At 62.4% G+C, this 57,671-nt stretch carries 46 protein-coding genes and 2 pseudogenes (1 of these 48 cut by a window edge); 4 read left to right on the forward strand and 44 right to left on the reverse strand.

Translation table 11 applies throughout. The annotated features are described in order from the left end of the window. Window positions 1–105: 105 nt before the first annotated feature. The 9 genes and pseudogenes from K5H97_RS20325 to K5H97_RS20365 form a co-directional block, all read right to left on the reverse strand. On the reverse strand, window positions 106–738 hold the full coding sequence (locus K5H97_RS20325) for a hypothetical protein (RefSeq protein ID WP_028692815.1): 633 nt from the start codon (window positions 736–738) through the stop codon (window positions 106–108). Between the two features lie 187 nt (window positions 739–925). Further along, window positions 926–1,522 (reverse strand): annotated as a pseudogene (locus tag K5H97_RS20330) (transposase); the annotation flags it as partial. A gap of 188 nt (window positions 1,523–1,710) precedes the next feature. Continuing rightward, complete coding sequence (locus K5H97_RS20335; RefSeq protein WP_143496155.1) at window positions 1,711–2,145, reverse strand: hypothetical protein; 435 nt, start codon at window positions 2,143–2,145, stop codon at window positions 1,711–1,713. A gap of 374 nt (window positions 2,146–2,519) precedes the next feature. Next, window positions 2,520–2,678: a MafI family immunity protein gene (locus K5H97_RS20340; RefSeq protein WP_155952731.1), complete on the reverse strand. Its 159-nt coding sequence runs from the start codon at window positions 2,676–2,678 to the stop codon at window positions 2,520–2,522. Between the two features lie 6 nt (window positions 2,679–2,684). After that, window positions 2,685–2,972: pseudogene (locus tag K5H97_RS20345) on the reverse strand (EndoU domain-containing protein); the annotation flags it as partial. 229 nt (window positions 2,973–3,201) lie between these two features. Beyond that, window positions 3,202–3,741, reverse strand: a complete 540-nt coding sequence (locus K5H97_RS20350) for a hypothetical protein (protein WP_186597753.1) — start codon at window positions 3,739–3,741, stop codon at window positions 3,202–3,204. Beyond that, window positions 3,738–14,384, reverse strand: a complete 10,647-nt coding sequence (locus K5H97_RS20355) for a two-partner secretion domain-containing protein (protein WP_051555767.1) — start codon at window positions 14,382–14,384, stop codon at window positions 3,738–3,740. Before K5H97_RS20355 ends, K5H97_RS20350 begins: the two co-directional genes overlap by 4 nt. 56 nt (window positions 14,385–14,440) lie before the next feature. Then, complete coding sequence (locus K5H97_RS20360) at window positions 14,441–16,135, reverse strand: ShlB/FhaC/HecB family hemolysin secretion/activation protein (RefSeq protein ID WP_028692814.1); 1,695 nt, start codon at window positions 16,133–16,135, stop codon at window positions 14,441–14,443. A 144-nt stretch (window positions 16,136–16,279) separates the two neighbouring features. Beyond that, window positions 16,280–17,179: a DMT family transporter gene (locus tag K5H97_RS20365; RefSeq protein WP_028692813.1), complete on the reverse strand. Its 900-nt coding sequence runs from the start codon at window positions 17,177–17,179 to the stop codon at window positions 16,280–16,282. Window positions 17,180–17,312: 133 nt separating this feature from the next. On the opposite strand from K5H97_RS20365, the gene K5H97_RS20370 reads away from it, so the two are divergent. The 3 genes from K5H97_RS20370 (at window position 17,313) to K5H97_RS20380 (ending at window position 20,482) form a co-directional block, all read left to right on the forward strand. Then, window positions 17,313–17,750 (forward strand): Lrp/AsnC family transcriptional regulator, encoded by a 438-nt coding sequence (locus K5H97_RS20370; RefSeq protein ID WP_028692812.1) that lies wholly within the window; start codon window positions 17,313–17,315, stop codon window positions 17,748–17,750. Between the two features lie 449 nt (window positions 17,751–18,199). Beyond that, a complete protein-coding gene (locus tag K5H97_RS20375; protein WP_028692811.1) occupies window positions 18,200–19,735 on the forward strand; it encodes an NCS1 family nucleobase:cation symporter-1 in 1,536 nt (511 codons plus the stop codon). 18 nt (window positions 19,736–19,753) lie between these two features. After that, complete coding sequence (locus tag K5H97_RS20380; RefSeq protein WP_028692810.1) at window positions 19,754–20,482, forward strand: aspartate/glutamate racemase family protein; 729 nt, start codon at window positions 19,754–19,756, stop codon at window positions 20,480–20,482. 109 nt (window positions 20,483–20,591) lie between these two features. Here K5H97_RS20380 and K5H97_RS20385 read toward each other — a convergent pair whose 3' ends face one another. The 31 genes from K5H97_RS20385 to K5H97_RS20535 all read right to left on the reverse strand — a co-directional run bounded on the left by K5H97_RS20385 (window position 20,592) and on the right by K5H97_RS20535 (window position 49,802). Continuing rightward, the gene (locus K5H97_RS20385) at window positions 20,592–21,785 is read right to left on the reverse strand and encodes a D-amino acid dehydrogenase (protein ID WP_028692809.1); all 1,194 of its coding nucleotides are present in this window, start codon (window positions 21,783–21,785) and stop codon (window positions 20,592–20,594) included. Window positions 21,786–21,830: 45 nt separating this feature from the next. Further along, window positions 21,831–22,493: a hypothetical protein gene (locus K5H97_RS20390; RefSeq protein WP_028692808.1), complete on the reverse strand. Its 663-nt coding sequence runs from the start codon at window positions 22,491–22,493 to the stop codon at window positions 21,831–21,833. Window positions 22,494–23,318: 825 nt separating this feature from the next. Continuing rightward, complete coding sequence (locus K5H97_RS20395; RefSeq protein ID WP_028692807.1) at window positions 23,319–23,657, reverse strand: FKBP-type peptidyl-prolyl cis-trans isomerase; 339 nt, start codon at window positions 23,655–23,657, stop codon at window positions 23,319–23,321. Between the two features lie 73 nt (window positions 23,658–23,730). Continuing rightward, the gene (locus K5H97_RS20400) at window positions 23,731–24,144 is read right to left on the reverse strand and encodes a GFA family protein (RefSeq protein WP_028692806.1); all 414 of its coding nucleotides are present in this window, start codon (window positions 24,142–24,144) and stop codon (window positions 23,731–23,733) included. Window positions 24,145–24,551: 407 nt separating this feature from the next. Next, window positions 24,552–25,694: a flagellar biosynthesis protein FlhB gene (gene flhB, locus K5H97_RS20405; protein WP_028692805.1), complete on the reverse strand. Its 1,143-nt coding sequence runs from the start codon at window positions 25,692–25,694 to the stop codon at window positions 24,552–24,554. Between the two features lie 2 nt (window positions 25,695–25,696). Then, complete coding sequence (gene fliR / locus K5H97_RS20410) at window positions 25,697–26,473, reverse strand: flagellar biosynthetic protein FliR (protein ID WP_028692804.1); 777 nt, start codon at window positions 26,471–26,473, stop codon at window positions 25,697–25,699. A 7-nt stretch (window positions 26,474–26,480) separates the two neighbouring features. After that, the gene (gene fliQ, locus K5H97_RS20415) at window positions 26,481–26,750 is read right to left on the reverse strand and encodes a flagellar biosynthesis protein FliQ (protein WP_023630488.1); all 270 of its coding nucleotides are present in this window, start codon (window positions 26,748–26,750) and stop codon (window positions 26,481–26,483) included. Between the two features lie 21 nt (window positions 26,751–26,771). Next, window positions 26,772–27,527 carry a flagellar type III secretion system pore protein FliP gene (gene fliP / locus K5H97_RS20420; RefSeq protein WP_028692803.1) on the reverse strand — a complete coding sequence of 252 codons (756 nt, stop codon included), beginning with the start codon at window positions 27,525–27,527 and terminating at the stop codon, window positions 26,772–26,774. Next, window positions 27,527–27,967, reverse strand: a complete 441-nt coding sequence (fliO, locus tag K5H97_RS20425; protein ID WP_088852884.1) for a flagellar biosynthetic protein FliO — start codon at window positions 27,965–27,967, stop codon at window positions 27,527–27,529. The genes fliP and fliO overlap by 1 nt, the downstream gene beginning before the upstream one ends. 9 nt (window positions 27,968–27,976) lie before the next feature. Next, window positions 27,977–28,441 carry a flagellar motor switch protein FliN gene (gene fliN / locus K5H97_RS20430; protein WP_028692801.1) on the reverse strand — a complete coding sequence of 155 codons (465 nt, stop codon included), beginning with the start codon at window positions 28,439–28,441 and terminating at the stop codon, window positions 27,977–27,979. A gap of 46 nt (window positions 28,442–28,487) precedes the next feature. Further along, on the reverse strand, window positions 28,488–29,456 hold the full coding sequence (gene fliM / locus K5H97_RS20435) for a flagellar motor switch protein FliM (RefSeq protein ID WP_028692800.1): 969 nt from the start codon (window positions 29,454–29,456) through the stop codon (window positions 28,488–28,490). Between the two features lie 10 nt (window positions 29,457–29,466). Continuing rightward, complete coding sequence (fliL, locus tag K5H97_RS20440; protein WP_028692799.1) at window positions 29,467–29,964, reverse strand: flagellar basal body-associated protein FliL; 498 nt, start codon at window positions 29,962–29,964, stop codon at window positions 29,467–29,469. 145 nt (window positions 29,965–30,109) lie between these two features. Continuing rightward, the gene (locus K5H97_RS20445) at window positions 30,110–31,450 is read right to left on the reverse strand and encodes a flagellar hook-length control protein FliK (RefSeq protein ID WP_028692798.1); all 1,341 of its coding nucleotides are present in this window, start codon (window positions 31,448–31,450) and stop codon (window positions 30,110–30,112) included. A gap of 68 nt (window positions 31,451–31,518) precedes the next feature. After that, on the reverse strand, window positions 31,519–31,857 hold the full coding sequence (locus tag K5H97_RS20450) for an Hpt domain-containing protein (RefSeq protein WP_189662233.1): 339 nt from the start codon (window positions 31,855–31,857) through the stop codon (window positions 31,519–31,521). 43 nt (window positions 31,858–31,900) lie between these two features. Beyond that, complete coding sequence (locus K5H97_RS20455) at window positions 31,901–33,592, reverse strand: ATP-binding SpoIIE family protein phosphatase (RefSeq protein ID WP_028692796.1); 1,692 nt, start codon at window positions 33,590–33,592, stop codon at window positions 31,901–31,903. A gap of 8 nt (window positions 33,593–33,600) precedes the next feature. Then, entirely contained in the window at window positions 33,601–33,906 is a 306-nt protein-coding gene (locus tag K5H97_RS20460) for an STAS domain-containing protein (protein WP_028692795.1), read from the reverse strand. Window positions 33,907–33,985: 79 nt separating this feature from the next. After that, a complete protein-coding gene (gene fliJ / locus K5H97_RS20465; RefSeq protein ID WP_028692794.1) occupies window positions 33,986–34,438 on the reverse strand; it encodes a flagellar export protein FliJ in 453 nt (150 codons plus the stop codon). Window positions 34,439–34,444: 6 nt separating this feature from the next. Continuing rightward, on the reverse strand, window positions 34,445–35,800 hold the full coding sequence (gene fliI, locus K5H97_RS20470) for a flagellar protein export ATPase FliI (protein WP_028692793.1): 1,356 nt from the start codon (window positions 35,798–35,800) through the stop codon (window positions 34,445–34,447). Further along, on the reverse strand, window positions 35,790–36,563 hold the full coding sequence (fliH, locus tag K5H97_RS20475; protein WP_028692792.1) for a flagellar assembly protein FliH: 774 nt from the start codon (window positions 36,561–36,563) through the stop codon (window positions 35,790–35,792). Before fliH ends, fliI begins: the two co-directional genes overlap by 11 nt. A 179-nt stretch (window positions 36,564–36,742) precedes the next feature. Beyond that, window positions 36,743–37,762 carry a flagellar motor switch protein FliG gene (gene fliG / locus K5H97_RS20480; protein ID WP_028692791.1) on the reverse strand — a complete coding sequence of 340 codons (1,020 nt, stop codon included), beginning with the start codon at window positions 37,760–37,762 and terminating at the stop codon, window positions 36,743–36,745. Next, on the reverse strand, window positions 37,755–39,533 hold the full coding sequence (gene fliF, locus K5H97_RS20485; RefSeq protein ID WP_028692790.1) for a flagellar basal-body MS-ring/collar protein FliF: 1,779 nt from the start codon (window positions 39,531–39,533) through the stop codon (window positions 37,755–37,757). Before fliF ends, fliG begins: the two co-directional genes overlap by 8 nt. A gap of 15 nt (window positions 39,534–39,548) precedes the next feature. Then, window positions 39,549–39,881, reverse strand: coding sequence for a flagellar hook-basal body complex protein FliE (gene fliE, locus K5H97_RS20490; protein WP_028692789.1), 333 nt, complete (start codon window positions 39,879–39,881; stop codon window positions 39,549–39,551). A 107-nt stretch (window positions 39,882–39,988) separates the two neighbouring features. Beyond that, window positions 39,989–41,365: a sigma-54-dependent transcriptional regulator gene (locus tag K5H97_RS20495; protein ID WP_028692788.1), complete on the reverse strand. Its 1,377-nt coding sequence runs from the start codon at window positions 41,363–41,365 to the stop codon at window positions 39,989–39,991. Beyond that, window positions 41,362–42,579, reverse strand: coding sequence for a sensor histidine kinase (locus K5H97_RS20500; RefSeq protein WP_028692787.1), 1,218 nt, complete (start codon window positions 42,577–42,579; stop codon window positions 41,362–41,364). The genes K5H97_RS20495 and K5H97_RS20500 overlap by 4 nt, the downstream gene beginning before the upstream one ends. Window positions 42,580–42,738: 159 nt before the next feature. Continuing rightward, a complete protein-coding gene (gene fleQ, locus K5H97_RS20505; RefSeq protein WP_028692786.1) occupies window positions 42,739–44,214 on the reverse strand; it encodes a transcriptional regulator FleQ in 1,476 nt (491 codons plus the stop codon). Between the two features lie 166 nt (window positions 44,215–44,380). Beyond that, a complete protein-coding gene (locus K5H97_RS20510) occupies window positions 44,381–44,677 on the reverse strand; it encodes a flagellar protein FliT (protein WP_028692785.1) in 297 nt (98 codons plus the stop codon). A gap of 19 nt (window positions 44,678–44,696) precedes the next feature. Further along, window positions 44,697–45,098: a flagellar export chaperone FliS gene (fliS, locus tag K5H97_RS20515; protein WP_028692784.1), complete on the reverse strand. Its 402-nt coding sequence runs from the start codon at window positions 45,096–45,098 to the stop codon at window positions 44,697–44,699. Window positions 45,099–45,226: 128 nt separating this feature from the next. Next, on the reverse strand, window positions 45,227–46,615 hold the full coding sequence (gene fliD, locus K5H97_RS20520) for a flagellar filament capping protein FliD (protein ID WP_028692783.1): 1,389 nt from the start codon (window positions 46,613–46,615) through the stop codon (window positions 45,227–45,229). 83 nt (window positions 46,616–46,698) lie between these two features. Then, entirely contained in the window at window positions 46,699–47,049 is a 351-nt protein-coding gene (locus K5H97_RS20525) for a flagellar protein FlaG (protein ID WP_028692782.1), read from the reverse strand. 75 nt (window positions 47,050–47,124) lie between these two features. Further along, window positions 47,125–48,573: a flagellin N-terminal helical domain-containing protein gene (locus K5H97_RS20530; protein WP_028692781.1), complete on the reverse strand. Its 1,449-nt coding sequence runs from the start codon at window positions 48,571–48,573 to the stop codon at window positions 47,125–47,127. 299 nt (window positions 48,574–48,872) lie between these two features. Next, window positions 48,873–49,802 (reverse strand): ketoacyl-ACP synthase III, encoded by a 930-nt coding sequence (locus tag K5H97_RS20535; protein WP_028692780.1) that lies wholly within the window; start codon window positions 49,800–49,802, stop codon window positions 48,873–48,875. Window positions 49,803–49,910: 108 nt separating this feature from the next. Between K5H97_RS20535 and K5H97_RS20540 the strand changes: the two genes are divergently transcribed. Further along, window positions 49,911–51,466 (forward strand): IS3 family transposase gene (locus K5H97_RS20540; protein WP_087149576.1). Its coding sequence is split into 2 segments (ribosomal slippage): window positions 49,911–50,373 and window positions 50,373–51,466, totalling 1,557 coding nucleotides; the frame shifts between segments, so codons are not numbered across the junction. Between the two features lie 294 nt (window positions 51,467–51,760). Here the strand turns inward: K5H97_RS20540 and K5H97_RS20545 are convergent. The 4 genes in view from K5H97_RS20545 to K5H97_RS20560 are tightly spaced (at most 12 nt apart) and all read right to left on the reverse strand, a layout consistent with a single transcriptional unit that may run on beyond the window. Beyond that, complete coding sequence (locus K5H97_RS20545; RefSeq protein WP_028691030.1) at window positions 51,761–53,323, reverse strand: flagellar hook-associated protein 3; 1,563 nt, start codon at window positions 53,321–53,323, stop codon at window positions 51,761–51,763. 12 nt (window positions 53,324–53,335) lie between these two features. Beyond that, window positions 53,336–55,375 (reverse strand): flagellar hook-associated protein FlgK, encoded by a 2,040-nt coding sequence (gene flgK, locus K5H97_RS20550; RefSeq protein ID WP_028691031.1) that lies wholly within the window; start codon window positions 55,373–55,375, stop codon window positions 53,336–53,338. 10 nt (window positions 55,376–55,385) lie between these two features. Continuing rightward, entirely contained in the window at window positions 55,386–56,582 is a 1,197-nt protein-coding gene (flgJ, locus tag K5H97_RS20555) for a flagellar assembly peptidoglycan hydrolase FlgJ (protein WP_028691032.1), read from the reverse strand. 11 nt (window positions 56,583–56,593) lie between these two features. Continuing rightward, window positions 56,594–57,671, reverse strand: the 3' portion of a protein-coding gene (locus K5H97_RS20560) for a flagellar basal body P-ring protein FlgI (RefSeq protein WP_028691033.1). The gene runs 32 nt beyond the window's last position; only the last 1,078 of its 1,110 coding nucleotides appear in the window; its start codon lies off the right edge, out of view; the stop codon is at window positions 56,594–56,596.

Here is a 57,671-nt window from a genome sequence, read left to right on the forward strand (position 1 = left end):
ATTCGACCCCACAAGGGCCGATATTAGAGTAGGAAAAATAGATCTATTGCAGACGTAGCCGGTACTTCAGCTGCACCAGTTGCTTTTGCACCGAGGCTATCGCCCTTATGTCACCGGCCTAAAATCATCAATCGTCTTATTTTTCTCTTTCAATAGAAACGCAACGAAACCGGGATTGAAAACCATCAAAAACTCAATAGCATTATAAATTTTCCAGCGATGTATTTCGGGATGATCAATTATGGCGACAAGGTGCTTTTCAACAAGAGGCACATACTCTGAGTAGTTTTCACTACTCGCGAAATCAAAAATTTTGGCTATTTCAAACGGTTCACTATTCGCCAAAGCAATGATTTTCGATAGGGGGAAATAGATCTGGACTCTCGCAGCCTCGATATCTCCACGATCAGCCACGTTGACAAAATACCGAGTCACAGCCAAGAGTATTTGGTGATAAGTGTCGTCGTATCCGTGCAGTCGATGAAAATAGACTCCTTCAATGCCTCCAGGTTTGTCCATTCTCCCCTCCAAGGCAATCAACCCTTCATGGATGCCCCAACTGGTCAGTAACTTCGCAGCCAAGAAGTGCTCCTCATCGTTATTCGCATGACGAAGCAAATCCAGCACGGCGTCAATTCTATCCTGTGGAATATCCTCTGGATCCAAATCTCCTGCACTCACGGCATAATCCGCATGTTTTGGAATGTGATTCAAAAGTTCGTATATTTTCGGCTCCATAAGAAACCTATTTTTTTACCGCTTTAATATAGTCGACCGGCACACAGCCCTTGATAAAACACTTACCATCGCGAAGCAAAAAATGGGATAGATTTATTTTCCCCACTCTAATCTCGGCCTACCTACATGACAGCTGGACCCCTTCGCTGCCAGGAGCCGAAATTAGAGCAGTAAAAATAAATCTGTCCCCTTTTCCTTCCGCGTCTCGAATCAGGCTAAGCTCTTCGTCCGATATCGCCTGCCTCACAAACTCGGCGTAGTGCTTGCGCCGGAGCTCTTCAGTTTCCCCTAATGCTTCAAACAAGGGATTATCATCAAGCCAATTCTGCCGTTTTGCAGCTCCCATCCTGATCGAATAACTCGACCAAGGATAATCACCAGCCTCAACTGTCATCCGCGCCCGGACTGGATTCAATTCGATGTAGCGGCAACAAGCCAACAGGTAGGTGTCAGACTGCACAATGCTGGACTTAAAACGACTTTCCCACAATGTACCGGTACGACCCTCTACTCGATTACGATAGCGCGTCGCTCGCGCCGCCAGCGTCTTCATCAGCTGGCTAAGTCCTGCGCAAGCATCATCAGGAACCAGCAATAGATGCACATGGTTGGTCATCAAGCAATACGCATAGACTTTCACTCCAAAGGCATCCTTCAACTCTCAGAGATCAGCTAAATAGCGTTGAAAGTCCGTATCTTGCGCAAACACAACCTGTCGATTGTGACCCCGATGGACAATATGATGCGGGCAATGTGGTAGCAGTACTCGTCCACCTCTAGGCATGACGGCATCCTCCTTGGATCACCCTGACGACTGATGAATCAGGAGAATGACATGACTGCTCGATTTCCTCGACCCCACAAGGGCCGAAATTAGAGTAGGAAAAATAGATCTGTCCCCTTTTCCCTATTCTTTAAATTAGATTAGAAAAAGTAGACCTGCCCCCCTTTTCGTTTTTAGCAGACACCTAATCATTTCAGCTCCACCAATAATTTCTTGAGCCCCTCTATAGAACTAGAACCTGCTCCTCCCCCCAAATACAGGCGACCGTCATCATAAACACACTCTCCTTGCCCTTCGACAGATACACCATAGGAAACAGCTAAAGCGAGACGCCTCCCCCGTCCAGTCCCTCCCGAAACATGAGCAATAAATGGCACTCCATTCTCACTCACCTCTAGCAAAGAATCATCCGCGCTCATGAAGGTCAACCAACAGCACGCGTCACCCTCATGATCCATGATGTAAATCATATTATCCAACAAACAATCACTATCCACCAAAGTTACACCAACGGTTATTCTCTGCGTCACATACCCCAGACTAGACAGTTCTTTCCTCAGCCTTACTTTAAGCATTTTTAGCTCAGGAATCTTATTCACTGGAACGAATAAACCATTCGCCATCACTGCCACCCTATATACTGAGCCAGACGACCGGACGAAATATTCAACCAACCACCCTGGATTCTAATATAAACATTGAACGAGACGGAACTGACAAGGGTACAAATTCTTTCTATACTCTAATTTCGGCCTACCCTGCATGACTCCTCGATCCCTTCGCCCCACAGGAACCAAACCTACAGTAGAAAAAATAGACCTGTCCAATTTTCAGCCACTTTCATACTTTTTCACGCCCAAGATCAATAGTAAAATCGAAAAAAGGGGACAGATTTATTTCCCCCACTCTAATCTCGGCCTACCTACATGACAGCTAGATCCCTTCGCTGCCAGGATCTGGAATTAGAGTAGGGAAAATAAATCTGTCCCCTTTTCCCCTATATAGATACATCATATTCGCAAACATGGTCACACAAAATCTCGAAAGCCAGGCTCTCTTCACTATATCCGACATAATCTAATGCTCCCTGAAGCAGCGTAGAATCTAGCCGCCCCTGGAATCGCTCTCCAAATTTGACAATACGATTAGCGTACATAGAGACCTACTTTATGGGCTTATAGGTTGGAATTGGTGCATTGTCGGGAAAGGCCGTGACCACCTTGCCTGTAGCTGGCTGGTAAACAACACGCATACGAACTCCGTCACGCACTTCATAAGCAACCCATTTGGCAGGATCGCCTTTGCTTGTATAAGTCCCGCCAGTTCCTGTTTGGGCGTACCACTTGGTATTAGGAGACGTCGCAATGTCGCCAACCTCGTGAACTATTTTATCTGCCGACCAACTCTGAGGGAAAACTGTCTTCCCTGGTTGACCTGGCCACATATGGCCACTGCGAAAAAAGGGGACAGATTTATTTCCCCCACCCTAATCTCGGCCTACCTACATGACAGCTAGATCCCTTCGCTGCCAGGAGCTGGAATTAGAGTAGGAAAAATAAATCTGTCCCCTTTTCCGGTCCCCTTTTCCGACTCTTAAGTACACCACTGCAAAAATTGGACATGCAATAAGCAGACAGATTTATTTCCCCTACTCTAATCTCGGCCCACCTACATGACAGCTAGCTCCCTTCGCTGCCAGGAGCCGGAATTAGAGTAGGAAAAATAGATCTGTCCCCTTTTCCGCACCCACGCATTTCATGGAAGGTGACCACCGGACCATACTCCTGATCGGAGTTAATCGCCTCTACGTGAAATCTTCTATCAGGGAACTGCGCCTTCAACACCATTCGCCAAGACATGGCCAGCACATTGGAAAGTTGCTCAAATACCACCTCATCCACGGAAGACCCACACCCTGAAAACACATCGTAAAGATGAGTGTGATTCAACATTTTTTCAACTCCGGCTTTATCGCCTGAAAAATGCTGCAGCCAGGTGTGAAACGCGGCCTCATCAAATTTCATGGCTAATATCACCGAATCCTCAAACACAACAAAATCCGGAAATAACCACTTACAAAAAATCAAACTATCCTCTGGACTTACGACATCTTCAACATAAGAAAATATGTCAATAGACTCAGGATCCTGCCAGCCAGCTCGCCAAGCCTCAAATTTTTTTAGCCCTATTATTTCCGCAAAAAATTTAACTATTTTCATGGTATCTCTTCCAGGGTTGCTCGTCTTGGTGGTAGTTTTGAGGAAGGCGACTGAACTCTAATCGACCCATCCGGCAACTTGTTACGCCCATACTCAATAACATGAGGTGTTGGAACATTTGCATGGGCTGCCCCTGTCACATCAACTCGTTTCAAGATCATTCCTTGCGAGTCATAAACCGCATAACTAGTAATATTTCCTCGATTGTCAGCTCTGTAAAGAGTCCCATTAGCTGGCCCGTTTACCTTATCGAAATTCCCACTCACCTTAGTCGCATTCTCTAGAGGTCCACCGATGAGATTGGCAGCATTGCGAGGATTCGGAAGCGGGCATGGACCTGTATTATGAACCCACGTCCTCAGTTGGCCTACATAGAACGTATGTCCCACATCCACCGTCAGGTTAAACGTCTCGCCCACCAGCTTATGCAGCTTCACCGAAGCAACGCGGCTCGACGTGTTGTTTCCCGCCCCGTCAGCCAAGGACTGTAGCAAGTCTCCGGCTTTCAACTCACCCACCGGCACAAAATCATGCCTGGCGGGTACGTAGAATGGGTGGCTAGGGGTAACGAACAAGCTCTCAGTCTGAACCTGGCCATCGTCGTGGGTGCTTTCCAGGTTCAACCGATAGATCGGCTGATCGTTGCGGACATGCGTCGCGGTGATTGCAGCAGCGAAAGGCTCGCCCCCTTGCTCAGGTTTGGTCCAGACGATATCCCCGACCTTGAGCGTTTCAATCGCTCGGTCACCTTCCGGAGTTGCAACCAAGGTCCCTGCTGCAAAGCAGCAAGGGCCGCGCTCCGTTCCACCAACTGCTCCCTTGCGATTTGTGACGGCCTTGACAACAGTTCGCAGCCACATACCAAAGGTGCCGACATCCTCAGCATCGACCTCAACTCCTGCTTGGCCTGCAGCCTCCATAGCTGCATCGGTCATCGCCTTGGTCATGGCGGTGCCGACCAATGTCTGCATCGCCTGATAGTTGCTGAGTATCGTCGCGCCCAGGTTGTACTTATCCCTCCAGCCGACATCCTTCATGCTCTCGGCCAGCAGCTTATGGGTCTTTTGATAATCGTCAGAGAACAGCTTGTACTCATCGTGACAAGCCGCCATGTCGCGGGCACACAGCGACTGTAGCCGTTCCTGGTTCTCGGCATTCAATTCGCCATAGCGCTTACGCACCTCGGCACACGAATTGTTCGCCTCACACGTCTTGAGTTCGGCAAGAAACGCCTCGACCTCCTTGTGACGCAGGAAGTTGTTCTCGGTAGCCTGCTGCGCCACCCAACCCGCGACCTGCTGATCTTTTGCGTCGGCACCCAGACCTGCGGCGACCGTCATACCGACCAGTTGCGAAGTCATGCCCAGAACCCGGTCATGGGCCTCGCCAGGGAAGATCTTGTCCCCGACCAGCTGCACCAAGGCCTCATTCGCGCCTGCCGCCAGTGCCGCCGTGCGGAAGTCACCACCCGCTGCTTCCGCAATCAAACCACCGACAATGGCATGTACCGCCACGCGCTTGGGCAGCCCGCTGCCCATGAGCCGATCACCCACTTCATTGAAAATCGCTCCGCTCAACGCATCAGCAGCGATTTCCAGGCCAGCCTGGACGGCGTTGTCCTTGAGGCTGCCACCATAAACCACAGTGCTCAGCGCTGCCTTGAGTGCGATTCGCGAAACAATGCTGCCACCGCCAGGCGTGAGCGCTGACATGACGTAGCCTTTCATCGCATCGCTGGAGGTCACATCCTTGACGACAGCACCGAGGTTCCCACGATTGTTGATCGTGCTGGTTGCCGCATTGGTTGCGGCGGCACTGACCACCGAGTTAGCAGCAAAACCAATGGTCGAATTGCCCGCAGCACCGACCAGCGATGCTCCAGCGCCCCAGGTCAGATACGTCACGATGATTGCGATCACGAGCGAGGCACCCGTACCCAATCCGGACTGGTCGTACTTGAAGCTGTCGTGAACCTCCTTGACCCGACGCCAGTCCACATCCCCTCTCAGCTCAGCCTCCTTGAGCCATGACAGCTTGGGATCGGCCTTGACCATGGCATCGATACTCTGGCTGACCGTGGCCTGATCGATATGCTTGATGTCGATCTTCAATCCATCAACAGCCTTGATCGTCATGACGCCTTGAGCAACTAGCTGGTTCTGGCGCAAGGTTTCATCAGTCGTGCCCTTACCCTTCGCGCTGTTCCAAGCAAGGTCGCCTTTGGACTTCTCATGACTTTCCTGATGCATGTCCTTGACGGCTTCAAAGGTCACTGCACCACCACTGATGATGGCCAGATCCCCCCCCGCTTCGATTTTGGCGCCTTGGTAGAGCTGATCACCGCCACTCACCAGAGAAGTGCCTCCACCACTGGTGATCTCACTCCCCACCGCCTTCACGTCGGTCACTTCATCACGCTGGGTCTTCTTGCTCCCCCAACCACCCTTCTTGTTCATGTCATACAGCGAGTACTGGCTGTCGTTGGCGGCCAGCAGCTCGAGCTTGTCGCCGGCCACCAGGTAGGCTTCGTCGCCGGCGCTGGCCTTGCTCGCCACCATGCGCAGGTCGCGCCCGGCGTCGATGGTCAGGTCGCCGCCGGCCTTCACTTCGGCCGACTGCTGCTCGACGTCGTCCTCCTGGCGCTCGTACTTGGTCTTGCCTTTCTTGCCCTTGGCGTAGCTGTGCTCCTCGTTCGCCGCAGCGGCCAGGGTCACGTCGCGCCCGGCCTGCAGGGCCAGGTCGCGGCGGGCCTCGATCTCGCTGGCGACGATGCTCAGGTCCTGGCCGGCCGTGGCGGTGAGGTTGCCGCCGGCCTTCACCTCGCTGCCGTACTGGGTGATGCTGGTGTCGTGGCCACTGACGCGGCGACGCTGGTACTCGTGGCTGTCGACACCTTCCTGGCTGGCGATGATCAGGTCACGCCCGGCATCCATGTCGATGTTGCCGCCGGCCTGCACGGCGCCGCCGACAATGCCGATATCCTGCCCCGCCGTGATCGTCAGGTTGTTCGCCGCCTCGATGCGCGCGGCGGTGTCGACCAGGTCCTTGGTCACGTGCTCGCCGCCCGCGCGGCCTTCCAGGCGGGTGACGCTGCGTTCGTTGATCACGTCGCCGGTCAACGCGGTGAGGCTCACTTCACGCCCGGCGATGATCCCGCCCTGGGCGTTGCGGATCGACTCGGTGGCCAGCATGTCCAGGCGCCCGCCCGCCTCCATCAACCCGGCGTTGCCGATGTTGGTGGCGCTGACGGCGAGGTTGTTGGTGGCGCGCAAGGTGCCGACGTTGACCAGTTCGCCGCCGCTGATCAGGTTGACGTCGCGGCCCTGGATCAAGGCGCCGTTGGGGGCCACGCGGCCATTGGCATGGGCCAGGTACAGTACCGGGGCGAGTACCTTCTCGCCGTTGACCTCGACCTGCTCCATCCAGACGATGTCGTGGGTCAGTGCCGCCACCTGCTCGGCGCTGAGCGACACGCCCACGCTCAGCGACAGCTTGTCCTTGCTGGCGATGGCGTTGTCCATCAGGTAGCGGAACAGCATCTCGTCGCTGGTCATGCCGTCGATGTAGCGCTGGCCGGTACGGGCCACCACCGCCTCGCGGATCAGGCGCTGCTCGTAGAGGCCATCGCCCAGGCGCTTGATGGCCTGGTCCGGCTTGATATTGAGCTGGCCGAGCATGTAGTCGGAGCTGAGGAACTGCTTGAGGTCGGTCAGGACCGGATTGGTCTCTACCAGGTACTTGTGCGAGACATTCGGCACGCTGCGCTCAGGCACGCCCTGGACCAGCTTGACCCCGGCGGCCAGGCCGCCCAGCGCCACGCCGGAGCCAGCCACGGCGCCCTGCGCCGCAGCCGCGCCGTTGGCGCCAAGCGTCTGCGCGGCACGGCTGTCGGCACTGGCCGTACTGGCCAGCGGTGCGATGAAGGTGCCGCTACCGGCCTGGGTGCGGTCGCCGGTCGCGCCCAGGGCGTCGCCGCTGATCGCGGCCTGGCCAGCCTGGCTGCTGATGCGGAACAGGCCGTTGCTGCCCTGGGGCAGGCTGAAGCTGGGCAGGGTCACCGGGTTGACCTGGCGTTGGGCCAGGTCCGGCGGCAACTGCGGGTTGAGCGCGCGCACCTGGGTCTGGGCCTGGCGCGCATCGGCCGTGGCATCGCCACGGGCATTGATGGTGCCGGCACCGGCCTGGTTGACGCGTACCACGCTGTTGTCGATTCGCTGGGTGGCGTTGATGGTCACCGCGCCAGCCGACTGCACCACCGCCGGGGCGACCACGGCGCCGGCAATCGGCGTCTTGTTGTCGATGACGTCATAAATGCTGGCATACGGATAACCAGACGCCGCCATGACCTGATCGAGGGTCAGCGAACCCGGGTTCTGGTTGAACTGGTTCTTGGCGTTGATGAACGCGTTGTACTGCCCGCGATCACGGGTGTACATGCTGGCGGTGAGGTTGCGTTGCTCGCCGCCACCGGCGCCCTTGTTCTCGAACACGGCCGTGTTGATGGCGATATCGCCGCCCGCCGAGACACTGCTGTAGTGGTTGCGGAACGCGTTGCCGGCAAAGGTCAGCTTGCCGCCGCTGGTGATGAAGGCCGTGGGGCTGTCCTGGTCGATGACATCCTGCCAGCTTTCCGTGGCCGAGAAGTACAGCTCGCAGCCCTTGCCCTTGCAGCGGTCGTCGGAATACACGTTGACGTAGCCGGCGACCAGCTTCTGCTTCGAGCTCAGGTGTTCCTTGCGGTTGAGCAAGGTGTCCACCGCCAGGGTCATGCTGCCGGCGCTTTCCATGCTGGCGGAGATATTGTCCAGCAACGCGGCGCGGGCGCTGCCGTTGCCGGCCAGGTCCAGGCCGCCGAGGCTGTAGATATCGCCGTAGTAGTTGCTCAGGCTGCCCACGCGCAGGGTCATGTCGTTGCCGCTGAACACCAGGCCGCGCTGGTTGCTCAGGGTGTTGGCGGCAAGTGTCACCGCCGCGGCGCCGCCGAGGGTGCCGCGGTTCTCGAGGCTGGCGGCGTTGACCGTGAGGCCACCGAGGGCGGTCAGGCGACCGTCGTTGCTCAGCAGGTTGCGGGCGGTCACCACGCTGCCGGCGCCACCGGCCAGGCTGGCCGCACTGGACAGGCGGATGTCGGTGGCGCTCAGCCCCAGGCCGCCGAGGCTGCTCAGGCGGCCGTTACCGTCGTAGTTGCCGGTGAGGTCGAGTTGCAGGCTGCCATCGCTGGCCAGCAGGCCATGGTTGGTCCAGTCGCCACCGCGGCCCTTGAAGCTCTCGACCGCCAGCAGCTTGCCGCTGGCGGTCTGCACGAAGCGACCGATGTCCAGCTCCAGGCGCCGGGCCTGCAGCACGCTGTCGTTGGTCCAGCTGGCGGCGCCGATGCTCAGCAGGCCATCGGTATGCAGCACGCCACCGGCCTGGGTGACTTTGTCCGAGGCCAGGCCGAAAGTGCCAAGGCCGGTGTGCAGCAGTTGCCCGCCGCTGTTGCTCAGGCCGCCGATCTGCAGGTCGAGGTCGTGGTTGGCGGTGGCCAGCACGCCGTTGTCGTTGAGCAGGTTGCCCGCGACGATGAAGCGGCTGGTGCCGGTCTTGCCGAGGGCGCGCAGGTTACCCGCGCGGTTGTCGAGCTCGCTGGCGCGCAGCAGCAGGTCGCTTTCGCTTTCCAGCTGGCCGAGGCCGTTGTACAGCGCGCCGCTCAGGTCGAAATCAATGCGCCCGGCGCCGATCTTGCCGCTCTGGTTGAGCAGCTGCTGGCCCTGCAGGTGCAGCAGCCCGGCGGCGTACAGGCCGCCACCGCGGTTGTCGAACTCGGCGGTGTCGAGCTGATTGTCGCCGCCCAGGGCCGAGAGGTAGCCGCCCTGGTTGTTCACCCGGGTGTCGGCCTTGATGTCCACCGACTGCGCCTGGGTGGTGCCGCCGCCGTTGTCGAACAGGCCGGCGAAGACGCCCTTGAACAGGCCTTTGACCGCGCTGAGCATGCCGCTGCCGCCGTTGTCGAGGCTCGCGGCATGCAGCTCGAGGTCACCCGCCTGGCTCTCCAGGCGTCCGCCGTGGTTGTTCAGGGCCTTGTCCAGGCGCACTTCGATGCCGCCCTGGCTCTTCAGGGTACCGGCCTGGTTGTCCAGGGCATTGGCGTGGATGTCGAGCTTGCCGTGTTCGCTGAACAGCAGGCCGTCCTGGCCGTTGAGCAGGTCACCGCTCAGGCGTAGCACCAGGTTCTGCTGGCTGGCCAGGTTGCCGCCGCGGCTGTTGTCCAGCGTCGCCGAATCGACACGCAGCAGGCCATGGCTGATCAGCTTGCCGCCGTTGTTGGCGATGCTGCCGGCCTTGAGCAGCAGGTCGGCGCCACTGACCAGGCGCGCGCCGTCGGTGTTGAGCAGGGCCCCGGTCAAGGTCAGGTCGAGCAGCGCGCGGCTGGTCAGCTGGCCCTTGGCGTTTTCCAGGCGCTTGCCGACGACGGTGATCGCCTGGCCGTTGATCTGCCCGCCCTGGTTGTCGATGACGGTGCCTGCCTGGTCGAACGCCAGGTCGCCGGTGGCGGAAATGAGGCCGCCGCCGCTGTTGTCGAGACGGTCGGTGACGCTGAGGGTGATGGCCTGCTCGGAAGAGATGATGCCCTTGCTGTTATGCAGGTTGGCCGCGGTGATCTGCTGGTTACCCTTGCTGACCAGGGCGCCCAGTTCGCGGTTGTCGAGGGTACCGTCCAGGGTCACGGTGAGGTCGCCGTCCTTGCTGGACAGGGTGCCTTCGCCGCTGTTGTTCAGGTCGGTGCCCTTGGCCAGCAGGCCCTGCGCGCCGGAAATCAGGCCCTTGCCGCTGTTGTCCAGCAGTGGCGCCTCCACGGTCAGCCGGCCATCGCTGAGGATACGGCCCTGCTGGTTGTCGATGCGCTGGGCGAGCAGGCTGTAGGATTGCTGGCTGGTGACTTCGCCGGCGCTGTTGTCGAGCTTGCCCAGGTTCTGGATGTTCAGTGGGCCGTTGGCGCTGATCAGGCCGCCCTGGTTCAGCAGGTCGCCGCCGTTCAGGTCGAGGTCGAGCTTCTGCTCGCCGATCAGCCGCCCCTGGCGCTGGATCAGCTCGCTGACCCGCAGCAGCAGGTCGCCCTTGGCGGAAATTTCACCGCCCTGGCTGGAATCGACCTGCCCCGCCACCAGCGTCAACGCGCCATCGCTGTGGATCCGGCCGCCGCGCAGCAAGGCATCGGCGCCGTTGCGCAGGTCGCCGGTGGTCAGTTTCATGACCTGCTTGCTGCTCAAGGCACCGCCACGGTTGTCGAGGGCGGCGCTGTCGACGGTCATCGCCGCCTGGCTGATGAGCTGGCCGCCCTGGTGGTTGTCCAGCTGGCCGGTGGTGACGGTCACGCCGGTGTTGCCCGACAGCAGGCCGCGCTCGCTGTTGAGCAAGCCGGCGCTGGTCACGGTCAACGCGCCGACGGCGGACAGGATGCCCTGGTCGTGGTTGTCGAGCTGGCCGCCGATCGTGGCCTTGAGGGCCTGGCCGCTGGCCAGGCTGCCGCCGGTGTAGTTGTCGAGGCGGGTGGCCTCGACCGTGAGGTCATGGCTGGCCGACAACACGCCTTGAAGGCTGTTGTCGAGGACGCCGGCGATGCGCAGGGTCAGGTCCTGGGCACTGATCACTCGCCCGCCACGGTTGTCGAGTTTGTTGGCAACCAGGCTGAAACCGTGATTGCTGGAAATCTCGCCCGCCTCGCGGTTGTCCACCACACCGATCTGACGCAACAACAGGCTGCCCGGCGAACGCAGCAGGCCGCCGTTGCGGTTCACCAACTGGCCGTGCTGCAGGTCGAGGTCGATACCGGTTTCGCTGACCAGTTGCCCGTGGTCGTTCTGGTCGAGGCCGGTCAGCGTGGCATCGATCTGACCGGCGGCGCTGATGCGCCCGTAGGCGTTGTTGTCGAGCTGGGTTCCAACCAGCAGCAGGCTGCCGGCACCGATATTGCCCTTGGCACTGTTGTCGATGGCGCCGCTGCGCAACTCGGCGTGGTCCTGGGCGCTGATGACGCCGAGGTGGCTGTTGTCCAGGCGACCGGCCTTGAGCAGCAGCCCGGTGTTGGTCACCAGGGTGCCGCCCTGGTTGTCCAGCAACCCCTGGCTGGTCAGGTCCAGGGCCGCGTTGGCCGAGACCTTGCCGCCCTGGCGGTTGTGCAGCGTGCCGGCATTCAGGGTAACGCTGGCGTCACTGACGATCAGGCCGGCGTCGCTGTTGTCCAGCTTGCCGTCCAGGGTGACGTCGATGTGCTGGCGGCTGCTCAGCTTGCCGCCGTTGTTGAGCAGCTCGGTGCCGTGCAGGCTCAGGCGGTCATGGCCACTGAGCAGGCCCTTGTTCTGGTTGAGCAGGCGCTGCACGGTGAGGGCCAGGCCACGGTCGCCGATGATCTTGCCGCCTTGGTTGTCCAGCAATTCGCTGGCATTCAGTACGACCTTGCCGGCGCTGGAAATCTCGCCCTGCTGGTTGAGGATGCGCGCCGCGCTGATGTCGGCCACGGTGGTCGCGCCAATCTTGCCGCCCTGCTGGTTGTCGATCGTGTCGGCGGTGAGCAGCAGGCTGCCCAGGCTGGTCAACTTGCCGCCTTGATGGTTCAAGGTGCCCAGGTGGGCCTCGAGATCGCCCTTGGCGGTGATGTTGCCCAGGCGCTGGTTGTCGACCGTGCCGGCAATCAGGTCGAGACGGCCATCGCTCTGCAGGTGGCCGGCATCGCTGTTGGACAGGCTGGCGACGTCGATGTGGGCCTGGCCCTTGGTGGTGGCCGCGCCCTTGTCGCGGTTGTCGAAATGCCCGCCGGTGACGGTCAGCGAGCGGTCGGCGAGGACCAGGCCGCCACGGTTGTCGAGACGCTCGCCGTTCAGGTTCAGGTCGCCGAGGCTCGACAGCAGGCCGTTGTCACGGTTGTCCAGGGTCGCCACCTTGACGCCCAGTGTGCCGTCGCTGCGCAGGTTGCCCTTGCCGCTGTTGTCCAGGCCCACGGCCTTGAGGTCGAGCAGGCGCTTGGCCGAAACCAGGCCCAGACGGTTGTCGATGTCGGCGCTGGCGTTGATCAGCACATCGCCGCCAAGCAACTGGCCGCCACCGTTGAGCAGGCCGGCGGTGCTGATGTCCAGGCGATCCGCACTGAGCTTGCCGCCGTCCTGGTTGTCCAGCAGCGCATGGGTGGTCAGCTTGGCCTGTCGGTCGCTGCCGACCAGGCCTTTGTCACGGTTGTCGAGCTGGGTGGCGGTAACCTGCAGGCCACCCTGGCCCACCAGGCGGCCGCCCCGGTTGTCGAGGGTTGCGCTGACATCCACCACAGCCTGGCCCTTGCCTTGCAGCAGGCCCTGGTCACGGTTGTCGATCGCGTGGGCGTTGACCGTCAGGGTGTCGTCGGCCAGTACCTGGCCTTGGCGGTTGTCCAGCTGGCCAGCCGTCAGCGTGGTCGCTCGGCCTTTGAAGGTGCCGCCCTGGTTGTCGAGGGTGGTGCTGCCGGTGGCCTCCAGGGTGCGGTTGGCCACCACGCTGCCACGGTTGCGCAGGGTCTGGCCCGTGAGGGTCACGTCGCCGTGGGCATTACGGGTGTTGTCCAGCTCCACGCCGGCTTCGATAACGCCCTGGTTGTCGATCCGCGCGCCGGCCACGGTGATGCTGTCCCTGGCGGCGAGGCTCTGGCCGACGGTCACATCGTCACGCACGCGCACGGTGGCATTGCCGGCGGCGTAGGTCTTGCCGGTCAGCTCGGCGCTCTGCGCGGCGACCGTCAGGTTGCCGGCACTGGACGTCTGCGCCAGGGTCACCTTGCCGTTGGCGTCCACCTGGATGTCGCCGGTGGTGGCGGCCATGTTGCCGGCCAGCTTGACGCCCACGCCCTGCTCGGTGCCGACCAGGCGAATGGTGTTTGCATACATGCCACCCAGCGCAGAGCTGTCGATGGCCAGCAGCGGCTTGTCGCCGCCCTCGTCGCCACGCGGCGTGGCCTGCAGGGTGTCGGCCTTGACGTCGTTGCGCCCGGTGACGACGTTCAACTGCTTGGCGTGCAGTTCGGTGTTGAGCTTGGCGCTGCGGGTGATCAGGTCGAACTGGTCGAGGTTGGTGGCATTGAGCGCATCGCCTTCGATGGCGATGTCGCCGCCGTCCACCTGGAAGCGGTCAAGGCGCTCGCCGTCCATGATCGGCTTGCCGGTGGTGAGGGTGGCCCGCGGCGTGTTGATGAAGCCGCAGCCCTTGCAGGTGATGCCATGGGGGTTGGCGACGATGACCCGGGCCGCCTGCCCCGCCACCTCGGTGTAGCCCTGCAGGGTACTGCGGTTGCCACCGGTGACCTGGTTGAGGATCACCTGGGCCGCCTGGCCCCTGAGGTTGGGGTTGCCGATGATGATGCCGCCCAGCTGGGTCGACTGGGTCTTGCTGGTGGCGTTGTTGAGGATCAGCCCGTTGCTGCCGACGTTGTAGTCGCGGAAGGTGTTGGTCGACAGGCCGCTGCCATTGGGCGTGGCGATATTGACGATCGGCACCCCGTTGCCGGCCTGCTTGATGCTGGTGTTGGCATTGGCCGCCGCATCGACGGTCAGTTGCGCGGCCGTGGCGACGATGGGGTTGAGGAACAGCACCCCCGCGACGATCAGGGCGATGCATTGGTTCAGTGGGGTGCGGATATCCATGTCGAACAAACTCCAGGCGCGGGCGGCGGTGTCACGGGCAAAGGGTGGGTCGGGACTCAGAAGAACGCGTCGACTCGGAAATAGATCGGGTGTTCGCGGCGGGTGATGACGTCGGGGCGCTCCAGCGAGCGGGCGAAGGTCGCGCTGGCGGCGAAGTACTGGCCGCGCACGTTGAACTCGAAGGCGTTGCCGCTCAGGCGACCATGGTCCTGGCCATTGCCGTGCTGGCCCTTGATCACCCCGGCGTCATAGGCGAAGGCCATGCCGTATTCGCGCAGCCACGGCTGCAGCGGCGCCCAGGTGACCGGGCGGCGCCAGCGCAGCTGGTTGCGCCAGTAGCCGCCACTGTCGCCGGTGAGGGTCTGTTCCTTGAAGCCACGCACCGAGGTCAGCCCGCCGACGCTGATGCGCTGGCCACTGTAGAGGGCGTCTTCGCTGCGCTGGCCGGTGGCCAGGCTGTCGAAGCTGAACTGCTCGCCCCACAGCTGGAACGGCTGCAGGTAACTCAGGGTGAGGGTGTACTTGTTGTAGCGCGCCACCGGTTCGTTGCCGCGCGGATCGCCCGCGCCCTGGGCGTCGAGCGCGCCGATGCCCTGCTGCCAGCCGGCATCGAGGTTGACGAAGGCGTTGCCGATGCGCCGGCCGTGGTTGACGCCCAGCTGGCGTTCGGTGATACGGGTGCTGGAGACGTCGATCAGGGTGTCGTCCAGGTAGTTGCGCGCACGCAGGTGGCTGACGCCGGCATTGACCGCGGTCTTGCTCAGGCTGTCGCGGTGGATCACCCGTTCGGCCTGGAACTGGTGCACGCTGTTGTCGCCGTCGAGCTTGAAGGGGAAACCGCTGGAGGTGTCGCGGGTGCGGTAGTAGTTGTGGTTGTAGCTGTAGTTGAAGGTCCACCAGCCCCACGGCAGGCTGTAGTTCAGGCCGTGGCTGTCGGAATGGCGCCAGTGGTCGCTGACCACGTCGCGCCCGCCACGCAGGCTCAGTTGATCGGCCAGGCCCAGCGGGCTGTCCCACTCCAGGCCGAGGTTCATCTGCTGTTCGCCACTGCTGGCGTCACCGTTGTTGTGCCGGCTGGCAGAGACGCGCCAGGGCTTGTCACGCTGGCCCTTGAGCTGGACGCGGCTGCCGCCGACCTCCTGCCCCGGCACCAACTCCACCTCGACCTGGCGCGAGGGCAGGCGGCCGAGCTGGTCGACCATCTGTTCCATTTCGCGCAGGTTGAGCACCTCGCCGGTATTGCCGGGGAAGGCCATGGCCATTTCCCGAGGGCTGGCCAGGGCGGAGCCGTCCAGCCCTTCCAGGCGGCCTTCGACGATGATGATCTGCAGCACGCCGGAGCCCAGGTCCTGCTGGGGCAGGTAGGCACGGGTGGTCAGGTAGCCACGGTTCAGGTAATGGTCGGTGATGCGCTTGAGCAGGTCATTGAGCTGGCCGACTTGCAGGCACTTGCCTTCGTAGCCTTCGAGCAGCGCCTTGCGCTGTGGCTCGTCGAGCAGGCTGGCACCTTGCAAGTCGATGCGCTGGATCTGGAAGCAGCGCCCTTGCTCGGGGGGCTGGGCGGGCGCCTGCGGTGCCTGCCTTCCCGGCAGTTGCTGAAGCTCCTCGAGACGCTTGCGCTGCTCCTGCAGCAAGTTCTCCTGGCGATCGCGGATCAGGTCACGGTCGCCGGGTGTCTGGAACGGTGCGGCACCGGCGAGCAAAGGCAAGAGTACCAGGCCTGCGGCCAGGAAGCGGGTAGGAAGGGGCATGGGGCGTGTCCATCACTTAAAGCCGAGCGCATCACTGCGAAATAGTCGCGCAGGGTACTAGATGACAGCAGTGCCATCAATAAGCCACCTTCCCCCTGTATTGCCGGATAAGTTCTCTACGCCGGGAAGCCGCTCGTCATTGCTTTACTGTTGTCGCGCAGGCTTGCCGGCAGGCCGGAACCACCACCCCTGCTGCATGCCGGCAGCAGCGAGCAGAATCAGCCCGACTCCCAACCACTGCAATGCTGCCAGGCGATGGTCGAAGGCCAGCCAGTCGACCAGGATCGCGGCGATCGGGTAGATGAACGACAGCGCTCCGGTCAACGCCGTTGGCAGGCGCTGGATGGCGCTGTACAGCAGCACGTACATCAACCCCGTATGCAAGATGCCCAGCGTGACCAGGCTGCCAAGCGCCGGCAGTTCACCCGGCAGCCCGCCCAGTTGCACCCAGGGCGCCAGCAGCAGGACGCCGGTGCTCACCTGGATCAAGGCAATGAGGTGCGGCGGCGTGCCGGCCAGGCGCTTGATGATCAGCGCCGCCACGGCATACAGAAACGCCGCACCCAGTGCCAGGGCGATGCCCTGCAGGTACTCGCCACCACTGGCCTGCCCCGCGCCGTGAGCGCTGACGATAGCCAGCATGCCGAGGAACGCCACGCTCAGCCAGGTCAGCTTGGCCACGGTGATCTTCTCGCCCAGGAACAGCGCCGCCAGCCCCACCAGCATGAACGGCTGGACGTTGTACACCGCGGTGCCGATGGCGATCGATGCCCGCGAGTAGGAGGCGAACAGCAGTACCCAGTTGCCGACGATCGCCACCCCGCTGGCCACCGCCAGCAGGAAGGAGACGCGGGTCAGCACGCCCGGTTTGAGAAAGCCCATGGCCGCGCAGATCAGCAGCAAGGTGCCGGCGCCGAACACGCAACGCCAGAACACCACCTCCAGCACCGGCTGCCCGGACACCAGCACGAACCAGCCAATGGTCCCGGAGATCAGCATGGCGCCGATCATTTCCAGCGAACCACGGCGCAGCGAATTGTCCATCTCACACCTCCTGTCGACGATGGGCACAGTATGCGGAGGGTCGAGGGCGACCTTCCAGCGGATAACCAAGGCATATCGGCGCTCTCGCCTTTACTATCAAGGCATTTATTGAAAATCACCTAACGAGGCTGCCATGACCGATGCCATCGACCAGTTGCTGATCAACGCCCTGATGGAAGACTCGCGCCGCTCGCTCAAGGCCTTGGCGCAGATCAGCGGCCTGTCGGCGCCCAGCGTCAGCGAGCGCCTGCGCCGCCTGGAGGAGCGCGGCGTGCTGCGCGGCTATACGGTGGAGGTTGACCCGCGCTGTTTCGGCTACCAGTTGCAGGCCATCGTGCGCATTCGCCCGCTGCCGGGGCAGTTGCAGGAGGTGGAACGGCAGATCGTGGCCATTCCCGAGTTCACCGAATGCGACAAGGTTACCGGCGAGGATTGTTTCATCGCCCGCCTGCATGTGCGCTCGATGGAGCAGCTGGACACGCTGCTCGACCGCCTCAACGTGCTGGCCGAGACCAATACGGCGATCATCAAGAAGACGCCGGTGAAGCGGCGGTTGCCGCCGATGGCATGAGGCCAAGTACCCGAGAAAAACTTGTACACAAGAATGTCACCATAAGTGCCATTTTTGTGTGCACTCTCCACGGGTAACGCCCCATTAGGTTACACACTTCGTTTAACTAAATTTGACTAAACGATCAGCTAATTGGTTGTGTGAAAAATATAACCTGTTCACTTGGTCAACTTATAGTTCCAATATTTCATCTACTTAACTTTCAAATAGATAGATTCAAAATAGTAGCCGCCTGAAAGCGTATTGATCGCTGGCATGGAACTGGCTTTTGTGTGCTTGTGTTTTGTATACAAGTTTTACGAAACATAAATACACAAGAACCCGCAGCGTCGCCCCGTCGGCGACCGTTGCGCCCAGAACCCAGTGATGCCAACGCCTGCACCGACGAGATGGCGAGCCCGTGCGCCAGCGCCCGCTCATCGCAGTCACGCGCATCAGGAGCCACCGGAATGAGTAGCAGCCTCCCCCTTGCCCCTGAACTTTCCGTTGCCAGCCCCCATCCCTCGACCACGAGCCTCGAAGGCCAACCCGCCGATCTCGAACTGAGCCCACGCCTGCACAACCGCGACCTCGCCCCGACCAAACTGGCAGGCCGCCGCTGGGGCGGCTACAGCATCTTCGCGCTGTGGACCAACGACGTGCACAACATTGCCAACTACTCATTCGCCATGGGGCTGTTCGCCCTGGGCCTGGGCGGCTGGCAGATCCTGCTGTCACTGGCGATCGGCGCGGCGCTGGTGTACTTCTTCATGAACCTGTCCGGTTACATGGGGCAGAAGACCGGCGTGCCGTTCCCGGTGATCAGCCGCATCGCCTTCGGCATCCATGGCGCGCAGATCCCGGCGCTGATCCGCGCGGTGATCGCCATCGCCTGGTTCGGCATCCAGACCTACCTGGCCTCGGTGGTGCTGCGGGTGCTGTTGACCGCCGTGTGGCCGCAGGTGGCCGCCTATGACCACGACAGCATCCTCGGTCTGTCGAGCCTGGGCTGGGTGTGCTTCGTGGCGATCTGGCTGGTGCAGTTGGTGATCCTCGCCTACGGCATGGAGATGGTGCGCCGCTACGAGGCCTTCGCCGGCCCGGTGATCCTGCTGACCGTGGCGAGCCTGGCGGTGTTCATGTACTTCAAGGCCGATGCGCGCATCGCCTGGTCGGTCGCCGAGCCCCTGAGCGGCTACGAGATGTGGCGCAATATCTTCGCCGGCGGCGCGCTGTGGCTGGCGATCTACGGCACCCTGGTGCTCAACTTCTGCGACTTCGCCCGCTCCTCGCCGTGCCGCAGAACCATCCGCGTCGGCAACTTCTGGGGCCTGCCGGTGAACATCCTGGTGTTCGCGGCGATCACCGTGGTGCTGTGCGGCGCACAGTTCCAGATCAACGGCCAGGTCATCGACAGCCCGACACAGATCGTCGCCAGCATCCCCAACACCGCGTTCCTGGTGCTGGGCTGCCTGGCGTTCCTGATCGTCACCGTGGCGGTGAACATCATGGCCAACTTCGTCGCCCCGGCCTTCGTGCTCAGCAACCTGGCGCCGCGCCACCTGAACTTCCGCCGCGCCGGGCTGATCAGCGCCACCCTGGCGGTGCTGATCCTGCCGTGGAACCTGTACAACAGCCCGCTGGTGATCGTGTACTTCCTCTCCGGCCTGGGCGCCCTGCTCGGCCCGCTGTACGGCGTGATCATGGCCGACTACTGGCTGCTGCGTAAGGGCCGTATCAACGTGCCCGAGCTTTACAGCGAGAGTCCCGCCGGCGCCTACCACTACACCCGCGGCATCAACCTGCGCGCCGTGGCCGCGTTTATCCCGGCCGCGCTGCTGGCGATCATCCTGGCCCTGGTACCCAACTTCCACGGTATCGCGCCGTTCTCCTGGCTGATCGGTGCCGGTATCGCCGCCGCCGTCTACCTGCTGATTGCGCCACGCCACCGCCAATACCTCGATGTCAGCGGCGAATGCATCGCCGTCGACCACAGCAGCCACTGAATTTCAGGGATATCCGTCATGCGTATTCTGATCGCCAACGTCAACACCACCGAAGCCATCACCGAAGCCATTGCCGAGCAAGCGCGCAGCGTGGCCGCGCCCGGTACCGAGATCGTCGGCCTGACCCCGTGGTTCGGCGCCGAGTCGGTGGAGGGCAACTTCGAGAGCTACCTGGCCGCCATCGCGGTGATGGACCGGGTGCTGGCCTACGACCAGCCCTTCGATGCCGTGATCCAGGCCGGCTATGGCGAGCATGGCCGGGAAGGCCTACAGGAACTGCTGGACGTGCCGGTGGTGGACATCACCGATGCCGCCGCCAGCACCGCCATGTACCTGGGTCACGCCTACTCGGTGGTGACCACCCTGGACCGCACCGTGCCGTTGATCGAGGACCGCCTGAAACTGTCCGGGCTGTACGAGCGCTGCGCCTCGGTGCGCGCCAGCGGACTGGCGGTGCTGGAGCTGGAAAGCGACCCACGGCGTGCGGTGGAAGCCATCGTCGAGCAGGCCGAACGGGCTGTGCGCGAGGACAAGGCCGAAGTGATCTGCCTGGGTTGCGGCGGCATGGCCGGGCTCGACGAGCAGATCCGCCAGCGCACCGGGGTGCCGGTGGTGGACGGCGTGAGCGCTGCGGTGACCATTGCCGAATCGCTGGTGAGGCTGGGGTTGAGCACCTCCAAGGTGCGCACCTACGCCACGCCGCGGGCGAAGAAGGTGGTGGGCTGGCCGATGCGTTTCGGTCGCTGATTGACCAGTAGCGCCCGTCGCAGGGCAAGCCCACTCCCCTGGCGTCAAAAGCAACCCGTGGGAGCGGCGATGCGGCGACCCGACTTGCCCCGCGATGAGGCCAACAAGGTCAGCGCAACAGCCTCGCCAGCCGCTCGCCACTGCCACACGCCAAGGTGAACCCCAGTGCACCATGCCCCAGGTTCAGCCACAGGTTGCGATACCGTGTGGCACCAATGATCGGCACCCCGGTCGGCGTCGCCGGCCGCATACCCGCCCATTCCACTGCCTGCCCGTAGTCGGCGGCCTCGGGCAAGGTTTCCCGGGCCAGCCTCCGCATGCTCGCGAGCCTGCCGACATCCACCGACTCGTCGTAACCGACGATGTCCACCATAGCCGCCACACGCAGCTGATCCTCCAGCCGGGCATAGACGATCTTGCATTCGTAGTCGGTGATACTTACCTCGGGTGCCCGATGCGCGGCGCCGACCGGCGCGGTCAGGCTATAGCCTTTCAAGGGATAGACCGGCAAATTCAAGCCCGGCAAAGCCAGGCCGGCGCTACGGTGCCCGGCGCTGAGCACCAGGCGCTGCACGTCCAGCTGTTCGTTGCCCATCTCAAGGGCCAGCACCTGATCATCGTGCGCAATCAGCCGTGTCACCGGCCGCCCCAATAGCAACCGGCATTGCCCGGATGCCTCCAGGCGCTCGGCCAGGCGCAGGCAGAAACGGTGGCAATCGGCGACCTCTTCGTCCGGGGTGAACACGCCGCCAACGAACGGTGCCTCGCAAAGCGCCGGGTCGAGCTCGCGCAGTTCGGCGGCATCCAGTGTTCGCTGGCTGTGGGGATCAAGCAGGTGTTGGCGCCCGCGGTCGAATGCACGCTGGGTACGAAATGCAACCAGCTTGCCGTTGCGCCGCCAGGCGAAATCATCAAGGCCGTCCTGCTCGCGCCAGCGCTGTAACGCCGCCTGGCTTTCGAGCGCCAGGCTCAGCAACTGAGCAGCATTACGGCGATTGACGGAGGTGCGGCACGCCATGACGAAAGCCGCCAGCCACCGCCACTGCGCAGGGTCCAGACGCAACCGAAGGCGCAATGGCGAGTCCCCCTGCAACAACCAGCCAAGCGCCTGCCACGGTACTCCGGCATCGGCCAGAGGCGCCACATAACGATACGAAAGCTGTCCACCGTTGGCGAAGCTGGTGGCGCTGGCCAGGCTGTCACGGGCTTCGACCAGGTCGACCTGCCAACCGTCGCGCACCAGCGCATAAGCCGTCGCCAGGCCGACCACCCCGCCGCCGATCACTGTCACCCGCTGGTTCATGCGTCCATTCCCGTCCAGGCCTTATGGCCAGACAGTAACAGCAGGTCAGGTCGGACAGCCAGGCTCACCGTGATCGAGCCCCTGACCCACGCTACGGCTGAGCAGGGTAGCCTTGCCCTCGCGCCAGGTCAGCGTGAGCACGTACAAGGTATCGAAGTCGTCGCGATGCCAGTCTTCGGTGAGCACCCGCTCCTCCCCCAGGGCCTTGCCGGCCACGGTGTTGATCAATTCCGGGAGGTAACCGCGGGACCAGGCGGTGTAGACTGTGGCATTGCGGTACTTGCTACTGAGCAATTCGTCAGCCAGATCGTCGGTGTCGTTGGCGCCATAGTCGATGTTCACCGGCAAGCCGAGGCGAATGGCGCTGGGACTGATGGTCATCAACGGGCGGATATAGCTGTAGCGCTCATCCTGGCTACCTTCTTCGACCCCCCGCGAAGGGTTGGCGGCGAATACGTAATCAGCCTTGCCGAAGCGCTCGGGCAACAAGGTGGCGAGATCCAGGGCGCGATTGAGCCCCTGGCAGTTCAGCTGTCCCAATCCTTCGCCGGGCTTCTCGGCATGGCGCAGGAAGACCAGCGTCTGGGTGCCATCCACGGGTTGCGCACGGCTCTCGACCACGGCCAAGGCCAATGGCACGGCCGCAGCGGCGAGCGTCAGGCTCAACAACAGGTGACGACGACGGCGAAGGAAGGTGGGCAGCTTCATCTGGGGCGGACTCTTGTGGCCAGGGTACTGGGTTGCCACGCCACATGGTCCCGCAGCCTTGGCGGCGGGCCGTCCCTGTTGTGAATGCCATCCGTGGCAGCGAGTGAGGGTCAGAGTGCCCTCGACCCGTTTGGTCCCTCCCTGGGCGCACAGGCCGTTCCATCGACAAAGGCCACGTTAATGCATGTGTGTTGCTGAATTATTGCTCGTGGCTCAATCGTCGCGGGTCAGCACAGTTTCGGTCTATCGCAGGACCGGTGAGCCCCAAAGGCTTGAGTCAAAGCGTTGGGAGAGCAACGTCACGTCGCATCCTTGTAGCGGTCTCTGAATACAATCAGGCATACACCCAGCACGATAGCGAAAGACTTCCACAGCACCACATCAACACCAGTGAGCGTTTCACGGTGCAAGAACAGCATACCGAGCCCCCCATAGTGAGAAGACTCACGCCAAGCCAGGTACGCAGCCGGGGTGACCTCAACCAGCGATCAATGGCAAAGCCTATGAACAGCGACAGGGCGATCTGAACAGGATCCTCGTACATTGGGGGCTCTCACTCTGTGGCATGCGGAGCATCTCCTCCGTAAGGCTCTGGACAACGATCCAAATGAGCTTGGGACGATAGCTCCGGACATGCCTCTCAAGGCACCAATTGACGTCTGACATTCAAGTGGGAAATTTCCCAAATCAAACAATTAGTATCGCGGCGCCAGGTTTTCATGATCCGGTTTCTTTGCATGGCGCACATTGATGGACTGGATGACCTCGATTTTCTGCCATTTGTTCAACGGGTAGAAGCGCATTGACCATACCGAAGGCCGCATCTCAGTCTTCCCGGGTCAGCACTTCCAGCAGCTCGATCTCGAAGGTGAGGTCCGAATTCGGTGGAATCGAACCGACCGAGCGCTCGCCATAGCCCAGGTGCGCCGGGACCAGCAGCTTGCGCTTGCCGCCCACGCGCATGCCCATCAAGCCTTGATCCCAGCCCTTGATCACCCGGCCGGTGCCGATCACGCACTGGAACGGCTTGCCGCGCGACCAGGACGAATCGAACTCGCTGCCATCGGCCAGGGTGCCGCGGTACTGGGTGGTGATCAGCGCGCCCTTGACCACGGCCTTGCCGTCGCCTTCCTGTAGATCGATGACTTGCAACTCACTGCTCATGGCAGGTTCCTCGAGACGGTTTTGGTGGGCGCCCTTTTCTCAGGAATGCGTGGGTTTGGCAAGGCGGGTCGGCTCAGGACGGGGCGAACTGTTCGAAGATCTGTTGGCCGGTGAGGTCCTTGGTTTCGTTCTTGAAGCAGTACCAGGCGGGCTTTTCGTCGATGAAGATCTGCTCGGTGAAGGTCCAGTTTGCCTTACCGTCGAGCAGGCCGACTGGTACGACATAGAGGTTGCTCTCTTTCAGGCGGTAGAACAGGTGCGTGCCGCACTGGCCGCAGAAGCCGCGCTGGGCCCAGGGGGAGGAATCATAGACGCTCGGGGTTGAGCCTTCGAACTGCGGGGGTTCGGCGCAATGGACGGCCAGCAGTGGGCCGCCGGTCCATTTGCGGCACATGCTGCAGTGGCAGGCGCTGACGTGGTTGTTATCGACCTTGACGGTCAGTTTGGTGGCTTGGCATAGGCAGGTGCCTTGGTTTTCCTGGGGCATGGGGGGCTCCTTGCTGTTGTTTTTGGGAGTTGGAGTATAGGTGGTGGGTTCGGGTTCGGGTTCGGGTTCGGGTTCGGGTTCGGGGATGATTGTTTTGGATTTTGTATGCGCATTCATTGGCGATGGCGACGCATAGTCACCTTTTCGCCATTACGGCGACCTACTTTTGCTCTTCAAAAAGGAACTCGCCGTAAAGGCGAAAAGGTAACTATGCGTCGACATCGCAAACGAATGAAATTACAACCATTAAAACCAGCGCCGACCGACTTTGAATTTGAATTTGAATTTGAATTTTAGAGCATGTGTTTTGAAAGCGATATGCGCATTTATTCGCGATGGTGACTATGCGCCAACATCGCGAATAAATGCGCATACAACTTTCAAAACAACCAAACAACCAAACAAACTTAACTGTCCCGCCGCAGATCCTCAGGAATAGGCAAATCCTTCTTCAACGGCTCCGGCGCCTTCCCCCTCCCGGCCCGATACTGCCGAATCTGGAACACATAGGCCAACACCTGCGCCACCGCCAGGTACAACCCCGCCGGAATCTCCTGCTCCATCTCGGTGGAGTAGTAGATCGCACGCGCCAGGGCCGGCGACTCGAGTATCTGCACGTTATGCTCGACCCCGATCTCACGAATCTTCAAGGCAATGAAATCAGTCCCCTTGGCGACCAGCAACGGCGCCGTCCCACCCTTGTCCGGGTTGTACTGCAGGGCCACCGCGTAATGGGTCGGGTTGGTGATGATCACATCCGCGTCAGGCACCGCCGCCATCATCCGTCGCTGCGACATCTCCCGCTGCAACTGCCTGATACGCTGCTTGACCTCAGGCTTGCCTTCGCTGTCCTTGTACTCGTCCTTGACCTCCTGCTTGGTCATCTTCATCTTCTTGTTCGTCTGGAACAGCTGGTATGGCACATCCAGCCCGGCAATCAGCAGCAACCCCGCCGCCATCCACAAGGCGCTCCAGCCCACCACCTGCACCGCATGGATGATCGCCTGCTCCAGCGGCTCGTTGGCGATGGCCAGCAGCGCCTCGCGGTCACTGGCCAGCACCAGCAGCGCCACCAGCAGGATCATGATGAACTTCGCCATGGCCTTGAGCAGCTCGGTCAGCGCGTTCATCGAGAACATGCGCTTGATCCCCGACAATGGGTTCATCCGGCTGAACTTCGGCTGCAGCAGGCTCCCGGAGAACAGGAAGCCGCCCAGGGCAATAGGCGCAACGAAGGAAATCACGAACAGCAGAATCAGGATCGGTTGCACCGACCAGATCGCCATCTTGCCCGAGGCCAGCAGGAACGCGCCCATGCTGCGCTCGTCGACGATCACTTCGCGCGTCAGGCTGAAGTTCATGCGCATCAGGGTCATCAGCGTCTCCGCCAGATAACCGCCGAACGCCAGCAAGCCACCAGCGCCCGCCAGGGTCACCGCGACCGTGTTCAGCTCCTTGGAGCGGGCGACCTCACCTTTCTCCCGCGAGTCGCGTTTGCGCTTCTCGGTGGGTTCTTCTGTCTTGTCCTGACCGCTTTCGCTCTCTGCCATGCTCAGCGCGCCCGTGCCAGCTCACGCAGCCACTGCAGCGCTTCGCTGGCCAGTGCCTGGTAGTGTGGAAGGATATCGGCCAGGCCGACCCAGAAAATCCCCATGCCCAACACCAGGGTCAGCGGGAAACCGATGGAGAAGATGTTCAACTGCGGCGCGGCGCGGGTCATCACGCCGAAGGCGATGTTGACCACTAGCAGCGCGGCGATCGCCGGCAGGATCAACAGCAGCGCAGCACCCAGCACCCAGCTCAGGCGCCCGGCGATCTCCCAGAAATGGTTGACCACCAGGGCACTGCCCACCGGCAACGTGGTGAAACTCTCGGTCAGCACCTCGAACACCACCAGGTGGCCGTTCATCAGCAGGAACAGCACGCTCACCAGCATGGTCATGAACTGGCTGATCACCGCGACGTTGACGCCGTTGGCCGGATCGACCATGGAGGCGAACGCCATGCCCATCTGCACGGCGACGATCTGCCCGGCGATGACGAAGGCCTGGAACAGCAACTGCAGGGAAAAGCCGAACAACGCCCCGACGATGACCTGCTCGGCGCACAGCAGCACGCCGCGCACGCTCAACGGATCGATCTCGGGCAATGGCGGCAACCCCGGCACGATGACCACGGTGATCGCCACGGCGGCATACAGGCGCACCCGCGCCGGCAGCATCTTGGTGCCGAAGATCGGCATGGTCATCAGCACCGCCATCACCCTGAACAGCGGCAGGATGAAGGTGGCGACCCAGGTGCCGATCTGCGTATCGGTCAGCTCCAGCATGGCGGCCTCAACCGATCAGCTGCGGAATGCTGGTGTACAGGCCGATGAAGTACTCCATGAACTTCTGCACCAACCAGGGCCCGGCGACGATCAGCGTGATCAGCATCACCAGCAGGCGCGGCAGGAAGCTCAGGGTCTGTTCGTTGATCTGCGTGGCGGCCTGGAACATCGCCACCACCAGGCCGATCAGCAGGCTCGGCACCACCAGCACGGCGACCATCAAGGTGGTCAGCCACAACGCATCACGGAACAGGTCGACAGCGACTTCAGGTGTCATGCAAGGCTCTCCTTGGCGGCGTCAGACGCCACCGAAACTGCCGGCCAGGGTGCCCATGATCAGCGCCCAGCCATCGACCAGCACGAACAGCATGATCTTGAACGGCAACGAAATGATCAGCGGCGACAGCATCATCATACCCATGGCCATCAGCACGCTGGCGACCACCATGTCGATGATCAGGAACGGGATGAAGATCATGAAACCGATCTGGAACGCGGTCTTGAGCTCGGAGGTGACGAACGCCGGCACCAGGATCGTCAGCGGCACCTGGTCGGGCCCGGCAATGTCGGTGCGCTTGGACAGGCGCATGAACAGGTCGAGGTCGCTCTGTCGGGTCTGCGCCAGCATGAAGTCCTTCAACGGCCCCTGGGCCTTGTCGATGGCCTGCTGGGCGGTCATCTGCTCGGCCAGGTAGGGCTGCAGGGCGTCCTTGTTCACCCGGTCGAACACCGGCGCCATGATGAACATGGTCAGGAACAGCGCCATGCCGGTGAGCACCTGGTTCGATGGCGTCTGCTGCAGGCCCAGGGCCTGGCGCAAGATGGAGAAGACGATGATGATGCGGGTGAAGCTGGTCATCAGGATGACGAACGCCGGGATGAAACTCAGCGCCGTCATGATCAGCAGGATCTGCAGGCTGACCGAATATTCCTGCTGCCCGTCCGCCCCACTGGACAGGGTGATGGCCGGGATCGACAGCGGGTCGGCGGCCAGGGCCAGTGGTGCTGCCAACAGCAGCGCCAGGGTCAACAAAAAGCGCAGCGCGCCGCTCATCACGTCTTGTCCTTCTGATCCTTGCCCATCAGCTCGAGCAGCCGTTGGGCGAATTCCGGCGCGGCCTGGCGCGCCGTAGCGGGCACCTCCACGGGCTCGGCCAGCACATGCAAGGCCTCGATGCTGCCGGGACTGTGACCGATCAGGATCTGCTCCTTGCCCACCTGCACCAGCAGCAACCGGTCGCGCGGGCCGATGGCCCGGCTGCCGACGATCTCGATCACCTGCGCGCCACGCTGAGCATTGCCCTGCATGCGGCGCAGCAACCAGGCCAGGAAGAAGATAAGCCCCACCACCAGCAGCAGACCGAAGACCATCTGAGCCAACTGCGCGCCCAAACCGCCGGGCAACGGCGCGGCAGCCGAGGCGTTGGGCTCGGCCGCGGCGATCACCACTTCACTGACCAGCAATGCACCGAGGGCAATCAGGCCCCGCACCATGCGCTTCACTCAGCGCAGCTTCTTGATACGTTCGCTGGGGCTGATCACGTCGGTCAGGCGGATGCCGAACTTCTCGTTGACCACGACCACTTCGCCATGGGCGATGAGGGTGCCGTTGACCAGCACGTCCAGCGGCTCGCCCGCCAGGCGGTCCAGTTCGATCACCGAACCCTGGTTGAGCTGCAGCAGGTTGCGGATGCTGATCTCGGTGCTGCCCACCTCCATGGAGATGCTCACCGGAATGTCCAGGATCACATCCAGGTTCGGGCCTTCGAGGCTGACGTGCTCGTTGGGCTTGGGCGAACTGGCGAATTCCTCCATCGGCAGGCGATCGCCACCAAGGTGGCCGGCATCGCCACCGAGCAAGGCATCGATGTCGGCCTGCCCGGCATCACCCGTCTCTTCCAGGGCAGCAGCCCATTCGTCGGCCAGGGCCTGTTCCTCGGGAGAGTTGATCTCGTTTTCGTTAGCCATGATTTCCTCGACAGGCATTCAATACGTTGGAGCGATCGGCACGCCGTCAGCGGCGCTCGATCGGGTCGATGATCTGCAGCGACAGGGTGCCCTTGTGCGAGCCCAGCCGCGCCTTGAACGACGGCACGCCGTTGGCGCGCAGCACCAGGTGCTCCGGCAGCTCCACCGGAATCACGTCACCCGGCTGCATGTGCAGGATGTCGCGCAGCTTCAACTGGCGGCGGGCGACCGTGGCCGACACCGGCACATTGACGTCCAGCACGTCTTCGCGCAGGGCCTTGACCCAGCGTTCGTCCTGGTCGTCCAGATCGGACTGGAAACCGGCGTCGAGCATTTCGCGCACCGGCTCGATCATCGAGTACGGCATGGTCACGTGCAGATCGCCGCCACCGCCGTCGAGCTCGATGTGGAAGGTCGAGACCACCACCGCCTCGCTGGGGCCGACGATGTTGGCCATGGCCGGGTTGACCTCGGAGTTGATGTACTCGAAGGTGACCGGCATGATCGCCTGCCAGGCTTCCTTGAGGTCGACGAAGCACTGGTCCAGGACCATGCGCACCACGCGCAGCTCAGTCGGCGTGAACTCACGACCCTCGATCTTGGCGTGACGGCCGTCGCCACCGAAGAAGTTGTCCACCAGCTTGAACACCAGCTTGGCGTCGAGGATGAACAGCGCGGTGCCACGCAACGGCTTGATCTTGACCAAGTTGAGGCTGGTGGGCACGTACAGCGAGTGCACGTACTCGCCGAACTTCATCACCTGCACGCCGCCCACTGCCACGTCGGCGGAGCGACGCAGCAGGTTGAACATGCTGATGCGGGTATAACGGGCGAAACGCTCGTTGATCATTTCCAGGGTCGGCATGCGACCCCGCACGATACGGTCCTGACTGGTCAGGTCGTAGCTCTTGATGCTGCCGGGCTCGCCAGCGCTCTCGGTTTGTACCAGCCCATCGTCCACCCCATGCAACAGGGCATCGATCTCATCCTGGGACAGCAGGTCCTGCACGGCCATCTATGTGCTCCTACTGCAATACGAAATTGGTGAACAGCAACTGGTCGACGACCGGCCTGCCGACTTCCTTCTGCGCCACTTCCTGCACTACCGCGGTGGCCTTCTGACGCAGCATCTCCTGCCCGACCGGGCTGCTGGCGAGGGTGTCGAAGCCCTGGCCGGAGAACATCATCACCAGGTTGTTGCGGATCACCGGCATGTGCACTTTCAGCGCCTCCAGGTCGGCCTGGTTGCGCCCCTGCATGGTAATGCTCACCTGCATGTAGCGCTGGCGGCCGTTCTGGTTGAAGTTGACCACGAAGGCCGGCGCCAGGGGTTCGTAGATCGCCGCCGGCTTTACGTTGCTCTGCGCAGCGTCAGGCGCTGGCGCCGACGCGCTCTTGTGCATGAAGAACCACGTGGCGCCCACCGACAGGCCGACCGCCAGGAGCAGGGCCAGCACCAGCAGCAGGATCAACTTGAGTTTGCCTTTAGTGGCGGGGTCTTTCACTGCGTCACTCTTCGCCATGCCAATAATCCGTCGTCCATCGGGGTTTCAAAGAAGGATGACGTGGCTTGAGCAAGTGTTATGCCAGATTTGACCGAGAAGGAAGGTACCGGCCCTGTCGCCAGACAAGCGCCACCCGAAGGTGGCCGCGCAGGGCCGGCGAATATCAGGCGTAATAGTCGACCATGCTGTCGCCGACCACCACTTGATGCTCGGCAGGACGCGCGCCCTCGGCAGGATTGACGCCCTCCCCAACCGCCTCGGCGCGGCGCGCCGCCACGCCGGACAGGCTCGAGCCGCCCTGCTGCGCCTGCTGCTGTTGCTGGCCGCGGGACTGGTCGGCCACGCTGACGTCCGGCTGCGCCAGCCCCTGCTGGGCGAACAGCTCGCGCAGCCGGTAGACCTGGCTGTCCAGCGCATCGCGCACGCCGGCATGCCCACTGACAAAGTGAATCTGGGTGGGCTGGTCCGCCGCGACATTGACGCGGATGTCCAGGCGCCCCAATTCAGCGGGTTCAAGCTGGATGTCCGCCGACTTGAGGTTCTGGCTCGACAGGTACATGACCCGGTTCACCAGGCCTTCGGCCCAGGCGCCCTGGTTCATCGCCAGCGGCTGCTGCAGCGGGTTCGGGGTCACCGGTACGGCATTGGCGGTCTTGGGCGTCGCCGCCTGCGTCAGGCTGGCCAGACGGTCGGCGAAGTCATCGATCCGCGTGTCGCTGCTGGCGCCCTTGATATCCTTGAGGCCATCGTCGATCAGCCCGGCGAATGCCTTGTCGCCATGCTCGGCGTTCCCCGCTTCCTGCTCGGCCTTGCCAACCACGTTCGCCAAGGTATTGACGGCTGTGGCGGCGGGATCGGCAGGCGCCTGGCTGCTGTCGGAGCGGCTACTGGCCGCATGGGCCGATGTGGTTCCCTTGGCCTGGGCGTCCTGCTCCAGCGCCAGGCGCAAGGTCGGCATGTTGGCCAGAGGGTCCGCCTCCGGATCGAACGCGGCATCCTTGGGCGCTTCCTCGACGACCGCCGCCGCCGACACAGGCTGTGGCGCCTGCGCCGCCGCCTGCAGCACCGGGGCGACCGCTTCGGCCTGGGCCTGGATCAACTGCGCGCCCGGCTGGGCGTCGGTGACCTGGCCAGCCACCAGGCTGGCATCAAAGGACGAGGTAGTGTCGCCTTCGGTGGCTTCATCCGCCTCGGCAACAGGCTTGCTGCCCGGGATGACTGGCAAGTTATTGCCGTCATCGGCAACCGCCGGCTTGCTGGCGTCGTCCGGCTTGCCGCCTGCGGCAGGTGCGGCCTGCTCCTTGGATTTGGCCGGGTCGGCCCCCTTGGCGACCTTGTCGTCACGCGCTGGAACGCTGTCGCGCCCCTGCCGGGCCATGACCTGGTCGAAGCCATCGCCTTGGCTGGCCGGGGCTTGCAGCGGCTTGTCCGCCACACTGGCAGCCGGGCGCGACGTCTTGTTGACGAGGCCGGCTTGCAACAATGGATTGGATGCGACAGGCATTGAGAGGTCTCCGCTGCAGAACTGGTAAAATGCGTCTGTGCGAAGAAAAGCAAAACTCGCGCCAATTTTTACTCGGCGGCGATCCGCTGCCGCTCGGCACGGTAGAAACGCTGGACCTCCACGTACTCCTGGTCGATGCGGTTGATCAGGTCTTCAATACCGTACAAAGGTTGCTGGCGGACCCGCTCCTCCAACTCCCGGCACAGCTCGGCCAGTCCAACGGCGCCCATGTTGCTGCTGCTGCCCTTGAAGCTGTGCGCGGCCAGGCCCAGCTCTTCGGCGTCCTTGGCCTCGTGCAGCTGGCTCAGGCGTCGCTCGGAGTCTTCGAGGAAGGTTTCCAGCAACTGCAGGTAGCCATCTTCCATGACCTCCCGCAAGTCACTCAGCACCCTCTGATCGATATGCATGTCCACCACTTGTTCACTCCCTGATCAAGCCGCGCAAACCGGCTCACCATTGAAACTCCACGCGCGCCAGACGGCCACCTTCCAGCCACTGGGCATTTTCCGCCAGCCGCCGCACCAGGCTCACTCCGCGCCCACTGAACCCGTGCCAACACGGCCTGTCGAGCGGCAAGCGCGCCACATCGAAGCCTGCGCCGCTGTCGCGAACCTCGATGGTCAGACGCCCGCCCGCACCTTGAGGTTCCACCCGCAGGGCAATGCCGACGCTGCCATGCACCTCGCGTCCCAGACGCTCGGCGCGCTGGCGATAGTACTCGGCGAAGCCGTCGGCGTCGCACTTGAGCGCCGAGTCCAACCCCAGCACGCCATGCTCCAGCGCATTGGCATACAGCTCGCTCAGCACACTGTGCAACTTGCCGCTGCTAGGCCTGAGCCCATGAATCTCCTGCAACAGCTGTACCAGATATGGCACCGGGTTGAAGCGACCCAGGCTCTCGCCCCGCAACTCGAACTGCATCGACCAGTCCAGTGGGCTGGAACGACCACTGTCGGAGTACACCACCGCCTGCGGCGCGACAGGCTCGGGGCCCAGCATGCGGATATCGCACAGGCTGATATCGTCACGAGACTGACCACCGAATCCCGCCAGCGCCTGCATAAGCTCGTCGAACAACACCGCCGGATCACGGTTGGCCGCCAGCACCTCGCGCAGGCGCTCCACGCCAAACAGGCAGTCCTGCTCATCAGCCGTATCAACGACGCCGTCTGACAGCAGGAACAACCGCTCTCCCACCGCAAGCGGCATCACCTCGGTAGCATCGTCGAACTGTTCGGGCGAAAGGATTCCCAGCGGCAAGTGGCGCGAAGGGAGGACACCCAGCACCTCGCCTTGCGACGACAAACGATAGCCATCCGGCATGCCACCGTTCCAGAGCTCCACCGTCCCTCGCTGGTAACTCAGGTTGAGCAACAGCGCGCAACAGAACATATCCACGGGCAGGATGCGCTTGAGCTTGGCGTTCATCTCCCGCAGGGTTTCGACCAGGCCATAGCCCTTGGCAGTCATGCCATAGAACACTTCCGCCAATGGCATGGCGCCGACCGCGGCCGGCAAGCCATGACCGGTGAAGTCACCCAGTAGCACATGCATGTCGCCCGAAGGCGTATACGCCGCCAGCAACAGGTCGCCGTTGAACAACGCATAGGGCGACTGCAGGTAACGGATATTCGCAGCACTCAGGCAGCCGGAGTGGGCGACCTTGTCGAACACCGCCTTGGCCACCCGCTGTTCGTTGAGCAGGTGATGGTGATGGCGGGCAATCTGGTCGCGCTGCTCCAGCACCGTTGCCTGCAGGCGACGCAAACGGTCCATGGCGCGGATCTTCGCCGCCAGGATGACGGCACTGTAGGGCTTGGCCATGAAGTCGTCGCCACCGGCCTCCAGGCAACGCACCAGCCCCTGCTCTTCATTGAGCGAGGTCAGGAAGATGATCGGCACCAACGCCTCGCCCGCCAGCGCCTTGATCCGCCGCGCCGCCTCGAAACCATCCATCACCGGCATCAGCGCATCGAGCAGCACCAGCTGCGGTCGTCGCTCGGCGAACAGCGCCACCGCCTGCTCGCCATTCTCGGCGGTGACCACCACGTGCCCCTGGCGGCGGACGATCTGCGCCAGCAACATCCTGTCCGCGGCGCCGTCCTCGGCCACCAGCACGGTCAACGGCTGATCGGCAGCCATGGCCAGGCTCAACTGATGTCGAACAGCTTTTCGAAGTTTGAGATCGCCAGGATCTTGCGCACATCAGGGCTGGCATGGACCACACGGATATCCGAGTCCTCGCCGCCGACATGGTCGCGCAGCAACAGCAACATGCCCAGCGCCGAGCTGTCGAGATACGTGGCTTCCTTCAGATCGACCACCACGGAATCCGGGCGCGGACGCTGATGCTCGTAGGCATTCCTGAATTCCTGATGCTTGCCGAAATCAAAACGCCCCTTGACCTTGATCGTCAGCTTTTTCCCGTCCTGTGAAAAATCAGTTTCGACTGCCATGCGAGCGATTCCTTCGATGATGGCGAATGCGGCTTCTGAAGGTTTAGCAGGCGCTGGCGACGAGCGCCAGTCAGGTCGATCAGGGGTGACCCTGGCGTGGCAGGCGTTGGGACAGCTCGTCGAGCAGCTTCTGCTCGCGCTTGTCCTCGGCACGGCGCGCTTCGTCCAGATAACGCTGGACCAGCTTGCGCAGCCCTTCGACGCGGGCATAAGCCTGCTGCCAGGTGTTGCGGGCGTTGTTCAGGTTGTTCTGGTGCCAGGCCATGCTCTGGCGTTGCTGGGTCATTGCCGTTTCCAGCTGCCCGAGGAAACGCTGGTAGTTGACCAGCCAGTTGCCGTCGACACCCTGGCTGCCGCGATTGATCCATTGCTGCTGATAGGCCTCGCGAAAACTCTCGAGCTCGGCCTGCTTGGCCTGGGCATCGCTGAGCAGCTTCTGGAAATGCCCCAGGCGCTGGGCGGCCTTGCGCTCGGCCTCTTCGGCCATTTCCACCACCGGCACCAGGCGTGCCGCTCGGCTGGGCTGGGCCATGATCTATCAGCCCGCTGGCGGCGCGAACACCGCGGCCAGTTCTTCACGGCTCTGCGCCATGCCGACATTCTCATCCAGACGTTGGCGCAGGAAATCCACCAGTTTGGGTTGCAGGGCGATGGCCAGGTCGGTTTCCGGATCACCACCGGCCACATAGGCGCCGACACTGATCAGGTCGCGGCTCTGCGACAGGCGCGACCACAGCTGCTTGAATTTCTGCGCCTGACGCAGGTGATCGGGATCGACCACCTGGGGCATGACCCGGCTGATCGAGGCCTCGATGTCGATGGCCGGGTAGTGCCCTTCCTCGGCCAAGCGCCGGGACAGCACGAAGTGACCGTCTAGCACGCCCCGCGCCGAGTCGGCGATCGGGTCCTGCTGGTCATCACCCTCGGACAGTACGGTGTAGAACGCGGTGATCGAGCCACCGCCCGGCTCGCCATTACCGGCCCGCTCCACCAGCTTGGGCAGCTTGGCGAACACCGAAGGCGGATAACCCCGGGTGGCGGGCGGCTCGCCGATGGCCAGGGCGATCTCACGCTGGGCCTGGGCGAAACGGGTCAGCGAATCCATCAGCAGCAGGACATTCTTACCCTTGTCGCGGAAATACTCGGCAATGCGCGTGCAGTACATCGCCGCACGCAGACGCATCAACGGCGCGTCGTCCGCTGGCGAGGCCACCACCACCGAGCGCTTGAGCCCTTCCTCGCCGAGGATGTGCTCGATGAACTCCTTCACTTCGCGGCCCCGCTCACCGATCAGGCCGACCACGATGATTTCGGCCTCGGTGAAGCGGGTCATCATGCCCAGCAATACCGACTTACCGACGCCGGTACCGGCGAACAGACCCAGGCGCTGGCCACGACCGACCGTGAGCAAGCCGTTGATGCTGCGGATACCGACATCCAGCGGCTGGCTGATCGGATCACGGTTGAGCGGGTTGATGATAGGGCCGTCCATCGGCACCCAGTCCTCGGCCTTCATCCCGCCCTTGCCGTCCAGCGCGCGACCGGCGCCGTCGAGCACCCGACCGAGCATGCTCATGCCCATCGGCAGGCGACCACTGTCGTCCAGCGGCACCACGCGGGCCCCCGGGGCCAGGCCAACGATGCTGCCGACCGGCATCAGGAACACCTTGCTGCCGGCAAAGCCCATGACTTCGGCCTCGACCTGCCCCGGGTGGTAGCTGTCGTCATTGATCACCAGGCAACGGCTGCCCACCGCCGCGCGTAGACCCTCGGCCTCGAGGGTGAGGCCGACCATGCGCAGCAGGCGCCCTTCGACGATCGGCTGGTCGGGCAGCTTCACCGCATCGGCGTAGCCCTCCAGGCGCTTGCCGAAGCTGGTACGGTCAAGGCGCATCGGTTTCACCCGCCGGCACGTCCAGTTCGACGGAAATATCCGGCGAAGCAGGATGCAGGGACTGGTCGTGGGACTGGTCGAACAGTTGCGCCACAGCCTTCTCGATACGGGTTTCCATGGTCGCGTCGATCCGGCTGTGAGCGGTCTCGATCCGACAGCCACCCGGCAACAGCGACTCGTCCTCGAGCAGCTTCCAGCTCTCCTCGTGACGCTCGCGCAAGGCCTTTGCCAGCTCGAAGTCCTGCGGGTTGAGGTGGATACGGATGTTGTCGGCGCCCATCGGCAGCAGCTTCAACGCCTCACGAAGCACGTGGGTGATCTGGCTCGAGTCGCTGCGCAGCTCACGACCAATGACCTGGCGGGTCATGCCGGCGACCAGCTGCACCAGGGCTTTCTCGATCTGCGTATCCTGCTCGGCAATGGGCTCGAGCAGGTGGCTCATGATTTGTTCCAGGCTGGCCAGCTTGGCCGCCAGGGCCACTTCGGCTTCCTGTCGAACCTTCAGCTGGGTGCTGTGGAAGCCTTCGCGCTCGCCGGTGGCGAAGCCTTCGTTGTAGGCCTCCTGACGGATGGCCTCGAGTTCCTCGAGGGTCAGTGGCTGGACTTCCTCCAGCGGCACTTCTTCGACTTCCTCCTCGATGACTTCCGGCTCAGGCTCGGGTTCCGGCTCAGGCTCGGGATCGAAGCTGGGCAGCGCCCACACGTCCACACCCTCGAGGTCGCGGGCACGGATCAGGTCGCTGGGGTGTTCGGTGGTGGACATGTTTTCAGGTACTCAAAAGCCATCTGCAACCAATGCGCCCCTGTAGGAGCGGCCTTGTGTCGCGAAAGGGCTGCAAAGCAGCCCCACGATCTCGATGTCACCGCAAGCTGTCGGGGCAGCCTTGCTGCCCTTTCGCGACACAAGGTCGATCCTACAGTAGAACGCGCGCGCCCCACCGATCAGATCATTTCCTCGGCGCCCTTGCCGCCCAGCACGATCTCGCCGGCTTCGGCCATACGGCGGGCGATGGTGAGGATTTCCTTCTGCGCCGTCTCCACGTCGCTGACCCGCACCGGCCCCTTGGCCTCCAGGTCGTCGCGCAGCAGCTCCGACGCACGCTTGGACATGTTCTTGAAGATCTTGTCCTTGACCCGCTCGTCGGCACCCTTGAGCGACACCACCAGCACATCGGAGGACACCTCGCGCAGCAGCGCCTGGATGCCACGGTCGTCGACGTCGGCCAAGTTGTTGAAGACGAACATCAGGTCTTCGATCTGCTCCGACAGGTCGCTGTCGATCTCGCGGATCGCGTCCATGAGCGCGCCTTCCACGGAGCTGTCGAGGAAGTTCATGATGTCGGCGGCGCGCTTGATGCCGCCCAGGGTGGTGCGCGCGGCATTGGAGTTGCCGGAGAACTGCTTCTCGAGGATCTGGTTGAGTTCCTTGAGCGCCGCCGGCTGCACGGTGTTGAGCGACGATACGCGCAGGACGATGTCCAGGCGCACCTTGTGGTCGAAGTTGCTCAGCACTTCGCCGGCCTGGTCGGGGTCGAGGTAAGCGACCACGATGGCCTGGATCTGCGGGTGCTCGTAGCGGATGACGTCGGCCACGGCGCGCGGCTCCATCCACTTGAGGCTGTCCAGGCCGCTGGTGTTGCCACCGAGCAGGATACGGTCGATCAGGCCGTTGGCCTTGTCCTCGCCGAGGGCCTGGTTGAGCATCTTGCGGATGTAGCCGTCGGAACCGACGCCCAGGCTGGTCTGGTCGCCGACGATCTCGACGAACTCGCTCATCACCTGCTCGACCTGCTCGCGATGGACGTTGCCCATCTGCGCCATGGCCACACCGACCCGCTGCACTTCCTTGGGGCCCATGTGGCGCAGGACCTGCGCGGCATCGGTCTCGCCGAGCGAGAGCAGGAGGATGGCCGCCTTGTCGACGCGGCTCAGCTTGGCGGTAATGGCTCGATTGTCACTCATCGGCGTTGATCCACTCTTTCACGACCTGGGCCACGCGGCCCGGGTCTTCGGCCACCAGGCCCTTGATTGCGTTGAGCTGTGCCTCGTAACCCTCGCTCGGGCTCGGCAACAGAATGCTTGTCGGGCCACCCAGGCTGACGCGGTCGTTGGCCAGTTCGCCATCCAGACCGATCATGCCGCCCAGCTCCATGTCGCTGTCCGTGGCAGCCTGCTTGCCGCCACCTGTGATGTTGTTGAGCACCGGACGCAGCACGCCGAACACCAGCACCAGGATGAACAGCACGCCCAGCACCTGCTTGACGATGTCCCAGAACCACGGCTGCGAGTAGAACGGAATGTCGACCAGTTCGTCGCCACGGTCGGCGGCGAACGGCACGTTGATCACGGTGACGCTGTCGCCACGGCTGGCATCGAAGCCCACCGCGTCCTGCACCAGGCGGGTGAAGCGCGCCAGGTCCTCGGCGCCCCACGGGGTGCGGGTGGCTTCGCCAGTGGCGGCGTCGAGCTTGACCTGGTCATCCACCACCACGGCCACCGACAGACGGGTCAGGCGACCTTGCTGCTGACGGGTGTGGCTGATGGAGCGGTCGAGCTCGAAGTTCTTGGTACTCTGCTGACGCTTGTCGCTCGGGTACGGCGCGAGCATCGGCTGGCCGGTGGCCGGATCCATGATCTGCTGGCCGTTGGCGTCCACCAGCGGCTGGCCGGGCTGGATGGCACCGGCCGGCGTGGCGGCGGCCTTGGCGTTTTCGGGCGCGGAGGCGCCGGCCGGCGGCTGGTTGCTCAGGGCCCCCGGCACACCTTGCGGCCCCTGGCTGCTGGCACGCTGTTCGTTGACCGACTGCTCGCTGCGCAGCGCAGGCTGGTCAGGGTTGAACTGCTCGGAGGTAGACTCGACGGCGCTGAAGTCGACGTCGGTCGACACTTCGGCCTTGTAGCGGTCGTTGCCCAGCACCGGCTGCAGGATATTGTGCACGCGCTGGGTAAGCATGCCTTCCATGCGGCGGCTGTAGTCGAACTGCTTGCCCGCCATGGTCAGGGCGGTGTCCTGCAACTGATCGGAAAGCAGATTGCCCTTCTGGTCGACCACGGTCACCTGGGACTTGTCCAGCTCCGGAACGCTGGTGGCCACGAGGTTGACGATGGCCATGACCTGGCCGGCTTCCAGGCTGCGGCCCGGGTACAGCTCGACCAGCACCGAGGCGCTGGGCTTGCGCTCGTCACGCACGAACACCGAGCTTTTCGGGATCGCCAGGTGCACGCGGGCGGCCTTGACGTTGTTCAGGCTCGACACGGTGCGCGCCAGCTCGCCTTCAAGGCCGCGGCGGTAGCGGGTGGCTTCCATGAACTGGCTGGTGCCCAGGCCCTGCTCCTTGTCGAGCAGCTCGAAACCGACATTACCGTCGCTTGGCGCCACACCGGCGGCGGCCAGTTTCAGGCGCGCACGGGAGAGGTCGTCGGCCTTGACCAGCAGGGCGCCGGAGTTCGGCTCAACCTTATAGGGAATATCGGCTGAAGCCAGCGCGTCCACCACCTGCTTGGTGTCCATGCCCGCCAAGCTGCCGTACAGCGGCCGGTAGTCCGGCTGCTGCGACCAGAGCACCACGGCAAAGCCGATGGCCACGCTGGCGGCCAGCCCGACCAGCAGGCCGACCTGACGCAGCATGGGCATCTGCGAGATGTTTTCCAGAAATGCCATGCCGAACAGCGGCGGCTTGGCTGCTGGCGGGCCACTCTTGGCGGGGGCGTTATCGACGACTGCTTCGGCCATGACTCACTCTCGCCCTTATACCGGCATCTGCATGATGTCCTGGTACGCCTGTACCAGTTTATTGCGTACCTGGGTCAGGGCCTGGAACGACACCGAAGCCTTCTGCGAGGCGATCATCACATCGGTCAGGTCGACACCGCTCTTGCCGATCTCGAAGGCGTTGGCCAGCTGGGAGGAAGCCTGTTGCGTTTCATGCACCTTGCCAATGGCCTGGCCGAGCATGTCGGCGAAGCTGCTCTGGCCGGGCGCCAGCTCAGGCGCGGCGGCAACCTTGGGCTGGGACATGGCTTCGGCCTGCATGGCGCGCATGTCCAACATCAGACGATTGAATTCAACACCTTGGGTCATGGACTTCTCTCTCCGGCTGCCGCACTTTTTTTGACACTCATGCAGCGAATGGGTTGGTGCTAGCAAGAGGAGTGCCAGCCAACCCGAAAAACATTCAAAACGACGTATCAACCAAACAGGCTGGCCTCGACATCCAGACCAGCGTCACGCATCTGCGCCAGCTTGTAGCGCAAGGTGCGTGGACTGATCCCGAGACGCTCGGCAGCCTCCTTGCGACGCCCGCGCTCGGCGCGCAGGGTGTCGATGATCATCTGGAACTCGTGACGACGCATGTCGTCGCCCAGCCCCCCGACCTCGGCAGCCGGCTCGACAGATAATGGCTCAATAGTGGCCATTTTCGGCACCGACAATGGAATGGCGCCAGCCAGACAGAAATCCGCCGCCTCGATGACGCCCCCCTGCTGGAGGATCAGCGCCCGCTGTATGGCGTTATCCAGTTCACGCACATTGCCCGGCCAGGCGTAGGCTTGCAGGCACGCCCGCGCTTCGGCGGACAAGCGCACCTGGGCATGGCGCATTTTCTGCGCATGGCGCGCCAGCAAACGCTCGGCCAACGGCACGATATCGGCTGGACGCTCACGCAGCGCCCGCCAAGCCATGGGGAAAACCGAAAGACGGTAGTACAGGTCTTCTCGGAAGCGCCCGGCCGCCACTTCACCCGCCAGGTCGCGGTTGGTCGTGGCGAGAATGCGGATATCCAGGGCGATGGGCTTGCGCCCACCGACGCGCTCGACCTCACGCTCCTGCAGCACGCGCAGCAGCTTGGCCTGCAGGCCCAGCGGCATTTCGGAAATCTCGTCGAGCAGCAGGGTGCCGCCGTCGGCCTGCTCGAACTTGCCGGCCTGGGCGGCGATGGCGCCGGTGAACGCCCCCTTCTCGTGACCGAACAGTGTCGCCTCAAGCATGTTGTCCGGGATCGCCGCGCAGTTGATCGCCACGAACGGCTGGTCCACGCGCCGCGACTGCTGATGGATATAGCGCGCCAGCACCTCCTTGCCAGTCCCCGACTCACCGGAAATCAACACCGTTGAATCGCTTTGCGCGACCCTGGCTGCCAATTCCAGCAATTGCCGACTTGCAGGCTCGCAAGCCACCGGCCCCTCCTCGCCCGCTGACGCACCGGCACCGACGGCATGCCGCGCCACCAGGCTGATCAACGCCTTGGGCTCGAAGGGCTTGACCAGATAGTCGACAGCCCCTTGGCGCATGGCCTCAACGGCCCGCTCAACCGCCGCATGGGCGGTCATCAGCAGCACCGGGAGTTGCGGGTGGTTGCGGCGCAGCTGCGCCAACAGCTGGTGACCATCCATGCCCGGCATGTTCACGTCGCTGACCACCAGACTGAACGACTCCTCGGTCACCGCCAGCAAGGCGTCTTCGGCGCTGCCGACGGCGCGCAGGCAGAAGCCGCCGATTTCCAAGGTATCGGCCAGCGCCTGGCGCAGGACCCGATCGTCCTCCACCAGCAGAACCTTGACACTCATTGACCTGCCTCCAGCCGGCTGTCGATCAGCGGCAACACCACGGTGACACAGGTGCCACGCCCAGGCTTGGAGCGCAGGCCCAGCGTGCCACGGTGCGCCCGCACCACGGCCTGAACCACTGCCAGCCCCAGGCCGGTGCCGGTAGCCTTGGTGGTCAGGAACGGCTCGCCAAGACGCGTCAGCAGTTGCGCGTCGATGCCGCTGCCGGCATCACTCACGCAGATGCGCAGGCTATCGTCGCGACGGGACAGATGGACCTTGATTCGCGCCGGCTCATGACTGGCCTGCAGGGCGTTTTCGATCAGGTTGAGCAGCGCGCCAACCAGGGTGTCGCGGTTGCACAGCAAATCGCCAAGATGACTGTCGCACTGCCAGCGCACGGCATGCCCCTGGACATGGGCATGGGCCGCCTGCTGCAACGCCTGGAACAGCGCTTTCGGGCTGATGCGGTCGCTCAGGGGCAACTCGCCGCGGGCGAACACCAGCATGTCGCGCACCTGATGCTCCAGTTCGTGCAGGCGCTCCTTGAGGTTGCCGGCGAAACGCTGACGGGTCTCCTCCGCCAGCGCCTGCTGCGGGTCGGCCAGGTGACCGGCATACAGCATCGCCGCCGAGAGTGGCGTACGGATCTGGTGGGCCAGGGACGCGACCATGCGCCCCAGTGACGACAGGCGCTCGTGGCGCGCCAACTGGTCCTGCAGGCGCCGGGTTTCGGTCAGGTCATTGAGCAGCACCAACTGGCCGGGCTCGGCATCGAGGGAACGCGTGGCAATGGACAGACGGCGTCCGTCACGCAGCGAGACCTCGTGGCCGTCATCCTCACGCGGCGCGAAACTGCGGGCGATCACATGCCGCCAGAGCACACCGACCAGCGGCTCGCCCAGCAACTCGCAAGCCGCCGGATTGGCCTCGCGCACATAGCCCTCGCCATCGATCACGATCACCCCGCCCGGCAGCAGGTCCAGCAGGTTCTGCAGGCGGTTGGCCAGGCGCTCCTTTTCGTCCAGTTCGGCCATGCGCTGGGCGCTGACCACTGCCAGTTCGCCCTTGAGCTCGCTGACGCGCGTCTCAAGCATGTTGTAGGACTGGCTGAGCTGGCTGGAAACCTGGTCGAACAGGGCGAACGCCTGCTCGAGACCCTGCCGGCTTTCCTGCTCGAGCGGGGTGTGTCCTCGCGGATCGGAGGAATGGGAACGGTGGGCGGCCTGGGGCATCGTGCTCTCTCGCATGGCTGACCGTCATAAAAACGGTATGTTGCCAGCGGTGTAGCAATAGCCGTGCCGGAGATGGGGGCAATCAGCTGTGGGCTTGTTGACCGAGCGCAATGACCGGGGTTGTCAAGCACCCGGCCATTGCGCCAAAACCCGGCGGGATCAGTCGTCCGCCTGCTCCTCGCCACCCTGGCGGCTCATGCCGTACTTGCGCATCTTCTCCACCAGCGTGGTGCGGCGGATGCGCAGGCGCTCGGCGGCCCGGGCGACGATGCCATTGGCATCGTCCAGCGCCTGCTGGATCAGCCCCTGCTCCAGGCTGCCAAGATAGTCCTTCAAATCCAACCCTTCGGGCGGCAGCATGGCATGGCTGGCGAAGTTCGGCGCATGCCCGTTGATCGCCACGCGCTCCTCGAGATCGGAACGCAGGCTGTCGACCAGTTGCTCGTCTTCGTCATCCACGTAGCGGAACTTCTTCGGCAGTTCCGCCACGCCGATCACCCCGTACGGATGCATGATCGCCATGCGCTCCACCAGGTTGGCCAGCTCACGGACGTTGCCCGGCCAGCCGTGACGGCACAGCGACATGATCGATGCGGAGTTGAAGCGGATCGAGCCGCGTTTCTCGTGCTCCATGCGCGAGATCAGCTCGTTCATCAGCAACGGGATGTCTTCCACCCGCTCACGCAATGGCGCCATCTCGATGGGGAACACGTTCAGCCGGTAATACAAGTCTTCGCGGAAGGTCCCGTCCTCGATCATGGTCTCGAGGTTCTTGTGCGTCGCGGCGATGATGCGCACGTCGATACTTTGGGTCTTGTTGCTGCCGACCCGCTCGAAAGTGCGCTCCTGCAGCACACGCAGCAGCTTGACCTGCATCGGCAGCGGCATGTCGCCGATCTCGTCGAGGAACAGCGTGCCGCCGTTGGCCAGCTCGAAACGCCCGGCACGACTGGTGATCGCCCCGGTGAAGGCGCCCTTCTCATGACCGAACAATTCGCTCTCGAGCAATTCCGCCGGAATCGCCCCGCAGTTGACCGGCACGAACGGCGCCTCGCGGCGCTTGGAGTGGTAGTGCAGGTTGCGCGCCACCACCTCCTTGCCGGTGCCGGACTCGCCGAGGATCAGCACGCTGGCGTCGGTGTCGGCGACCTGCTGCATCATCTGCCGCACATGCTGGATGGCACGGCTGGTGCCCACCAGGCTACGGAACAGGTTGGGCTCGCGCTGACGACCACGCTCACGGGCCTGGTCATACATCTCGCGGTAGACCTGGGCACGGTGCAGGGAGTCGAGCAACTGGCTGTAGCTCGGCGGCATCTCGAGATTGGAGAGCACGCGCCGACGCAGGTCCTCAGGGAACTCCGCGGAAGAAATTTCACCCAAAAGCAGAACCGGAAGGAACTCATCCCACCCGACCACTGTCTTAAGGAGCCCCAGCACGCTGGCCGGAGCATTCACGGTCCCGATCAGGACGCACAGCACTTCGCGACTGGAAGACAAACCCTCGACCACCTGCTGCCAGTCGCCGCTGGAACAGGAGAGGTTATCTTCGCCGAGAAAATTCAGGACCACCGCCAGATCGCGGCGGCGTTCGCTGTCGTCATCGATCAGGAGAATCTTGGTTTCACGCCACATGCAATAGCAACTTCCCTAGTCATATCGGCGCCCGGAGGGCGTGCACGACATCATTCCGACTGAATGGTCAGTGTTCGGACGTCTGAATTTCGAAAACAGCCACTAGTAAAGTCAAAAAGGCCTGCACAGTCAAATTTATGGCGCCTTTTGCTCAGTCCGGTGCATATTAACTGAACAAATGGTAAACCTTCGACGCATTCTTTGCTTGATTGATCTGGGTCATTTCATCGGCGATGGCCTGGCGCTCGCCGATGGTCGCGTCGAGCAGTTCGCGATAGACCTGCAACAACCCTTCCAAGCGCTCCTTGACCAGCTCTTCATCCAGCGCTGGCGCGCCGAGCATGTCGTCGATGCAGGTGCGGCAGCTCTCGTCGAGCCTGCCGATGGCATCCCAGTCCTTGGCACTCAGAGCGTTCAGCAGTGCGTCGCGGGTCTCGTCGAATCGTTGCAGTTCGCTGCTCACCTTGCTCTCCCTGTCCGGCTCAGCCGGCTTGTTGCGCTTCGGCGATCGCGTCCCAGCCGCTTTTGACGGTGATCAGCAATTGCGCGACCTCGTCGATGATCGCCGGGTCGTTGTCGATATTGGCCTGCATCAGGCGATTGGTCATGTAGGCGTAGAGGCTCGACAGCTGCTCGATATAGGCAGGGTCCGCGCTCTTCTGCGCATCCAGGCCGTCGTTCAGGCCGATGATGATGTCGATGGCCTTGCCCAGCATCAGGCCTTTTTCAGCGATGTCGCCGCGGGCCAGCGCACCTTTGGCCTGGGCCATGCGATCGAGCCCACCCTCCATCAGCATCTGCACCAGGCGATGGGGCGTTGCTTCGGAAATCTGGGCATGGGAATTGACCTTCTGGTACTGCCGAAGGGCTCTCATGGGATTCATCTTGCGACCTCGTAGCGGGCAAAAACGACTGGTTTCATAGTCCTTCTATCGGGCCGGCGACGGAAAACTTTACCTGCCGCCGAGGCGAAGCCGGACATCATGCCCGGACTTCACGGGACCTTCACGGATTATTTATCGTTCTTTGCATTGTTCAGTGCGTTGAGCGTGCCCAGCACGTTGTTCTGCTGCTGGCGCAACTGGGAGACCAGGGTATCCATGCTGTTGTACTTGTCCTGCAGGCTGACGCGCAGGGCTTCCATACGCGTATCCAGCGTGTCCTGCTCGGTCTTGAGCTTGGTCAGGCTTTCGGACAAGGCCTTGGAGCGCTCGGCCAGGGTGCCGGTGCTGGCCTTGGCATAGGGCTCGGTGGCCTTCTGCAGACGCGCCAGCAGGCCATCCTTGCCATTGAAGATGCTGGTCAGGTCGGCGGCGTTGGTGGCCGCGGCCTTGTCCCACTTCTTGTCGTCCAGGGTGAGCGTACCGCCATCCTGGGATGAGGTGACGCCAAAGGCGGCGAGCGACTTCAGTGTGCCGTTACCGGCAAGCATGTTCATCTCTTGGCGAATCGAAGACATCAATGCACGCATGGACGCATCGCCAGTGAGCGCGGCGGCAGTCACGGTACCGTCGGCGTTCTTGGTCACCTTGGTCTCGGCGTTGACGGCCTTGATCAGCGCGTTGTAAGTGTCGATAAAGCCTTTCAGGCCCGACTTCAACGCAGTGGCGCTGGTGGTCAGCGACAGGTTGGTCTTGATGAAATTGCCTGTGCCCTTGTCCTTTTCGGAAACCCCCACCAGCTTGATATTCAGGCCACTGATCGCATCGCTGATGTCATTGCTCTTGGACTCCATGGAGATACCATCGAGCGTGTACTTGGCATTCTTGGGCTCCTCCACAACGGTCGACCCAATTTCGAGCCCCGAATTCCCCGACAGGGTGATATCGGACCCCACCCCCATCTTGGTGGACGTGATAACCAGACGCGAACCCGAGGCATCGGTCATGACGTTGGCACTCAGACCCGCAGTCCCGAACTGGCTATTGATCGCCTCGCGCACTTGCTGCAGCGTGGCGCCCGGCGGGACGCTGATATCGTGATTCTTGCCATTCTGGGTAATGGTCAGCTTGGTGCTGGTGGTACCGGGATTGACCACGGCATTCGAACCACCGGCATACACCTTGGTGGCCACTTTGGATGCAGACGCCAACTGCTCCACATGCAGGTTGAACGAACCATTGGCCGCGCCTGCGCCCGCGGTGATGGTAGCGACCTTCTCATCCGAGGACTTCAGCACCAGACCGCCGAAGCTGTTGTCGTTAGTCATAGTGGTCAACGCGCCACGGAAAGCATCCAGGGCCGCCTGGATCTTGCCGATCGAGGACAATGTGGTGGTTGCCTTCAGTGTCTGGGTATTGATCTGTGCCTGCTTCGGCGCCTTTTGCGCGTCCACCAGGGACTTCACAATCGCCTGGGTATCGATGCCCGATCCGATACCGCTGATTGTTGAACCTGCCATCATTGCTCTCCTTGTTCGGTAGCTGCCGGGTCCTTGACGACTACACGCCGTAAATGACCGACAGCAACAAAAATCATGCCAGCTTACGCCTTGCCGTCAAACAGCAGGCTGCCAGCTTCGCTGAGGCTTTGTGCCAGCTTCAGCGCCGTTTCCGACGGGAGTTGGCGGATCACATCACCAGATTCGGTGGCGATCACCTTGACCACGACCCGGCCGGTGGAATCATCGATTGAAAAATCCAGCTTGCGCTGGCTCGACTGGACGAAATCACGGATATCGCCAACCGCCTTCTCCAGGTCCTCGCGGGTGTGCGGCTTGTCATCGACGGCCCCGGCTTCCGGCACCTTGGCAGGCACCTGTGAGTCCTTGGCAGTCGTCACTGCCTGAGGCAGCACCGGAGGATACACCTGGTTCAGCTTGACACTCATGTCCATGCTTCGAACTCCTCATGTCAAAAAAGCGAAAGGGCACGTAAACGCGCCCTTCCACCTCTTACTCAGGCGCCTGAATTACTGGAGCAGTTTCAGGACCGAGGATGGCAGCTGGTTAGCCTGCGACAGGATCGCGGTGGAAGCCTGCTGCAGGGTCTGCTGCTTGGTCAGCTCTGCAGTTTCCGAAGCGAAGTCCACGTCCTGCACGGTCGAACGGGCAGCGGTGGAGTTCTTCTGGATGTTCTGCAGGTTGTCGACGGTGGTGGTCAGACGGTTCTGGGTAGCACCCAGACCCGAACGGACGCTGTCGATCGAACCGATAGCCTTGTCGATAACGGCCAGGGCGTTCTGAGCCTTGGTGGCGTCGGTGACGTCGGTGTTGGAGATGGTGGTCTTGACCGAAGAAGCTGCGGTACCTGCACCGAACAGACCAGTTACGCCAGCACCGTTCAGAGCGTAGCCCTTGGCGGAGTCCAGCGATACCGCGCCAGTTGCGATCAAGTCAGCACCAGCGGCAACCAGAGCGGTACCAGCAGCGGCGTAGGTGCCATCGCCGGCACGGGTGTTGGCAGTGATGCCTGCCACAGCGCCAGCGTCAGCGGCATTGAACTTGATGTTCTCACCGGTATCGGACTTGATCGACAGCGAGCCTTTGCCCTCGTCGTAGTTGACGCTGATACCCAGCTTGGCGGCGTTGGACTTCAGCTGTTCAGCCAGGTTGGCAGTATTGGTAACACCGATGATCTTGACGGTTTGGCCGCCCACGGTGAGGTCAAAGTTAGCCTGAGCGCCAGCAGCACCAGCGATAGCCGTGGCATCAACGCCCAGCTGAACTTCAGTGCTGGCAGTGGCAGTCAGACCACCGATTGCACCGTTCATGTTTGCAGCGATGGTTTTTGCCGAGTCACCCGCAGCTACAGCTACGTTGGCGGTCTGACCGTTACCGGTCACGGTGATAGCACCAGCGGCAACGCCAGTGGCGTTAGGAGTGATAGCAACGCTCTTGATTTGCTGGGAGCCGATGTTGCTGGCAGCAACGTTTTCCAGAGTCAGGTTGATGGTTTCGTTGGCGTTCGCGCCGACCTGGATGGCCTTGGTGCCGTAGGAGCCGTCCAGCAGCTTCTGGCCACCGAAGGTGGTGGTGGCGGAGATACGGTTCAGCTCGGAGGTCAGAGCCTGGTATTCGTCGTTATTCGACTTACGGTCGTCGGCGCTCAGGGAGCCGGTGGCCGAGGACAGGGCCAGGGTACGCATTTTCTGCAGGATTTCGGTCGAAGCCTGCATTGCGCCTTCGGCGGTCTGGGCGATCGAGATACCGTCGTTGGCGTTCTTCACTGCCTGGCCCAGGCCGTTGATCTGGCTGGTCAGACGGTTGGCGATCTGCAGGCCGGCAGCGTCGTCTTTGGCGCTGTTGATGCGCAGGCCGGAAGACAGGCGCTGCATCGAAGTGGTCTGGGCAGTGCTGGCCTTGTTCAGGTTAACCTGAGTAGTAACCGAAGCAATGTTGGTGTTTACAGTTAAAGCCATGACGAAATCCTCGTTGGATGGGTACTGCGGCTTCCGGCCCTGGCATCCGCCGGGTATGGCCTAGAGAACCTTCGTAATGGTTATCGTCGTCTGCGTGGGTTGCTTGAGGGCATTTTCGAAAAAAAAATGCCATCACCCCGCCACCCCCATGAAATCAGGGGGTTATTGATTTGGCGGTTGCCGATCAGGGGCTGCTTTGCAGCCCCTCACGGGGCAAGCACGCTCCTACAGGGCGATCTTCCACGCATAAAAAAACGCCTGGCGGGGCACGCCAGGCGTTTTTTCGAGGCCTTCGCGAATCAGCCGCGATAGAGAATCGCCGAACCCCACGACAGGCCCACGCCAAAGCCGCTGATGGCCACGCGCTTCCAGCTACTGTCGAACATGTGCTTCTGCAGCAGCAGCGGCACGCTGGAGGACACGGTGTTGCCAGTCTCGAGCATGTCCTTGACGAACTTCTCCGGATGCTGCTCCTCGAAGCGCCGCGCCACGGCATCGACGATCGCCGCGCTGCCCTGGTGAATGCAGAACGCATCGATGTCCGAAGACTGCAAACCGCTGGCCGCCAGCAGCTCATGCAGGTGCGCCGGCACCTTGACCAGGGCGAAGTTGAACACCTGGCGACCGTTCATGAAGAAGGTGCCATCGCTGACTTTGAGGTGCTCGGCACCCGAGCCATCGGTGCCGAAACGCGCCTCGCCCAGCTGCCAGACAGCGTTCTCGCCCATCCAGGTGGCCGTGGCGGCGTCACCGAACAGCATGGTGGTGTTGCGGTCTTCCGGATCGACGATCTTCGAATACGGGTCGGCAGTGATCAGCAGGCCGTTTTTCAACCCCGCCGCCTGCATGAAGCCCTTGATGGCGTACAGGCCATAGACATAACCCGAGCAGCCCAGCGACACGTCGAAGGCCGCCACGCGGGTCGACAGGCCCAGCTTGTTCTGGACGATCGCCGCGGTGTGCGGCAGGCCTTCTTCGTCACCGTTCTGGGTGACCACGATCAGTACATCGATCGACTGCGGATCGAGCTCGGGGTTGTTGGCGAACAGCGCCCGGGCAGCCTCCACGCACAGGTCGGACGTTTCCTGCTCCTCGGCCTTGCGCGGCAGGAAGGAGGCGCCGATCTTGCCGAACATGAACTCTTCGTCCTTGCCGAACTTCGCACCCTGGACGTAGTTGTCCAGGCCAGCGGTGGGCACGTAACTCGCGATGCTTTTGATGCCAATCATTCTGGCTTCCCAATGAAAACAGCCAAAGACCGCCCCCCGGTGTCAGGATAGTTGTCGCCTCTCCGATTTTTCCTAAAAAAGCATATCGGGGGCGGAAAGAGACTGGTCGTGCCGTACTATTCACCTGAACGCAGAGCCGCATTACTTAAAATGCTGCTTCCCCCGCTGAACCTGTCGATGGCCGAGGTTTCCCGGCGCGAAGGGGTCAGCGAAATGTCTTTGTCCAACTGGCGCAAGCAGCTCAGTTCTGAAGGAAATGCAGTGTCCGAAAACAAGCCGTTGACCGAGAACTGGTCAGCCGAAACCAAGTTTGCTGTCGTGCTTGAAGCCGCCGGTTTGTCCGAGATCGACCTCGGCGAGTATTGCCGCCGCAAAGGTCTTTACCCCGAACAAATCACGGCTTGGCGACAAGCTTTTATCACCGGCCAGAAATCGACAAAGGCTCAGCAAAAAGAAGATCGCGAGCAATCTCGCAAGGACAAGAAACGCATCCAGGAACTTGAGCGCGAACTGCGCCGCAAAGACAAGGCGCTCGCTGAAACAGCCGCGTTGTTGGTGCTGCGAAAAAAGCTCAACGACTACTGGGGGACGAACGACAACGAGGACAACTAACATCTTTGCCAGAGCGCCAGTTAATCGTTGCCTGGCTGGGTAGCGCGGTGGCGGCAGGAGCCAGAAAAATCAGGGCGTGCCAGGAAATCGGTCTATCGCTGCGGACTTTGCAACGTTGGACTGAAACAGAGGTTATCCAGGCCGATGCCCGAACGATTGTCACACGGCCAACACCGCGAAATGCACTGAGCGAAGTCGAGCGTCAGACCATTGTGACGCTGTGTAACAGCCCGGAGTACGCCCACTTGCCGCCGAGCCAGATCGTGCCGCGGCTGGCCGATCAAGGGCGTTATGTGGCGTCGGAGGCGACGTTTTATCGCGTTCTACGTGCGGCAGGCCAACAACAACATCGAGGCCGCAGCCAGCGGCCCAGAAGGCACGCAGCACCGACAACGCATGCGGCCAAAGCGCCCAATCAGGTGTGGTCGTGGGACATCACGTATCTGCCCTCGCCGATACGCGGAAAGTATTACTACCTCTATCTGATCGAGGATATTTACAGCCGCAAGGCCGTGGGCTGGGAGGTCTACGACGCGGAAAGCGGTGAAAAAGCCGCCGCGCTGCTGCAACGCAGCGTGATCGGTGAGCAGTGTTTACACGAACCGCTGGTGCTGCACTCGGACAACGGAGCGCCGATGAAATCGGTGACGCTGCTGAGCAAGATGTACGACCTGGGCATCACGCCTTCGCGGGGCCGACCGCGTGTGAGCAACGACAATCCCTACTCGGAGTCGCTGTTTAGAACGCTGAAATACTGCCCGCAATGGCCGCTGGATGGTTTTGCCAGTCTGGATGCTGCTCGGGCTTGGGTGAGGAATTTTATGCGGTGGTACAACAACGAGCACCGACATAGCCGCATCCGGTTCGTCACACCGGCTGAGCGGCATCGAGGGCTGGACCATCAGGTCTTGGCCCGGCGACATGAGTTGTACGAACGAGCCAAGGAAAACAAACCGGAGCGGTGGTCAGGCCGGACGCGTAACTGGGAACCGATCGGCACCGTGTTGTTGAACCCGGATCGAGAGCAACAGAACGAGAAAATGGCGGCATAGTTAGACGGTTGACGCGACAACTACCTTGAAAAATGCCGCCGCCACTCGATGAATTGAGGGCGCCGACTACCGGGTCGAGGGCAATGCGCCCCGGACAGGCCGACACCAGGCTTGCCCTTTGCGCACCGGTAACAAAATGCTGCAGCAACTGCCGCATAGAATACAGGGAAGATGCACGATTTGACTCATTAGTCACAGTCAATTATCGCCAAACCCCTGCCACCACCGCGCGCCAGACACGAAAAAGCCCCGGCAGCATGGCGCTGGCCGGGGCTTTCCTGACGCGGATCGCGATCAGAGCTTGTTGAACAGGCTCAGTTGCGAAATACGCGAGAAGGCCAGCTGGGAAGCTTCGAGCATGGCCTGCTGCAGGGTCAGCATGATCGAGGCGTCGGCCATGTCGGTGTTGCCGATGGCATCCTGGGTGACCTTGTTGGCCGTGCTCAGGCTGGTGTTTTCCTGGCGCTGGATATCGAGCGAGTTGCCACGAGCACCGATCGAACCACGGGTGATATCCACCTGCTCGCGGGCACTGGCCAGGTTGGCCACAGCCGAGGCTACGGCGTTCTTGATGGCGGTATTGTCGCCCGAGGTGCCTGGCGGCGCATCCAACGCCGCACGCAGCTGGCTGATGGTCTCCAGCACGCTCTGGTTCTGGTGGTTGTTGGCATTGACCGCGAACTGGTCACCCGTCTGCGGCGTACCGGATACCTGGTAGGTCACCCCCGCCACCGTCAGCGACGGCGCGGTGAAGGTACCGCTGGCAACGGGTTTGCTGTCCGCAGTCAAAGGCTGGGCATAGAACTCGTAGGTGTTGGCACCGGTGAACTTGATCACCGCCCCATCACTCGGGAAGGTACTGCTGTAGGCGGCCGGGTCGGTCACGGCGCCGCTGGTGACCTGCGCACTGGACGGGTTGCCGGCACCACGCACGGTCGTGAGCGTATCGGGGCGGGCCTGCACGCTGAACTCGCGGCCAGCGAAGACGGCATTGGCATCATCGCCTTCTTTCAGCGAGGCGGTGATCTCGAACTCGACGCCGCGCAGCGCGATACGATTGCCACCCTCGGCCTTACTGTCGAAGGTGCCATTGGTGGGCGTCTCGGCAGTGATGTCGTTACCCAGAGCATCGGTCACCGTGTACTGGGTGGCGCTGGTGAAGGTGATCTTGTACGGCTGGCCAGCGGTGAAGCTGCTGTTGTAGGTGTTGTTCGAGGTCAGCAGGCCCGGCGAGAGCGCGACCTTGCCGTCATCGACCGGCGGCGTCACCAGGGTGGACTGGGTACGGCTCTTGTTCTTGGCCGAATCGAAGATGCTGAAGCCGGTGTCGTTGGTCGCCAGGCTCAGGGTGTCGGACACCTGCAGGCTCAGCTGGGTCTGGTCGCCCTGGTAGCTGTAGGTGCCATCGGCATTGCGCACATAGGGTGGCGACGAGGTCTTGGTGCCACCGAACATGTAGTCGCCGTTGGCATCGCGCGAATTGAGCAGGCCGAAGATGTTGGCCTCGATCTCCTTGAGCTCGCTGCTGATGGAGACGCGATCAGCATCGGTCACGCCAGCGCCACCGGCACGCAGGGCCAGCTCGCTGGCGCGCTGCATGGCATCGTTGATGGTGCTCAGCACGCTCTCTTCCTGCAGCAGCGAGTTGTTCACCGTGGTCATATTGCCGTCGTACTGCTTGAGCAGCGCTTGCTGCTGTTGCAGCAGGAGCAGGCGCGCGGCGCCGACCGGATCGTCGGCAGCGGTCTGGATGCGCACGCCGCTGTCGATCTGCGTCTTGCTCTTCATCAGGTCGGCGAAGTTCTTGGTGTAGCTACTGGCGCTCGACTCATAGAACTGAGCGGTGGAAATACGCACGATGGCTACTCCTTACAATGCGTTGATCAGGATGCTGAAGGTTTCCTGCGCCGCCTTGATGATCTGCGACGACGCGGTGTAGTAGTGCTGGAACTTGATCAGGTTGGCTGCCTCATCGTCCAGGTTGACACCGGAAACCCCGTTGCGGCTTTCCTTGGCCGCATCGAGCACGGCCTTGGTCGCAACGGTATCGATTTTGGCCTGGTTGGCCTTGGCCCCGACCCGCTCGACCAGCGAGGCGTAGGCCGAAGTGAAGCTGGAGCCGCCGCCGGAGGTCACGCCGACGGTGGATTTGGTCTGCAGCCCCAGCAGCGCCTGGGCGTTGCGGTTATCGGACTTGCCGTCGGCATTGAAGCCAAAGGTAAAGCTGTCGTTGGTCGCCGGGCTGCCGCCGACGGTGGTCTCGACGCTGAAGGTCCGCGGGTTGCCGCTACCATCGAGGATCGGCGCACCGCTGGCATCGCGCATCGGCACATTGATGGTCAGCTTGTTATCCTGACCAGGCACGATGGTGCCTGTGCCGATGGAGTTACCCTTGGAGTCGTACAGGGTGTAGCCCTGCGTACCTCCGCTGGCGGCCTGGAACACCATGCGTACCGGCATGGAATGCTTGATCGAATCTTGGATCAGCGCAGTGTCGGCGCCACCATAGATATCCAGCTTGGCTCCCAGGTTTGGCTGGGTGATGGTGCCGGAGCCGGTATTGCCACTACCCACAATGCCATTGATCGGCCCGGCGAAGGCGAGCTTGTTGGCATCGGTGAGCACGGTATTGATGGAGCCTGCCGCCGAACGGGTCGGGCTCACCTTGAAGGTGTCGCCAGCGGCCAGGCCGCCACCGTTCAGTTTCAAGGTGAAACCGTCGATCACCGGCGGCGGCGTGGTGGTCAGGTCGAAGTTGCCCATGTCGGTGCCGTCGGAACGGCGCACGCTGTACTGGTTCGGGCCCGTGAACTTGACCTCGTAGTCGTAGGTGGTGAGCGCACCGCTGTTGGCGATGGTCACATCCAGGTTGCCGGAGCCTGCACTGTTGTTCGTGGAGGCCAGGCTGCGCTGGCTGATCGCCAGGGCACTGTTGATGCTGGAGAACAGCGCGCTGCCGAACTGCGCGTTGGCATCCAGGCCCTGCCCCAGCTGGCTGTTGATGCTGTCGGCCACCACCAGGGCGACACGTCCCAGCTCGTTCATCGACGGGGTGAGCACGTCGTTGCGGTAGCGCAGCAAGCCACCGATCTGCCCGCCGGTGACCACCGAGGTGACATCCGAGGAGAAGGTCGGGTAGTTGATCTGCAGGCTGTACTGGCTCTGGTCCGCGGCGCTCGGCACGGCGGTCAGGGTGTTGGCGCGGTTGCCGGTGACCAGCGACTGGCCGTTGCCCAGGTACACGTCGTAGTTGCCGTCACGCTCCTGCACGGTGACGCCGACCAGTTCGTTGAGCTGGCGAACCGCTTCGCTGCGGGCGTCGAGCAGGTTGTTCGGTGAGGCACCGGAGGCCGACAGCTGGGTGATCTGCTTGTTGAGATCGGCGATGCTCGAGGTCAGCTTGTTGACCTGGCCCGACAGGGTGTCCAGCTGGCTGTTGATGCTGTCGTTCTGCTTGCTCATCTGGCTGGAGATGGCATTGAAGCGGTTGCTCAGGGTCTGCGCCTGGGTCAGCAGCAGCTGGCGCGAGGCGACGTCGCTGGGCTTGGCCGAGGCGGTCTGCAGGGCCGAGAAGAACGCGGTCAGCACCGAGCTGATACCGGTGTCGCTTTCGGCCAGCAGCTTGTCGATGCCGGTGATCTGATCCTGGAACGCCGCCGCATCGGTATTCAACGAGGTGGAGGTCTGCAGCTGGTTGTCCAGGTAGGCGTTGTAGATACGACGCACATCCGACAACGTGGTACCAGTGCCGACGAAGCCCGTGCCGATATTGTGCGACGGCCCCGTGGTCTGGATGGTCTGCTGACGCGAGTAACCCGAGACGGCCGCGTTGGCGATGTTGTTACCGGTGATGGACAGCGCGGTCTGGCTGGCATTCAGGCCGGAAAGCCCGATCGAGATCAGAGACATGCTTCAATCCTTATAGATTCGTGTTAGTGCCGGCCATGGCGTATTCCTGGGTTGGCCGCAGCTGCCGGGCAATGCTGATGATCTTGCGGGCGTAGTCCGGATCGGTCGCGTAGCCAGCCTTCTGCAGCTCTCTTGCAAACTGTTCCGGGTTATCGGCGGCGCCGACGGCATCTTTATAGCGGTTGTTGTTCTGCAACAGGCTGACCAGATCGTGGAAGCTGTCCTGGTAGGAGTCGTAGGAACGGAACGCCGCCGTCTCCTTGACGAACTGCCCACCACGGAACTCGCTGGTGATCGCCCGGGCCTCGCCACCCTGCCAGTTACCGGTGGCCTTGATGCCGAACAGGTTGTGGCTGCTACTGCCGTCGGGATTGCGCATGACCGACTTGCCCCAACCAGTTTCCAGCGCAGCCTGGGCCACGAGGTAGCGCGGGTCGATACCGATGCGCTTGGCCGCCTGCTCGGCCATCGGCAGCATGGTGGCGACGAAGGCATCGCTGTCGCTGAACGCCTTGCTCGGCGCCAGCGGCGGCTGGGCCACGGCCCGGCCCAGAATGCGCACACCCTCGCGCGGCGCGGCGAACGCCTGCGCCGGTTGCCAGTCGCCCCGGGCGACGCCGGCGAGCGTGGGGCCACTGCGACTGGGCAGGGCCGTGTCGCTGCCCGCGGCGCCGGCACTGGCGGCGGACGGCACGATCCCAGCCAGCAATCGGTCGGTCAGCTTGCCCGGCAAGGCCAGGCGCCGCGAATTGAGGGCAGCGACGTCGTTGCGCCCGGCAGCGGGCTGCTCGCCGTGCACCGGCGCGGCCACGCGACTGCCCCAGAGCACCGGAGCGGCACCGTCGGTGCGCGGGAATGGGCTGGAGTTCACGCTGTGCTTCTGCTTGCTCAGCTGACGCACCAGCACATCCTGCAGGCCAATGCCGCCACCCTGGCGGGACATGCTCACCGCCAGTTGCTGGTCATACATGTCACGGTACTGCTTGACCGTGTCGCTGTTCATCGGGCTGTCTTCGTCGGCCATCACATCGGTGGCCTTGCGCGACGCCTTGAGCATCTCGCTGACGAACAACGACTCGAATTCCTGGGCCACCTTGCGGATGTTGCCCTCGCTGTCGCGATCGCCAGCTTTGAGCGAACTCAACCGATTGAGGTCGGTGAAGGCCCCACTGTCGGACGCGCCGGAGATCAGGCTTTTCGGATTCATCCCTGGCGTCCTCAGATCACGATCAGGTCGGCTTGCAACGCACCGGCCTGCTTCAGGGCTTCGAGGATCGCCATCAGGTCGCTCGGCGCTGCGCCGACCTGGTTCACCGCGCGGACGATCTCATCCAGCGTGGTGCCCGGGCCGAACTTGAACATCGGCTTGGCTTCCTGCTCGGCATTGACCCGCGAGCGTGGCACCACGGCGGTCTGGCCGTTGGAGAACGGCCCCGGCTGGCTGACGATCGGGTCTTCGGTGATGGTCACGGTCAGGCTGCCGTGGGTCACCGCCGCCGGCGAGACCTTGACGTTCTGGCCGATGACGATGGTACCGGTGCGCGAGTTGATGATGACCTTGGCCACAGCCTGCCCCGGATCGATCTCCAGGTTCTCGAGAATGGACAGGTAGTCCACTCGCTGGCTCGGGTCCATCGGCGCGGTGACCCGCACCGAACCACCATCGACGGCCTGGGCCACGCCCGGGCCAAGCAGCTCGTTGACCTTGTCGACGATGCGCTTGGCGGTGGTGAAGTCCGGGCGATTGAGGTTCAGGGTGAGACTGTTGCCCTGGTTGAAGCCACTTGGCACCGCGCGCTCGACCGACGCGCCACCGGGAATACGACCGGCCGACGGGACGTTGACGGTGATCTTCGAGCCATCACGGCCTTCGGCGTCGAATCCACCGACCACCAGGTTGCCCTGGGCGATGGCGTAGACGTTGCCGTCGATACCCTTGAGCGGCGTCATCAACAGGCTGCCGCCGCGCAGGCTCTTGGAGTTGCCGATCGATGACACCGTGATGTCGATCACCTGGCCCGGCTTGGCGAAGGCCGGCAGGTCGGCATGCACCGACACCGCGGCAACGTTTTTCAACTGCACGTTGCCCGATCCTGGCGGCACCTTGATGCCGAACTGTGACAGCATATTGTTGAAGGTCTGCAGGGTGAACGGGGTCTGGGTGGTCTGGTCACCGGTACCGTTCAGGCCCACCACCAAGCCGTAGCCGATCAGCTGGTTGGCCCGCACGCCGGAAATGCTGGCGATATCCTTCAAGCGCTCGGCGTGGGCGCCGAACGCACAGGACAGAAGTAGT

The sequence above is a fragment of the Pseudomonas mosselii genome, from assembly GCF_019823065.1.
In the GTDB taxonomy this organism is placed as follows: domain Bacteria; phylum Pseudomonadota; class Gammaproteobacteria; order Pseudomonadales; family Pseudomonadaceae; genus Aquipseudomonas; species Aquipseudomonas mosselii.

Bases quoted from the DNA above. Each gene is read 5' to 3' on its own strand.
- fliI (WP_028692793.1), bottom strand. From the start codon at position 35,800: ATGCGCCTTGACCGTACCAGCTTCGGCAAGCGCCTGGAGGGCTACGCC.
- fliO (WP_088852884.1), bottom strand. From the start codon at position 27,967: ATGGTGCGGGGCCTGATTGCCCTCGGTGCATTGCTGGTCAGTGAAGTG.
- K5H97_RS20460 (WP_028692795.1), bottom strand. From the start codon at position 33,906: ATGGCAGTCGAAACTGATTTTTCACAGGACGGGAAAAAGCTGACGATC.
- flhB (WP_028692805.1), bottom strand. From the start codon at position 25,694: ATGGCAGAGAGCGAAAGCGGTCAGGACAAGACAGAAGAACCCACCGAG.
- K5H97_RS20350 (WP_186597753.1), bottom strand. From the start codon at position 3,741: ATGAAAATAGTTAAATTTTTTGCGGAAATAATAGGGCTAAAAAAATTT.
- K5H97_RS20525 (WP_028692782.1), bottom strand. From the start codon at position 47,049: ATGGACATGAGTGTCAAGCTGAACCAGGTGTATCCTCCGGTGCTGCCT.
- K5H97_RS20495 (WP_028692788.1), bottom strand. From the start codon at position 41,365: ATGAGTGTCAAGGTTCTGCTGGTGGAGGACGATCGGGTCCTGCGCCAG.
- fliN (WP_028692801.1), bottom strand. From the start codon at position 28,441: ATGGCTAACGAAAACGAGATCAACTCTCCCGAGGAACAGGCCCTGGCC.
- K5H97_RS20335 (WP_143496155.1), bottom strand. From the start codon at position 2,145: ATGGCGAATGGTTTATTCGTTCCAGTGAATAAGATTCCTGAGCTAAAA.
- fliE (WP_028692789.1), bottom strand. From the start codon at position 39,881: ATGACCCAAGGTGTTGAATTCAATCGTCTGATGTTGGACATGCGCGCC.
- K5H97_RS20535 (WP_028692780.1), bottom strand. From the start codon at position 49,802: ATGATTGGCATCAAAAGCATCGCGAGTTACGTGCCCACCGCTGGCCTG.
- K5H97_RS20455 (WP_028692796.1), bottom strand. From the start codon at position 33,592: ATGGCTGCCGATCAGCCGTTGACCGTGCTGGTGGCCGAGGACGGCGCC.
- K5H97_RS20530 (WP_028692781.1), bottom strand. From the start codon at position 48,573: ATGGCTTTAACTGTAAACACCAACATTGCTTCGGTTACTACTCAGGTT.
- fliM (WP_028692800.1), bottom strand. From the start codon at position 29,456: ATGGCCGTGCAGGACCTGCTGTCCCAGGATGAGATCGATGCCCTGTTG.
- flgJ (WP_028691032.1), bottom strand. From the start codon at position 56,582: ATGAATCCGAAAAGCCTGATCTCCGGCGCGTCCGACAGTGGGGCCTTC.
- K5H97_RS20360 (WP_028692814.1), bottom strand. From the start codon at position 16,135: ATGCCCCTTCCTACCCGCTTCCTGGCCGCAGGCCTGGTACTCTTGCCT.
- fliR (WP_028692804.1), bottom strand. From the start codon at position 26,473: ATGCTGGAGCTGACCGATACGCAGATCGGCACCTGGGTCGCCACCTTC.
- K5H97_RS20375 (WP_028692811.1), top strand. From the start codon at position 18,200: ATGAGTAGCAGCCTCCCCCTTGCCCCTGAACTTTCCGTTGCCAGCCCC.
- fliL (WP_028692799.1), bottom strand. From the start codon at position 29,964: ATGGCGAAGAGTGACGCAGTGAAAGACCCCGCCACTAAAGGCAAACTC.
- K5H97_RS20395 (WP_028692807.1), bottom strand. From the start codon at position 23,657: ATGAGCAGTGAGTTGCAAGTCATCGATCTACAGGAAGGCGACGGCAAG.
- fliP (WP_028692803.1), bottom strand. From the start codon at position 27,527: ATGAGCGGCGCGCTGCGCTTTTTGTTGACCCTGGCGCTGCTGTTGGCA.
- K5H97_RS20340 (WP_155952731.1), bottom strand. From the start codon at position 2,678: ATGTACGCTAATCGTATTGTCAAATTTGGAGAGCGATTCCAGGGGCGG.
- fliJ (WP_028692794.1), bottom strand. From the start codon at position 34,438: ATGGCCCAGCCCAGCCGAGCGGCACGCCTGGTGCCGGTGGTGGAAATG.
- fliS (WP_028692784.1), bottom strand. From the start codon at position 45,098: ATGAATCCCATGAGAGCCCTTCGGCAGTACCAGAAGGTCAATTCCCAT.
- fliD (WP_028692783.1), bottom strand. From the start codon at position 46,615: ATGGCAGGTTCAACAATCAGCGGTATCGGATCGGGCATCGATACCCAG.
- K5H97_RS20385 (WP_028692809.1), bottom strand. From the start codon at position 21,785: ATGAACCAGCGGGTGACAGTGATCGGCGGCGGGGTGGTCGGCCTGGCG.
- K5H97_RS20400 (WP_028692806.1), bottom strand. From the start codon at position 24,144: ATGCCCCAGGAAAACCAAGGCACCTGCCTATGCCAAGCCACCAAACTG.
- K5H97_RS20390 (WP_028692808.1), bottom strand. From the start codon at position 22,493: ATGAAGCTGCCCACCTTCCTTCGCCGTCGTCGTCACCTGTTGTTGAGC.
- K5H97_RS20500 (WP_028692787.1), bottom strand. From the start codon at position 42,579: ATGCCCCAGGCCGCCCACCGTTCCCATTCCTCCGATCCGCGAGGACAC.
- K5H97_RS20365 (WP_028692813.1), bottom strand. From the start codon at position 17,179: ATGGACAATTCGCTGCGCCGTGGTTCGCTGGAAATGATCGGCGCCATG.
- K5H97_RS20450 (WP_189662233.1), bottom strand. From the start codon at position 31,857: ATGCATATCGATCAGAGGGTGCTGAGTGACTTGCGGGAGGTCATGGAA.
- K5H97_RS20445 (WP_028692798.1), bottom strand. From the start codon at position 31,450: ATGCCTGTCGCATCCAATCCATTGTTGCAAGCCGGCCTCGTCAACAAG.
- flgK (WP_028691031.1), bottom strand. From the start codon at position 55,375: ATGTCTCTGATCTCGATCGGGCTTTCCGGCCTGAATGCCAGCCAGACC.
- K5H97_RS20355 (WP_051555767.1), bottom strand. From the start codon at position 14,384: ATGGATATCCGCACCCCACTGAACCAATGCATCGCCCTGATCGTCGCG.
- K5H97_RS20325 (WP_028692815.1), bottom strand. From the start codon at position 738: ATGGAGCCGAAAATATACGAACTTTTGAATCACATTCCAAAACATGCG.
- fliH (WP_028692792.1), bottom strand. From the start codon at position 36,563: ATGTCCACCACCGAACACCCCAGCGACCTGATCCGTGCCCGCGACCTC.
- K5H97_RS20370 (WP_028692812.1), top strand. From the start codon at position 17,313: ATGACCGATGCCATCGACCAGTTGCTGATCAACGCCCTGATGGAAGAC.
- fleQ (WP_028692786.1), bottom strand. From the start codon at position 44,214: ATGTGGCGTGAAACCAAGATTCTCCTGATCGATGACGACAGCGAACGC.
- fliQ (WP_023630488.1), bottom strand. From the start codon at position 26,750: ATGACACCTGAAGTCGCTGTCGACCTGTTCCGTGATGCGTTGTGGCTG.
- fliF (WP_028692790.1), bottom strand. From the start codon at position 39,533: ATGGCCGAAGCAGTCGTCGATAACGCCCCCGCCAAGAGTGGCCCGCCA.
- K5H97_RS20380 (WP_028692810.1), top strand. From the start codon at position 19,754: ATGCGTATTCTGATCGCCAACGTCAACACCACCGAAGCCATCACCGAA.
- fliG (WP_028692791.1), bottom strand. From the start codon at position 37,762: ATGAGTGACAATCGAGCCATTACCGCCAAGCTGAGCCGCGTCGACAAG.